The organism is Streptomyces sp. NPDC005898, assembly GCF_040629635.1.
Lineage (GTDB): Bacteria > Actinomycetota > Actinomycetes > Streptomycetales > Streptomycetaceae > Streptomyces.
On sequence record NZ_JBEXWC010000001.1, the window covers coordinates 227,561 to 285,231 of the forward strand.

The 57,671-nt window shown below is 71.9% G+C and carries 45 protein-coding genes (2 of these 45 running past the window's edge); 13 read left to right on the forward strand and 32 right to left on the reverse strand.

The window, feature by feature from the left end:
* The 6 genes from ABZ385_RS00820 to ABZ385_RS00845 form a co-directional block, all read right to left on the reverse strand.
* Positions 1-919: the 5' portion of a radical SAM protein gene (locus tag ABZ385_RS00820; RefSeq protein ID WP_358577671.1), read on the reverse strand. It extends 428 nt beyond the left edge of the window; 919 of the gene's 1,347 nt are visible here — the first part of the coding sequence; its start codon is at positions 917-919; its stop codon lies beyond the left edge, outside the window.
* A 169-nt stretch (positions 920-1,088) separates the two neighbouring features.
* Positions 1,089-2,138 (reverse strand): aldo/keto reductase, encoded by a 1,050-nt coding sequence (locus ABZ385_RS00825; protein WP_358908906.1) that lies wholly within the window; start codon positions 2,136-2,138, stop codon positions 1,089-1,091.
* A 105-nt stretch (positions 2,139-2,243) separates the two neighbouring features.
* Positions 2,244-3,083: a carbohydrate ABC transporter permease gene (locus ABZ385_RS00830; protein WP_358908907.1), complete on the reverse strand. Its 840-nt coding sequence runs from the start codon at positions 3,081-3,083 to the stop codon at positions 2,244-2,246.
* Positions 3,076-4,020, reverse strand: coding sequence for a sugar ABC transporter permease (locus ABZ385_RS00835; protein ID WP_358908909.1), 945 nt, complete (start codon positions 4,018-4,020; stop codon positions 3,076-3,078). The genes ABZ385_RS00830 and ABZ385_RS00835 overlap by 8 nt, the downstream gene beginning before the upstream one ends.
* A complete protein-coding gene (locus ABZ385_RS00840) occupies positions 4,017-5,273 on the reverse strand; it encodes a sugar ABC transporter substrate-binding protein (RefSeq protein WP_358908911.1) in 1,257 nt (418 codons plus the stop codon). The genes ABZ385_RS00835 and ABZ385_RS00840 overlap by 4 nt, the downstream gene beginning before the upstream one ends.
* A gap of 52 nt (positions 5,274-5,325) precedes the next feature.
* Positions 5,326-6,459 carry an amidinotransferase gene (locus ABZ385_RS00845; RefSeq protein WP_358908913.1) on the reverse strand — a complete coding sequence of 378 codons (1,134 nt, stop codon included), beginning with the start codon at positions 6,457-6,459 and terminating at the stop codon, positions 5,326-5,328.
* A 370-nt stretch (positions 6,460-6,829) separates the two neighbouring features.
* Here ABZ385_RS00845 and ABZ385_RS00850 point away from each other — a divergent pair, with 370 nt between their 5' ends.
* Both ABZ385_RS00850 and ABZ385_RS00855 read left to right on the forward strand, forming a co-directional pair.
* On the forward strand, positions 6,830-7,921 hold the full coding sequence (locus ABZ385_RS00850) for a mechanosensitive ion channel family protein (RefSeq protein WP_358577656.1): 1,092 nt from the start codon (positions 6,830-6,832) through the stop codon (positions 7,919-7,921).
* Positions 7,922-7,978: 57 nt separating this feature from the next.
* The gene (locus tag ABZ385_RS00855) at positions 7,979-8,905 is read left to right on the forward strand and encodes a cation diffusion facilitator family transporter (RefSeq protein ID WP_358577654.1); all 927 of its coding nucleotides are present in this window, start codon (positions 7,979-7,981) and stop codon (positions 8,903-8,905) included.
* 139 nt (positions 8,906-9,044) lie between these two features.
* Here the strand turns inward: ABZ385_RS00855 and ABZ385_RS00860 are convergent, their stop codons facing one another.
* Positions 9,045-9,779, reverse strand: coding sequence for a hypothetical protein (locus ABZ385_RS00860; RefSeq protein WP_358577652.1), 735 nt, complete (start codon positions 9,777-9,779; stop codon positions 9,045-9,047).
* A gap of 76 nt (positions 9,780-9,855) precedes the next feature.
* Between ABZ385_RS00860 and ABZ385_RS00865 the strand changes: the two genes are divergently transcribed.
* Both ABZ385_RS00865 and ABZ385_RS00870 read left to right on the forward strand, forming a co-directional pair.
* Positions 9,856-10,428: a helix-turn-helix domain-containing protein gene (locus ABZ385_RS00865; RefSeq protein WP_358577650.1), complete on the forward strand. Its 573-nt coding sequence runs from the start codon at positions 9,856-9,858 to the stop codon at positions 10,426-10,428.
* Between the two features lie 170 nt (positions 10,429-10,598).
* Positions 10,599-11,297 carry a phosphatase PAP2 family protein gene (locus tag ABZ385_RS00870; RefSeq protein ID WP_358909291.1) on the forward strand — a complete coding sequence of 233 codons (699 nt, stop codon included), beginning with the start codon at positions 10,599-10,601 and terminating at the stop codon, positions 11,295-11,297.
* A gap of 154 nt (positions 11,298-11,451) precedes the next feature.
* Here ABZ385_RS00870 and ABZ385_RS00875 read toward each other — a convergent pair whose 3' ends face one another.
* The 21 genes from ABZ385_RS00875 to ABZ385_RS00975 form a co-directional block, all read right to left on the reverse strand.
* Positions 11,452-12,777 (reverse strand): glutamate-1-semialdehyde 2,1-aminomutase, encoded by a 1,326-nt coding sequence (locus ABZ385_RS00875; protein WP_358908914.1) that lies wholly within the window; start codon positions 12,775-12,777, stop codon positions 11,452-11,454.
* A 7-nt stretch (positions 12,778-12,784) separates the two neighbouring features.
* A complete protein-coding gene (rfbC, locus tag ABZ385_RS00880; protein WP_358577646.1) occupies positions 12,785-13,348 on the reverse strand; it encodes a dTDP-4-dehydrorhamnose 3,5-epimerase in 564 nt (187 codons plus the stop codon).
* The gene (locus ABZ385_RS00885) at positions 13,345-14,568 is read right to left on the reverse strand and encodes a polysaccharide pyruvyl transferase family protein (RefSeq protein WP_358908916.1); all 1,224 of its coding nucleotides are present in this window, start codon (positions 14,566-14,568) and stop codon (positions 13,345-13,347) included. The genes rfbC and ABZ385_RS00885 overlap by 4 nt, the downstream gene beginning before the upstream one ends.
* Positions 14,565-15,512: a glycosyltransferase family 2 protein gene (locus ABZ385_RS00890; RefSeq protein ID WP_358577642.1), complete on the reverse strand. Its 948-nt coding sequence runs from the start codon at positions 15,510-15,512 to the stop codon at positions 14,565-14,567. Before ABZ385_RS00890 ends, ABZ385_RS00885 begins: the two co-directional genes overlap by 4 nt.
* Positions 15,509-16,813, reverse strand: a complete 1,305-nt coding sequence (locus tag ABZ385_RS00895) for a hypothetical protein (protein WP_358908918.1) — start codon at positions 16,811-16,813, stop codon at positions 15,509-15,511. The genes ABZ385_RS00890 and ABZ385_RS00895 overlap by 4 nt, the downstream gene beginning before the upstream one ends.
* Positions 16,810-18,102, reverse strand: coding sequence for a DUF4910 domain-containing protein (locus tag ABZ385_RS00900; protein ID WP_358909293.1), 1,293 nt, complete (start codon positions 18,100-18,102; stop codon positions 16,810-16,812). The genes ABZ385_RS00895 and ABZ385_RS00900 overlap by 4 nt, the downstream gene beginning before the upstream one ends.
* Positions 18,103-18,119: 17 nt before the next feature.
* The gene (locus tag ABZ385_RS00905) at positions 18,120-19,145 is read right to left on the reverse strand and encodes an SDR family oxidoreductase (RefSeq protein ID WP_358577637.1); all 1,026 of its coding nucleotides are present in this window, start codon (positions 19,143-19,145) and stop codon (positions 18,120-18,122) included.
* 3 nt (positions 19,146-19,148) lie between these two features.
* Complete coding sequence (locus ABZ385_RS00910; protein ID WP_358577635.1) at positions 19,149-19,799, reverse strand: PIG-L family deacetylase; 651 nt, start codon at positions 19,797-19,799, stop codon at positions 19,149-19,151.
* Positions 19,796-20,590 (reverse strand): glucose-1-phosphate cytidylyltransferase, encoded by a 795-nt coding sequence (locus ABZ385_RS00915; protein WP_358577633.1) that lies wholly within the window; start codon positions 20,588-20,590, stop codon positions 19,796-19,798. The genes ABZ385_RS00910 and ABZ385_RS00915 overlap by 4 nt, the downstream gene beginning before the upstream one ends.
* The gene (locus ABZ385_RS00920; RefSeq protein ID WP_358700201.1) at positions 20,587-21,822 is read right to left on the reverse strand and encodes a class I SAM-dependent methyltransferase; all 1,236 of its coding nucleotides are present in this window, start codon (positions 21,820-21,822) and stop codon (positions 20,587-20,589) included. Before ABZ385_RS00920 ends, ABZ385_RS00915 begins: the two co-directional genes overlap by 4 nt.
* A complete protein-coding gene (locus tag ABZ385_RS00925) occupies positions 21,819-23,063 on the reverse strand; it encodes a glycosyltransferase (protein WP_358908919.1) in 1,245 nt (414 codons plus the stop codon). The genes ABZ385_RS00920 and ABZ385_RS00925 overlap by 4 nt, the downstream gene beginning before the upstream one ends.
* A gap of 8 nt (positions 23,064-23,071) precedes the next feature.
* Positions 23,072-24,364 (reverse strand): O-antigen ligase domain-containing protein, encoded by a 1,293-nt coding sequence (locus ABZ385_RS00930; protein WP_358908923.1) that lies wholly within the window; start codon positions 24,362-24,364, stop codon positions 23,072-23,074.
* Between the two features lies 1 nt (position 24,365).
* Positions 24,366-25,883, reverse strand: a complete 1,518-nt coding sequence (locus ABZ385_RS00935; protein WP_358908925.1) for a right-handed parallel beta-helix repeat-containing protein — start codon at positions 25,881-25,883, stop codon at positions 24,366-24,368.
* Positions 25,880-27,856, reverse strand: coding sequence for an alginate lyase family protein (locus tag ABZ385_RS00940; protein WP_358908927.1), 1,977 nt, complete (start codon positions 27,854-27,856; stop codon positions 25,880-25,882). Before ABZ385_RS00940 ends, ABZ385_RS00935 begins: the two co-directional genes overlap by 4 nt.
* A complete protein-coding gene (locus tag ABZ385_RS00945; protein WP_358908929.1) occupies positions 27,853-30,057 on the reverse strand; it encodes a bi-domain-containing oxidoreductase in 2,205 nt (734 codons plus the stop codon). The genes ABZ385_RS00940 and ABZ385_RS00945 overlap by 4 nt, the downstream gene beginning before the upstream one ends.
* Positions 30,058-30,081: 24 nt before the next feature.
* The gene (gene asnB, locus ABZ385_RS00950; RefSeq protein ID WP_358908931.1) at positions 30,082-32,010 is read right to left on the reverse strand and encodes an asparagine synthase (glutamine-hydrolyzing); all 1,929 of its coding nucleotides are present in this window, start codon (positions 32,008-32,010) and stop codon (positions 30,082-30,084) included.
* 3 nt (positions 32,011-32,013) lie between these two features.
* The gene (locus tag ABZ385_RS00955) at positions 32,014-33,579 is read right to left on the reverse strand and encodes a Wzz/FepE/Etk N-terminal domain-containing protein (RefSeq protein ID WP_358908933.1); all 1,566 of its coding nucleotides are present in this window, start codon (positions 33,577-33,579) and stop codon (positions 32,014-32,016) included.
* Entirely contained in the window at positions 33,576-34,970 is a 1,395-nt protein-coding gene (locus tag ABZ385_RS00960; RefSeq protein ID WP_358908934.1) for a Wzz/FepE/Etk N-terminal domain-containing protein, read from the reverse strand. The genes ABZ385_RS00955 and ABZ385_RS00960 overlap by 4 nt, the downstream gene beginning before the upstream one ends.
* On the reverse strand, positions 34,967-36,247 hold the full coding sequence (locus ABZ385_RS00965) for a glycosyltransferase family 4 protein (protein ID WP_358908936.1): 1,281 nt from the start codon (positions 36,245-36,247) through the stop codon (positions 34,967-34,969). The genes ABZ385_RS00960 and ABZ385_RS00965 overlap by 4 nt, the downstream gene beginning before the upstream one ends.
* On the reverse strand, positions 36,237-37,553 hold the full coding sequence (locus tag ABZ385_RS00970) for a nucleotide sugar dehydrogenase (RefSeq protein WP_358577608.1): 1,317 nt from the start codon (positions 37,551-37,553) through the stop codon (positions 36,237-36,239). The genes ABZ385_RS00965 and ABZ385_RS00970 overlap by 11 nt, the downstream gene beginning before the upstream one ends.
* 73 nt (positions 37,554-37,626) lie before the next feature.
* Positions 37,627-39,105, reverse strand: coding sequence for a sugar transferase (locus ABZ385_RS00975; RefSeq protein WP_358908937.1), 1,479 nt, complete (start codon positions 39,103-39,105; stop codon positions 37,627-37,629).
* Positions 39,106-39,991: 886 nt separating this feature from the next.
* Here ABZ385_RS00975 and ABZ385_RS00980 point away from each other — a divergent pair.
* Positions 39,992-41,674, forward strand: coding sequence for a glycoside hydrolase family 18 protein (locus tag ABZ385_RS00980; RefSeq protein ID WP_358909295.1), 1,683 nt, complete (start codon positions 39,992-39,994; stop codon positions 41,672-41,674).
* A 295-nt stretch (positions 41,675-41,969) separates the two neighbouring features.
* Positions 41,970-43,505: a guanine deaminase gene (gene guaD, locus ABZ385_RS00985; RefSeq protein ID WP_358908939.1), complete on the forward strand. Its 1,536-nt coding sequence runs from the start codon at positions 41,970-41,972 to the stop codon at positions 43,503-43,505.
* 34 nt (positions 43,506-43,539) lie between these two features.
* Here guaD and ABZ385_RS00990 read toward each other — a convergent pair whose 3' ends face one another.
* The 4 genes from ABZ385_RS00990 to ABZ385_RS01005 are packed head-to-tail and all read right to left on the reverse strand — an operon-like array spanning position 43,540 to position 48,010.
* Positions 43,540-44,565, reverse strand: coding sequence for a GNAT family N-acetyltransferase (locus ABZ385_RS00990; RefSeq protein ID WP_358908940.1), 1,026 nt, complete (start codon positions 44,563-44,565; stop codon positions 43,540-43,542).
* A gap of 26 nt (positions 44,566-44,591) precedes the next feature.
* Positions 44,592-45,869: an MFS transporter gene (locus ABZ385_RS00995; RefSeq protein WP_358908942.1), complete on the reverse strand. Its 1,278-nt coding sequence runs from the start codon at positions 45,867-45,869 to the stop codon at positions 44,592-44,594.
* Between the two features lie 46 nt (positions 45,870-45,915).
* Entirely contained in the window at positions 45,916-46,662 is a 747-nt protein-coding gene (locus ABZ385_RS01000) for a 2OG-Fe dioxygenase family protein (protein ID WP_358908944.1), read from the reverse strand.
* Positions 46,663-46,714: 52 nt separating this feature from the next.
* Complete coding sequence (locus ABZ385_RS01005) at positions 46,715-48,010, reverse strand: ATP-grasp domain-containing protein (RefSeq protein ID WP_358908946.1); 1,296 nt, start codon at positions 48,008-48,010, stop codon at positions 46,715-46,717.
* A 640-nt stretch (positions 48,011-48,650) separates the two neighbouring features.
* Here ABZ385_RS01005 and ABZ385_RS01010 point away from each other — a divergent pair.
* The 7 genes from ABZ385_RS01010 to ABZ385_RS01040 all read left to right on the forward strand — a co-directional run.
* Positions 48,651-50,087 (forward strand): radical SAM protein, encoded by a 1,437-nt coding sequence (locus ABZ385_RS01010; protein ID WP_358908947.1) that lies wholly within the window; start codon positions 48,651-48,653, stop codon positions 50,085-50,087.
* A gap of 156 nt (positions 50,088-50,243) precedes the next feature.
* Positions 50,244-51,344 carry a DUF1152 domain-containing protein gene (locus tag ABZ385_RS01015; RefSeq protein WP_358908949.1) on the forward strand — a complete coding sequence of 367 codons (1,101 nt, stop codon included), beginning with the start codon at positions 50,244-50,246 and terminating at the stop codon, positions 51,342-51,344.
* An 18-nt stretch (positions 51,345-51,362) separates the two neighbouring features.
* A complete protein-coding gene (locus ABZ385_RS01020) occupies positions 51,363-52,607 on the forward strand; it encodes an ATP-grasp domain-containing protein (RefSeq protein WP_358908951.1) in 1,245 nt (414 codons plus the stop codon).
* The gene (locus ABZ385_RS01025; RefSeq protein WP_358908952.1) at positions 52,607-53,977 is read left to right on the forward strand and encodes a hypothetical protein; all 1,371 of its coding nucleotides are present in this window, start codon (positions 52,607-52,609) and stop codon (positions 53,975-53,977) included. The genes ABZ385_RS01020 and ABZ385_RS01025 overlap by 1 nt, the downstream gene beginning before the upstream one ends.
* A gap of 347 nt (positions 53,978-54,324) precedes the next feature.
* Positions 54,325-55,416, forward strand: coding sequence for a glucokinase (locus ABZ385_RS01030; RefSeq protein ID WP_358908954.1), 1,092 nt, complete (start codon positions 54,325-54,327; stop codon positions 55,414-55,416).
* A gap of 224 nt (positions 55,417-55,640) precedes the next feature.
* Positions 55,641-56,258: an SIS domain-containing protein gene (locus ABZ385_RS01035; RefSeq protein WP_358577581.1), complete on the forward strand. Its 618-nt coding sequence runs from the start codon at positions 55,641-55,643 to the stop codon at positions 56,256-56,258.
* A protein-coding gene (locus ABZ385_RS01040) for a trehalose-6-phosphate synthase (protein WP_358908956.1) crosses the window boundary here: on the forward strand, positions 56,255-57,671 show its 5' portion. Its footprint extends 92 nt past the window's final position; only the first 1,417 of its 1,509 coding nucleotides appear in the window; the start codon lies at positions 56,255-56,257; its stop codon lies off the right edge, out of view. Before ABZ385_RS01035 ends, ABZ385_RS01040 begins: the two co-directional genes overlap by 4 nt.

Below are 57,671 nucleotides of genomic sequence, written 5' to 3' on the forward strand. Positions count from 1 at the left end.
CGTAGCGCTCCTTGCCGGGGCAGTACCGCTCGAAGAGGTAGGGGTCCCACACCTCGTAGTTGGGGTGGTAGATCCGCACGCCGTAGTCGTGGAAGCGCTGCACGTCCGCCTTGGGCAGGGCCTGCGCGACGACCTTGCCGATCCAGCGGCCGGGGAAGCGCTCCTCGATGGCCTTGGCGTACTGCCCGTAGAAGTCCGCCTCGTCCTTGCCGCCGATCTGCGAGGTGATGGCGCCCCCGGTCAGCGTGTACGCGGTGGAGGACTTGTTGGTGTCGTACTTGTCGATGATGGCGAGGGCCTCCAGGACCTCCTCCACCGGCTTGACGCCCGTGTAGGGGCGGCCCGCCGCCTTGTGCTGGCGCCAGTTGTGGTTGATGTCACAGTACTGGCACTCCTCCTTGGCGCCGAAGTACTGGCAGACCCGGAAGACCGTCAGATAGATGAGGTAGCCCCACTGGATGGTGGGCGCCACCTCCATGACGGACTTGCCGTTCTCCAGCGTGTGCCGGTAGTAGTCCGGCATGGGCGGCAGGCCGACGTCGGAGATGCGCACGCCGTCGAGGTAGAGGCCGAGCACGCCGTGGTCGTCGGCGGCGACCCGGTAGGGCGAGGCCGGGTTCACGCGCACCGACACGACGGTGCGGCGCAGCTCGTAGGGGCCGCCGGTCAGGACGATCTCCTCGGGCGGGCGGCGCAGCGCGGCGGCGCCCAGCTCGGGGAGGGTGCCGTGGTCGAAGGAGAAGATGAAGTACGACTTCGGCTTGACCTCGCCGCCTTCGTTGTCGCTGAGGGCGGACTCGTCGAAGGCGATGCCGCCGCGCAGCAGGTCCTCCTTGATCACGGCCTCCCGCGGCACGTGCGGGAACCGCTCCATGAGTGACTCGATGAGCTGAGTACGGCTCTCGCTGCGGCTTGGCATGGGCCGGGCACCTCGGATCCTTGTCGTCGATCTGTCCCCGTCCACGCTAATACCCGCCCGGCCCTTCGCGGATCCGGCTCCGGTCGCGGGCCGCGTCCGCCCCGGGTCTAGGCTTTGGACGGTATGCCCTCCCGCCCGTACGAGACTGTGCCGCGGGTCGGGCCGCGCGTCAGGCCGCCGGCCGGGAATCCGCCGGGCGCCGGCGGAGCGCCGGGGTGGTCAGGGACCGGGGGGCCCAGACACCGTCCGGCGGGTACACGTCCGTGCCGGGCGGCACGATCTCGTCGATCCGGTCGAGGGCGGCGTCGTCCAGGGCCACGGACGCGCCCTTGAGGGTGGCGCGCAGCTGCTCCATGGTGCGCGGGCCGATGATCACCGAGGTGACGGCCGGGTGGGCGAGCGGGAAGGCGGTCGCCAGCTCCGGCAGGGAGCAGCCCACCTCCTCGGCCACGGCGACGAGCCGCTCGACGGCCTCCAGCTTCGCCGCGGTGAGCGGTGCCGCCGGATCGAAGCGGCCCGGGTGCAGGGTCGGGCGTCCGCTGCTCAGGTCGAGGGCCTGCCCCTTGCGGTAGCGGCCGGTCAGGAATCCCGACGCCAGGGGGCTCCAGGTGAGCACTCCCATGCCCAGCCGCTGCGCCACCGGCAGCACGTGCTTCTCGATGCCCCGGGCCAGCAGTGAGTACGGGGGCTGCTCGGTGCGGAACCTCTGGAGGCCGCGGCGGTCGGCCACGTGGTACGCCTCGACGATCTCCTCCGCGGGGAAGGTGGAGCAGCCGAACGCTCTGATCTTGCCTTGGCGCACCAGGTCGGTCAGGGCGGAGAGCGTCTCCTCGATGTCGGTGGCGGGGTCCGGCCGGTGCACCTGGTAGAGGTCGATCCAGTCCGTCCCGAGCCGTCGCAGGCTGTCCTCCACGGCCCGCACGATCCAGCGCCGTGAGTTGCCGCCCTGGTTGGGGCCCTCCCCCATCGGGAAGTGGAACTTGGTCGAGAGCACGACGTCGTCGCGCCGGCCCTTGAGCGCCTTGCCGACGATCGTCTCCGACTCCCCGGCCGAGTACATGTCGGCGGTGTCGACGAAGTTGATGCCCTCGTCCAGCGCGGCGTGGACGATCCGTACGCAGTCGTCGTGATCGGCGTTGCCGACGGCCCCGAACATCATGGTGCCGAGGCAGTAGGGGCTGACCTCGATGCCTGTCCCGCCCAGAACGCGGTGGCGCATGCGCTTCTCCTTCGTCGTCGCCCTCTTGGCTGCGCTGGACCCTACGACCTGGAGTCCGCTCCAAGGCAAGTCCCCAGGGCGAGTACGGACCTTCGGCGGGGCGGCTCAGCTCTTGGAGCCGGACAGGGCGACGCTCTGGACGAAGTGCCGCTGGAGGAAGACGTAGACGAGCAGCATCGGCAGGCTCGCGATGAGTGAACCGGCCATCATCACCGGGTAGTTGGTCTCGTACTGGCCCTCCAAGGAGGTCAGTCCGGCGCTGATCGGCATTTTCTGCGGATCGGTGTTGACGACCAGGGGCCACAGCAGGTCGTTCCAGGACCACATGGCGGTGATGACGGCGAGCGCGGCGAGGGCGGGCCTGATCAGCGGCAGCATGACGGACCAGAAGATGCGGAAGGGGCCCGCGCCGTCGATGCGGGCGGCCTCCTCCAGTTCCGTGGGCAGCGTGAGGAAGAACTGGCGCAGCATGAAGGTGCCGAAGGCGCTGAACATGCCGGGCAGGAACAGCGCGGGCGCGGAGTTGAGCAGGCCGAGCCGCTGGACGATGTCGTACTGCGGGAGGACGAGCAGCGAGCCGGGGACCATCAGGACGGACAGGAACAGCCCGAACAGGACGTCGCGGCCCCAAAAGCGCATGCGGGCGAAGGCGTAGCCGGCGAGCGAGCAGAACACCAGCTGGCCGAGGGTGCGGCCGAGGGTGTTGAGCACGCTGTTGGTGAGCATCTCGCGGAACGGCAGCGCGGTGAACACCTCTTGGAAGCTCGTCCGGTTCCAGTGGTCGGGCAGAAACGTGGGTGGCACCCGGGAGGTTTCGGCGAGGGTCTTCAGCGCGGTGAGGAGCTGCCAGAGGAAGGGGAAGACCATCACGAGCGCGCCCAGGGACAGGACGGCGTGCGTGGCGACGGATCCGGCGCGGCGCCTTCGTGTCGGGGTGTCAGGCATAGTGCACCCACCGCCTCTGGAGCCGGAACTGCAGACAGGTCAGGCCGGCGATGAGCAGCATCAGCAGGAAGGCGAGCGCGGCCGCGGCTCCTTGCGCGTTCTCGATGAACGCCCACTTGTAGAAGAGGCCCACGATGGATTGGGTGTCGCCGATCGCGGGGTTCTTCTCGGCCATCATGATGTAGATCAGGTCGAAGGTCTGCAGTGAATTGATCATGCAGATGACGGAGGCGAAGAAGATGGTCGGGCTGAGCAGGGGCAGCGTGATGGTGAAGAACCGGCGCAGTGGCCCGGCCCCGTCGAGTTCGGCGGCCTCGTAGTAGTCGCGCGGGATTCCCTTGATGCCCGCCATAAAGATGATCAGGTAGTAGCCGGTGGTCGACCAGACCATCACCGCGCCGATGGCGTAGACGGCCGTGGAGGGGTCGGACACCCAGTAGTGCCGGTCGGCGCCGAAGCGGCCGAGGAGGTCGTTGAGCAGCCCGAAGTCGCCGTTGTAGAGCCAGTTCCAGACGAGTCCGACGGCGACGGGAAGCGTCACGAACGGCACGAAGTACAGGGCGCGGTAGAGGGCGACGCCGCGCAGGCCGCGCCGGTTCAGCAGGGACGCGACCACGATCGCGATCGGCAGGGCGGTGAGGCCGATGACGCTGTAGAGGAGCGTGTTGCCGAGTGCCTGCCAGACGGTGACGTCCTTCACGACGCGGACGTAGTTGTCGGCGCCGATGAAGGTGTGTCCGCCGAACGTCCCGAATTCGGTGAAGCTGAAGTAGAAGGTCTGGAGCAGGGGCCAGAAGTAGAAGACGGTGAAGCCGAGTCCGAGCGGCGCGATGAAGAGATAGGCGGCGCGCTGACCGCGTGGGGTGGGGCGCGCGCCGGACGCGGTGGCGCCGCGGTGGGCCGCCTTCGAGGCCGCCGTGGCGGGAAAGACGCTCATGAGGCGCGTTCCTCCTTCAGGGCCCGGTCCATGTGTTCGCCCAGGGTGCGGGCGGCGCTCTCGATTCCGCCCTTGCCGCTGAACGCGGCGCCGAGGAGCGGGTATTGGAGGTTCTCCCAGACGGCGGTGTTCTCGGAGCTGGGGTAGGGGACGGCGTACTTCTGCATGTCGATGAAGTGCTTGAGGTCGAATTCGGGCATCGATGCGAGCCAGGCGTCCTGTGTCCCCTCGTGGCTGGAGATGGTGACGCCCGCCTTCGCCTGGATCTGTGCCGCCTCGCGCCCCGCCATGAAGTGCACGAGTTTCCAGGCGGCCTCCTTCTTGCGGCTCTTGGCGGAGATGACGTTCGCGAGGCCGTGGATGATGGTGGCCCTGCGGCGCCCCTTGGGCAGGACGGCTATGCCGCCGTGGTCCCGGAGCGCGAGCACGGCGTACATCTGTCCGGCCATCGCGGACAGGTCGTAGTTCATGGCGACCTTCTCCGACCAGAAGCGGACCCGGCCGACGGACTCGACCATCGCGCTCTGCGGCGGCGACCAGCCCCGGTCGATCATGTCGGTGAGGAAGCGGAGGCCCTCGATGGACCGCTCGTCGGCGAAGCCGGAGCGGCCGTCCTTCAGGATGTGACCGCCGGCGCCGCAGACGGCCGGATAGATCTTCGTCTGCCGGTCCATCTCGGCGGCGAAACCGTGTACGCGCCGCCGCGGATCGGTGAGTTCGGCCGCCGCCGCACGCACGTCGTCCCACGTCCAGTCGGCGTCGGGGTACTTGATGCCCGCCTTGTCGAAGAGCGCCTTGTTGTACCAGAGGCCGATGGTGTCGAAGTCCTTGGGAATGCCGTACTGCGTGCCGTGGTGGGCGTAGAGGCGCACCAGGGAGTCCGGGTGGCGGTCCACGGGGGTGGCGTCGGCCGCGATGTGGCCGGAGAGCGGTTCGAGGACGCCGCCCGCCGCGTACAGCTGGAAGTTGACGGCGTTCATCCAAAAGACGTCGGGGGCGGTGCCGCCGCGCATCGACGTCTTGAGGGTCGTCCAGTAGCTCGCCCAGGGCGTGAGGGCGATCCGCACGGATATCCGGGGGTGCCGTCTTTCGAAGGCGGCGATGATCTCCCGCATGCCCGGCGCCTGTGCCGGGTCCCACATGCCGTACGACAGTGTGGTCCCGCCCCCGCCGTCCGCGCCGTCGCCCCCGCCGGAGCAGCCGGCGAGCACCGGGGCGGCCAGCGCCCCGCCGAGCAGTGTCCTTCTGCGCATACGCGCCCTCGCCTCCCGAGAAGTCGCCGGCGCGGGCGTCCGCGGCGGCCGGTCAGTCGAAGTACGACTCCAGCGTGCCCCGGCGCCGTACGTCCAGGGTGGCGCAGTGGAACGAGCCGCCGAACGGCGCGTAGTGGAGCAGGTCGCAGGGGATCGGTTCGAACCCCCACTGTTCGAGGGCGCGCAGCATGCCGGTGTGGTGCCGGTCCGCGATGACCCGCTTCTCGTCGATCATCAGCACGTTCATGCTCAGCCATTTGCCGCACAGCGAGGTCATCGTGAGCAGGCGTCCGTCGATCGGGTCGGGCTCGGGGGCGATCAGGACGTCCCAGGAGCGGAGCACGTCGGGCAGCCGGTCGACGTCGATGTACTCGGGGTTGACCAGCACCTTCCCCGGCGCGAGCAGGACGAAGGTGGTGTCGATGTGCATGGGCGTACGGCAGCGGCTCTCGATCTCGTGGACGCGGTACGCCGGGCCGAGGCGGCGGCGCAGCCATTCGATGCCCAGCTGATTGGTGACGTTGCTCCGCGTCACGAACAGGTCGCGGCCCGCGCGCATGAAATCCGCCGCGTCGAACACCGGCTCGAACTCGGTGAGGAGGTAGCGCATGGGCTCGCCGGCGCGCGGCGGGCGGAAGTCCTTCTCGTACAGCGCGTCGGTGAGCTGGGGTTTCGGCGCCGACGTCCAGCGCGCGCCGCGCCGAAAGTAGTCCTTGAGGAGCGCGCGGTAGGAATGTGTCTCGAAATACCGGCACGGCCACGCCATCGGGGTCTCGATGATCTCGTCGCCGACGACGAGCAGGCCGTCGCGCGGACAGGTGTTGCAGAATCCGCGCGAGGACCAGTCGGGGGTGGCGAAGCGCCGCTTGTGGTCGACCGCGTCCGGACGGGTGACGGTGACACCGAGGGACCGCAGGAGGGCGATGAACTGGTCGAGCTCCCGCTGGGCCGGTTCGATGAGCCGGCGCGGATACGCGAAGCCGGCGGCGAGCCCCTGGAGCCGCGCCGCCCAGGGCGGGATGTTGCATGCCACGACCGGATGGCTGGAGGGGATGGTCGCGCCGTCGAGACGGCCGACGATCACCTCCTCCAGCGGATCCAACTCGTTGTGCGAGGCGACCGGCGAGACGAGCGGCTCGCGGGTCTGCTCCCCGGCCGTGCTTCCGGGCCTGTCCACCACCGTCATCCTCAACCGCTTCCGCTCGCAGGGACCGGGGCCGCGCTCGACTCGGAGGAGTTCCCGCCGCCCGGCGCGGTGCCGGGCGCTCGGAGGTTCCCCGGCGCGTCGAGTACCAGCATCCGCGAAATCCATGCCGCCGCCACACGCGACACCAGGAGGCCACCGACCGGTCGACAGACCTGGCTTGAACGTGAAGCTCCAGGTGGGGGCAGGCGCACCCGCCGGCCACGGATGGGGCAGGATGACGTCCGCGCCGGGCCGGACCTTTCGTTCCGGCGTGACCGAGCCCCCGGAACCTGAGCAGGTAACACAAGGTGACGACACATCACATACGCCGCACACAGGCGCACTCGCCCCGCACGACGGGAGCGACGCGATGACCCGAGCGCTCACACCGCACGACTGGATCATGGCCGGGATCGCGGTGGCCGCCGGCGTCGCGGCCGGGCTGCTGCTGCGCGCCCTGCTGCGCTGGCTCGGCGAACGGGCCAGCCGGACGCGCTGGAGCGGCGACGACGTCATCGTCGACGCCCTGCGCACCCTGGTGCCCTGCGCGGCCATCACCGCCGGGCTCGCCGCCGCGGCGGGCGCCCTGCCGCTCACCCCGCGCACCGGACGCAACGTCACCATGGTGCTGACCGCGCTGCTCATCCTGGCGGCGACGCTGACGGCGGCCCGGATCGTCACCGGCCTCGTCGGGGCCCTCGCCCAGTCCCGCTCCGGGGTGGCGGGCTCCGCCACCATCTTCGTGAACATCACCCGGGTCGTCGTGCTGGCGATGGGCTTCCTCGTCGTCCTGCAGACCCTCGGGATCTCCATCGCGCCCCTGCTCACCGCCCTCGGGGTGGGCGGCCTCGCGGTCGCCCTCGCGCTCCAGGACACCCTCGCCAACCTCTTCGCGGGCGTCCACATCCTCGCGGCGAAGACCGTGCAGCCCGGTGACTACATCCAGCTGAGCAGCGGCGAGGAGGGCTACGTGGTCGACATCAACTGGCGCAACACGACGGTGCGGCAGCTCTCCAACAACCTCGTGATCATCCCGAACGCCAAGCTGGCGAGCACCAACATGACCAACTTCAGCCGCCCCGAGCAGGAACTGTCCATCACGGTGCAGGTCGGGGTCGCCTACGACAGCGACCTCGAGCACGTCGAGCGCGTCACGACCGAGGTCGTGGACGAGGTCATGAAGGACATCACGGGCGCCGTCCCCGACCACGAGGCGGCCGTCCGCTTCCACACGTTCGGGGACTCGCGGATCAGCTTCACGGTGATCCTCGGCGTCGGCGAGTTCAGCGACCAGTACCGGATCAAGCACGAGTTCATCAAGCGCCTGCACCAGCGCTACCGCGCCGAGGGCATCAGGGTCCCCGCTCCCGCCCGCGCCATCACCGTCCAGCAGGGCGAACTGCCGCCACCCCTCGGCATCCCGCAGCAGCGGGACCTCTCCATGCCGCCCCGCGTGCGCTGAGCCGACCGGCGGACCGCTCGGTGGCGGGCCGCGCGACCCCGTGATCCACTCCTCGGCATGGGGCACGACCACGGCCCGTCCGCCGCGGCGACGGGCGGCACGCTCAGCGGGACGTACCGCGGCCGGCTGCTGTGGACCATCGGCATCAGCGCCTCGATCACCGTCATCCAGGTGGTCGGCGCCCTCCTGTCCGGCAGTCTCGCGCTCCTCGCCGACGCCGCGCACAGCCTGACCGACGCGGTCGGCGTCGCTCTCGCCCTCGGCGCCATCACCCTCGCCCAGCGCGCCCCCACACCGCGCCGCACCTTCGGGTTCTACCGGGTGGAGATCTTCTCGGCGGCCCTGAACGCGCTGCTCCTCGTCGTCGTCTTCGGGTGGGTCCTGTGGTCGGCGGTCGGCCGGTTCAGCGAACCGGTGGAGGTCGAGGGCGGCCTGATGTTCGCGGTCGCGGTCGGCGGGCTCCTCGCCAATCTGGTGGGCCTGTGGCTGCTGCGCGACGCCAAGGAGAAGAGCCTGAATCTGCGCGGCGCCTATCTGGAGGTGCTGGGGGACGCGCTCGGCTCGCTCGCGGTGATCGCGGGCGGCCTGGTCATCTGGCTCACGGGGTGGCAGGCCGCCGACCCCATCGCCTCGATCGTCATCGGGCTGCTGATCGTGCCGCGCGCGTACGGCCTGCTGAGGGACTCCGTCCACGTCCTCCTGGAGGCGACCCCGCAGGACGTCGACCTCGGCGAGGTGCGGCGCCATCTGCTGGCGGAGCCTGGTGTCGTCGCCGTGCACGACCTCCACGGCTGGACCGTCACCTCGGGGATGCCCCTCCTCACCGCCCATGTGGTCGTCACGGACACCGCCCTGGCGAACGGGTACGGACCACTCCTCACCCGCCTCCAGCGGTGCGTCGCCGGCCACTTCGACGTGGCGCACTCGACGCTCCAGCTGGAGCCGGAGGGGCACACCGAGGAGGAAGAGGCGCTGCATCTGTGAACCGCCTTCCGGAGACGTACGCCGTCGTCGGGACGGCACGGGGCGAGCACGGGGCGAGCACGGACCGGCGTCGGGCAGTGGCCCCAGTGCGCCCTTGCCGACCGGATGGCGACTCATGTGCAGAACTCATGTGTAGGACTCACGTGTAGGACCGGATGGCCACCGTGACATCCATGGCGAAGGCGTTCCTCCCCGCTGCGGACGGCAGGCCAAGGGCCCGGTCGAGCGCGTGGCTCAGGACGCCGCACCCACTGGTGCCCGGGGCGGCGAACTCCGCGTCCTGGGTGGCGAAGGAGACGACCAGGGGGTCCTTCGATATCACCCGGGTGGGGCGGGTGTCCTTGAGCACCAGGTGGACCGCCTCCTCCGCGCTGCCCACCGAGCAGCGCGACGACGGCCGAGCCTGTGGCCCGTGCGCCGCGCCGATGGCGAACGTGAGGTCGAACTCGCCGCGCCGGGTCTCGTCGGACAGGAAGTCCGAGTAGCCCCCATACCGTGGGGTCAAGGTCAACGGGGTGCCTCCCGCCCGGATGGACGGAGCGGTCATCGCGCCGAAGATCTGACGGAATTCACCGTCCACCCGGCCCTCCGCGAAGGTGATCTTCATGGGCTCGGTGAGCGGCTCGTCGACGGCGCCCATGCGCAGATGTCCCGTGGCGTGCATGACCTCGCAGCGCCAGGTGCCGGGGTCCGCGCCGGCGGGCAGCTCATCGGCGGCCGGGCAGGCGGAGAAGTCGAACCCGGGCAGCGCCGCCGTCCGTTCGGCCGCCTGAGCGGGTGTGGCACCCAGGACAAACCCGGCAAGCAGAGCCCCCGCGGCAGCGCTTGCGATACGGCGGAACACGCGATGCGAGGTCATTCGGTTCGAGGTCATGCACCCAGCATTGCAGAGATTTCTCTGCAGAGGAAGGTCTGCAGAGAAATCTCTGTCCTCGCGTTAGACTGCTCGCATGACGAAAGAGCGGAGAGCGGACGCCGCGACACGGCGCACGGTCGACAGCCCCGCGGCACTGAAGGCCCTCTCGCATCCCCTGCGGCTGCGCATCCTGCGCCACCTCGGTACGGCGGGCCCGGCCACCTCGACCACCCTGGCCGCCGCCCTCGGCGAGAACACCGGGACGCTCAGCTACCACCTGCGCATGCTGGAGCGCAGCGGCCTCATCGAGGACATCCCCGAGCGCTCCACCGGACGGGAGCGCTGGTGGCGCGGGGTCCGCGGGCTCGACATCCGCAGACCGCCGCAGGGCGAGCTGACGGAGGCCGAGCGCGCCATGTCGGCCGAGCTGGACCGGATGCGGATGGAGGAGGACGTCGAGCTCGCCCGGCAGTTCACCTCCGGACAGGCGGAGTCCGAGGGCTGGATGCGGGGGTCACGCAGCCTCAGCCACCTCACGAAGGCTGAGCTGGACGCGTTCCACGACGACTATCTGGCCCTGCTCGCGCGCTATGCCCGAGGTCCCGAGGACGCCCCCGCCGACGCACGGCCCGTGCTCCTGCGCTGGTTCGGCCTGCCTGCCGACTGACCGTCTGAGTGAGGGAGGCAGACGGCGGCCAGCCTGATGGAGGCGCCCCCGGGCGTGCTCCCGGGCAGGTTAGGGTGACATTCCTGAGGGTGCGTGAAGTACACGACAGGGGGCTCGCGTTGGAACGCCTGGTCGGAGCGGGGCCGGAAGCGACCGGGCGCGGTGGGCCGGTGACCGGCCGGCCGGTGGCCCCGGTGCTGCCGCCCTCGTTGCGCGCGTGGCTCGGACTGGTCGCCGCTCTCGCCGCATTGGCGGTCGTCGGGCTCGGGGCGATGTACGCCGGCCACAGCGAGCCCGGCCGGGTGGACCGGTGGCTCGTCGAGCCGACGGCGGACAGTGTGCGTCCGCCGTGGCGGCACGTCGCCGGGGCCACGGACTTCCTGGGGGAACCCGTCGGAGCGGCGGTGCTCGTCCTGGGCGCCGTGCTGTGCTGCCTGCTGCTCCGGTGGCCCCGCGCGGCCGTCCTCGTCGCCGTCGGCCCCGGTCTGACCGTGGGGACGACGACCCTGCTCAAACCCCTGGTCGGCCGCACCGTCCACGACGGAAGCCTGTCCTACCCGAGCGGGCACACCGCCTTCCTCACCGCGCTCGCCCTCGCACTGGCGCTGCTCGCGACCGGCCGGCTCGGCCACGGCGGAAGGCGTGGCGCCTCGCTCGTGCTCCTGCCGGCGCTGGTCGCCGGCGGCGCCATGGGCTGGGCGCAGGTGGCCCTGGGCGCGCACTACCCGACCGACACCCTCGGCGGCTGCTGCACCGCGCTGGCGGTGACCCCGGCCGCCGCGTGGCTGGTCGACCGGGCGAGCGACCGGATGGCGGACCGCAGAAGCGACCCGGCGGACGACCGGATGGCCGACGCCGGGCGGCCGTAGCCTCGCCCGCACTCCCACACTCCCGCACTCCCCCACTCCGGCGCCCCGCACCACGGCGCCCCGGCGCCCCGTCACTCCAGCACCCCGGCACCCCCGGCCACCCCGGCACCCCCGGCGCCCTGACACCCCGCCCCCGGCCCCGGCCCCCGGCACCTCACGCCTCGCGCCGGAACACCGGCTTCACCGGCCGGCCCGCCAGCCACGGAGTGGGGTCCCCGGCGTCCAGCGCCTTCCGGTACACCGCACACGCCTGGGCGACCACCTCGACGGTGTGGTCGATGTCGGCGTCGTCCAGCGCGCTGCTCACCACGAACGACGGCGCGAGCACCCCGCCCGCGAGAAGGTGCCGCAGGAACAGGGTGCGGTACCGCTGCGACGGCCGGCCGCTCTCGTCGAGGGTGGCGAAGACCAGGTTGCTGGCCCGCCCCCGCACGACGAGGTGGTCCCCGACGCCCATGGCGGCCGTCGCGTCGCGCACCCCGGCGGCCAGCCGCTCGCCGAGTGCGTGCAGCCGCGCGGTGACGCCCTCCTCCACATAGGTGGTGAGCACGGCCATCGCGGCCGCCAGGGAGTGCGTCTCCGCGCCGTGCGTGGTGGACAGCAGGAACACCCGGTCCCCCGCTCCCCGCAGCCCGCCCCGCTCCATGAGGTCGCGGCGCCCGGCCAGCGCGGAGACGGCGAACCCGTTGCCCAGCGCCTTGCCGAACGTGGAGAGGTCGGGGACGACGCCGTACAGGCCCTGGGCGCCCGCCTCGGACCAGCGCAGGCCGGTGATCATCTCGTCGAAGACCAGGACGCAGCCGTGGCGGTCGGCCAGCTCGCGCAGCCCGGCGAGGTACCCCGGCGGGGGCTCGGTGTGGGTGGCGGGTTCCAGGATCAGGCAGGCGACCTCGCCCTCGTGCCGGGTGAGCAGTTCGTCGGTGGCGGCCAGATCCCCGTACGGGAAGCCCAGGGTGAGGTCGGTGGTCGCCGCCGGGATCCCGGCGGACATCGGCGTGGTGCCGATGAACCAGTCGTCCACGGAGAAGAACGGATGGTCGGCGCAGACGGCCACCCGGGAGCGCCCGGTGACGGCGCGGGCGAGGCGGACGGCGGCGGTGGTGGCGTCGGAGCCGTTCTTCGCGAACTTCACCATCTCGGCGGTCGGCACGGTGGCCAGGAAGCGTTCCGCGGCCTCGACCTCCACGATGGACGGCCGCACGAAGTTGCTGCCGCGGTCCAGCTCCCGCCGCACCGCCTCCAGCACCCGCGGGTGGGCGTGCCCGAGGCTGACCGACCGCAGGCCGGAGCCGTATTCGACGTAGCGGTTGCCGTCGACGTCCCACACGTGGGCGCCGTGGCCGTGGCTGATGACGGGGGCGAGGTCCTCGGGGTACTGGTCGTCGCCCTTGGCGTAGGTGTGCGCGCCGCCGGGGATCAGGGCGTGCAGCCGCTCGTTCGCCTCTCGCGACCGGGGCAGGTCCAACTGTTCGTTCTCCACGCCGACTTCAGCTCTCTTCCTGGTGCCGCAACTGCTTGAGGACCTCGGCGAGGCTCGGCGCCCGCCGGTCGCGCGGGGACATCGACGTGGCCGGCAGCGGCCAGGGGATGGCCAGCTCGGGGTCGTCGAAGGCGATCGTGACGTCCTCGGCGGGATCGTGCCCGCGGTCGATCCGGTACGAGGTGTCGGCGGTCCCGGTCAGCGCCTGGAAGCCGTGCGCGCACCCCGCCGGGACGTACAGGGTGCGCTGCGTCTCGCCGGACAGCTCGAAGAAGGCCCGGGCGCGGTAGGTCGGCGAGTTCGGCCGCAGGTCCACGACGACGTCGAAGATCTGGCCGTACGAGCACCGCACCAGCTTGGCCTCGCCGGCACCGGAGCGCAGGTGCAGGCCGCGTACCACGCCCCGGACCGAGCGGGAGACGCTGTCCTGGACGAAGGCGGCCGGGTCGAGGCCCACCGAGCGGACCACGTCGGCGTCGAAGGTGCGGCAGAAGAAGCCGCGTTCGTCGGCGTGCGGTGTCGGTTCGAAGAGGAACGCGCCCGCGATCTGAGGGACTTCGGTCGCTTTCATGGCGTCTCCTGCCGGGCGTGGCCCTGTACGTGGTCGGTGGCGGGGAAGAGGGCCTCGGTCAACCCGGCGAACTGGTGCTTGAGTTGGTCCTCGACGGAGGCGTTGCGCTCGGTGAGGGTCTGGCGCAGCTCCGCCGCCCGCCGCTCCAGGTCGCGGAACTGGCCGAGCAGCCGGTCGGCGTCGACCTCGCGGGCCGGGTGGCAGTACGCGCCGAGCCCCATCCGGTGCATGAGCGCGTCGCTCTTGGCCGCGTAGCTGAGCGCCAGCGTCGGGGTGCCGGTCCTCAGGGCGCAGACCAGGTTGTGGTAGCGGGTCGCCACCACGCTCTCGGCGGCCGCCGTCTCCTTCATCAGGTCGGTGAGCGAGGCCGTCTCGGCCGCGGTGACCAGCGGCGAGCCCACCGCGTCGAGGATCGCGGCGACCACCGGCGCGTCGCACGCGTCGCCGGTGAGCAGCCGTACGGGTCTGCCCTCCTCGGCCAGCGCGCGCACGAACCGGGTCGTCCCGTCGAGGTAGCGGCGGTGGATCTCCTGTGCGTGGGCGCGGTCGTCGTCGCCGCCGTGAAAGGCCATCACACCGACGCAGACCACGCCCGGCCCGGCCGGTGGTGCGCCCGCGGGCGGTGCCGGCAGGGCGAAGGCGAGGTCGGGGTGGACCTCGTCGCGCGAGGTGTCCACGCCCATCGCCCGCATCGCGTCGCGGGACAGGGTGTCCCGGTACGAGCGGTACGAGGCCAGCCGCGCCGACCGGCGCACCAGGGCCCGGGTCGCCCGGCTGCCGATGGGGGCGGCGCCGACGCCGACGAGCGCGACCCGGGTGCCGAACAGCCTGCCGGAGGCGCAGAGCAGGAACAGGGAGTACGGGAAACCCCAGGGGCGCAGCGGCAGCGTGGCCTCCAGGACGCCCATGCCCGGCACGATGACCACGTCGTGCCCGCGCACCCAGGCGGCGGTGCGGACGGCGTCCACGACTTTGCCGAGGCCCTTCCCCAGGATCGCGCCCGCGCGTGAGGCGGTGCGGTACTCACCCCGGTACCAGTGCAGTCGCGTCGCCGGGATCGCGTACCGGGCCGCGACGGTCCCGGGCCCGCCGCACAGCGCGTCCACGACCGCCTCGGGGTGTTCGGCGCGCAGGTATCCGAGGACGGCCTCCAGCGATCCGTCGTTGCCGAGGTTGCCGGAGCCGAGCAGGCCGAAGAGGCCGACGCGGACAGTGCTCACGCCTGCCTCCCCTCACGGCCGGCGACGAGGGCGTCCACGGAGACGGCGAGCCGGCCGGGGTCGACCGGGGCGCGGTCCTCGACCCGCTCGCCGGCGCCGGGCCGGGCCCGGCTGGTCAGCCACGCGGCCAGGTGGCCGTAGCACGCGCGCCGGTCGGCCGACGACAGCGGCGCCCGCCGGATCGCCGAGGCGAAGCCCCAGACGTACTCGGCGAGCAGCCGGGGGGTCGGGTGCAGCGGGCCGGCCCGGCGCGGGTCGAGGTTGACGCACCGGGAGCGCTTGGAGGGGTTGGCCCGCTCGGCGCGGGTGGGGTGGTCGCGGCGGAAGTACAGCAGCTCCGGCACCTGCTGGAAGGGCCCGTGCAGGGTGATCTCGGCGACGAATGTGCGGTCCGCGTGGTGGTAGCTGTCGTGCGGCTTCACGCGGCGCAGCACGTCGGCGCGCAGCACTCCGTAGAAGTCGTCGCCGCCGGGCTCGAACAGCAGGCTGCGGAAGCGTTCGGGCGCGTGCGGCGAGTCGGTGGCGAGCCCGTAGTCGTAGGGGACCTTCACCCGGCCGTCCTCGTCGATGACCGCCTGGCCGCTGTGCGCGAGGACCACCTCGGGCCGCTCGTCCAGCACCTCGACGCAGCGCCGCAGCAGGTCCCGGGCGTAGAGGTCGTCGTGCGAGGCCCACTTGAACAGTTCGCCGCGGCACTGGGTGAACACGTAGTTGTGGTTCGGCGCGGCGCCGATGTTCCGGGGCAGCCGGAGGTAGCGGATGCGGGAGTCCCGCGCCGCGTACTTGCGGCAGATGTCCTCGGTCCCGTCGGTCGAGGCGTTGTCGGTGATGACCAGCTCGAAGTCCTCGTAGGTCTGGCCGAGCAGGGCGTCGAGCGACTCGGCGAGATACTCCTCGCCGTTGTACACGGGCAGGCCGATGCTCAGCCGGGGATGGGCGCTCATGGTGTCCTCACTTCACGGATGGGGTTGTGGTGGCGCTCGCGCAGGGCGGACCGCAGGGCGGACCGCAGGTGCAGCCACCACACCGCGCAGGCGCCGACGGTCGCGGCGGCCACGCCCCAGGCGGAGCCGACCGTGCCGGCCACGGCCGCCCCGCCGAGGCCGCCGACGACGTAGCAGGCGGAGGCGAACAGCTGGCCGCGCAGGCTGCGCCGGGCGGCGGCGAGCGCGCGCAGCCCGGCCGCCGCGCCGGTGCCGAGGCCGGCGCCCGCGACGCCGAGCGTGGCCGGCACGATGAGCTGCGAGGCGGAGCTCCAGACGTCGCCGAGCACCAGTTCGCCGGCCCGGTCCGGTACGAGGAGCAGCGCCGCGCCCCAGAGCAGCGCGGCGACGGCCTGCGCGCCGCCCAGCAGGAGGCAGAACCTGCCGAGGCGGTGCGGGGAAGCGCGCAGCACCCGTGCCGCCTCCGCGACGGTGACCAGCGAAAGGCCCATCAGGATGGCGAGGAACGGGCCGAGCAGGAGTTCGGCGCCCCGGATCGTGCCGACGGCGCCGACCCCGACGATCGCGCCGAGGCCGTACGCCCGCAACTGGCTCGCGCCGCTGGTGCTGACGTTCTCGGCCAGGTACCGGTAGCCGAGGTCGTGGTGGACGCGGAGCCATGCGCGGGCCCCGGTCGGGCGGGGCCGGATGCCGGACTGGAAGCAGCCGTAGAGCGCGGCGACGGCGGCGGAGGCGCCCCAGGCGAGCACGAAGGCGCTCACGCTGCCCACGCGGGCGGCCACCACCATGGCGGGGATGAGCGCGACGCCCCACACGAGGTCGTTGACGAACGCCTTCCGTCCGGCGCCGGCGGCGAAGAACGAGTACCGCCAGGCGTCCTGGAGCAGCAGTCCCGGCAGCATGACGCCGAGGCCGGCGAAGGCGGGCCCCACGGAGCCGCCGGCAGCGAGCCCGGCCGCCAGGCAGGCCGCGCCGACGACGACCCCGACTCCGAGCGCGGCGCCCGACGAGCGGGCCACCGCCGCTCGCCAGGACGCGTCCGGCACGCCGCTGAAGCGCACCACGAGCGGGTCGGTGGCGAGTCCGCGGGAGACGCTGAGCACCACGCCGTAGGTCACCCAGGCCAGGCTGAACACGCCGAACGCGGCAAGGCCCAGGGAGCGGGCGACGTAGATGCCCACCGCGAAGTTGGTCATGCTGGAGGCCGCCTGGTCGGCAAGACCCCAGGACAGCCGGCCGAGCATGGCCCGTTTGGCGGTGGGCCGCGCCGTCCTCCGGCGTCCGGTGGCCATCGGCGTCATGCCTTGAGGAGTCCGGCGCCGCGCAGGGCGTCGGCCGCGGCGGCGACGGCGTCGAACGGCAGGGCGGCCCGCTCGGCGATGTCCAGCAGGCTGTGCTCGCCGTCGGAGAGGCTGAGCACCCACAGCATGGCCAGCTGGGCGTGGTGCGCGTCGCTGCGGCCGCCGAGCGAGTCGTACAGGCCGCGCCGGCCGAGCTGCGGTTCGCCGTGGGGGCTGAGGTTGAGGTAGCGGCGGTTGCGGTCGAGGACGGCGAAGGCCTCGCGGCAGACGGCGAGCGTGTCCGCCATCGCCTCCGGGGAGACGAAGTCGGGGTTGTCCGCCGAGGTGTGGTACTCGGGGTAGCCGGCGTACGGCGTGCGGCTGAGGGAGCCCACGCCGAGATCGAAGCCGGGCGAGCAGTACTGCCGCTCGTCGTAGCCGTAGGGGGTGAACTCCCGGATCTCGTGCGGGCGTTCGGAGGTGGCCAGTACGTGGCGCAGCACCCGGTCGATCTCCGCGTCGCCGCGCCTGCTCTGCTTGTACGTCAGGGTGCCCCGGTCGCCCGCGCAGGCCAGCACCAGGCCGTGCCGGACCCTCCCCCGCCCTCCCGGCTCCGTCCCGCCGAGGGACGCCCCCTCGACCCGTTCCTTGTTGCGGGCCAGCCAGGTGATCGCGCCGATGGTGCCGGGCGCGAAGATGAACCGGTAGGTGTAGTACGGCGTCCGCGCCGCCAGCGACCTGGCCAGGAACGTCGCGACGGCGATCCCGGCGAGGTTGTCGTTGGCCAGCGACGGGTGGCAGACGTGGCAGGAGACGATGACCTCGTCGGCGACCTGGCCGGGCACGACGTGTTCGGCGTAGGTGAGGTGGCCGTCGGCGAGGGTGGAGTCGACGCGGACCTCGTACTCGCCGTCCGGCAGCGCGTCCAGGGTCTCCTGGGAGAGGCAGAATCCCCAGTCCGGCTTGTAGTAGCTGGTGCGGTAGGGCACCAGGGTGGGCTGGTCGGGCAGGGTGTGCAGGTGCTCCCGCAGCTCGGCGAGCGGCATGGTCCTCGCCACCGGCACGCTGTAGCCGAGCACGTGCAGGCTGGACGCGGCGAAGTCGACGACGCGATGGCCCGTGGCGTCGGCGACGTAGGCGTCCCGGATGTTCCACTCCTGCGGCACCGTCCAGTCGAGCACCTGCGTCCCGGTCGGCACCTCGTGGACCTGGAGCGGCAGATACTCGTCGACGATCTTCAAGGTGGCGCGCACACCGTCGCCGGTGATGCTCCGGCACAGCGGGTACAGCCGCTCCACCAGGGCGTGCATCTCCTCGCCGGGCCCGCTCACCGGCGCCGCCGCAGGGTGTCGTCGACGGTGCCGGCCCCGGTCGCCGCGCGCAGGACGGCGAGCCGCGTGAAGCGCTGCTCGAAGGCCTCCCGGGTCAGGCCGTGCTCCCGGTAGGCGTCGGCGAGTTCGAGCGCGCCGCGCTCGACCGTCCAGGCGCACGCGAAGCCGGGTATCGCGGCGCGGAACCGGGAGAAGTCCACCCGGTAGGACCGCGGGTCGGCGCCGTTCTCCCCGGTGATCACCACCTTGGCGCCGGACACCGCCTCCGCGACCTGTTCGGCGATCTCGGCGACCGTGACGTTGTTGGTCTCGCTGCCGATGTTGAACGCCCGGTCGTGCACCGCCTCGCGGGGCGCCTCCAGCGCGGCCGTGAAGGCCGTGGCGATGTCGGCGGCGTGCACCAGCGGGCGCCAGGGCGTGCCGTCGGAGAGCACGAGGACCTCGCCGGACAGCAGGGCGTGGCCCACCAGGTTGTTCAGCACGATGTCGGCGCGCAGCCGGGGGGAGTGACCGAAGGCGGTGGCGTTGCGCAGGAACACCGGGCTGAAGTCGTCGTCCGCCAGGGCGTGCAGGTCGTCCTCCACCCGCACCTTGGACTCCGCGTACGGCGTCACGGGGCGCAGCGGGGCGTCCTCGCCCACGAGGTCACCGCCGCCGGCGGCTCCGTAGACCGAGCAGGTCGACGCGTACAGGAAGCGCCGCACCCCGGCCTCGCGGGCCAGCCGGGCCAGCCGTACGGACGCGTGGTGGTTGATGTCGTAGGTGAGGTCGGGTGCCAGCGCGCCGAGGGGGTCGTTGGAGAGTGCGGCCAGGTGGATCACGGCGTCCACGCCGGCGACGTGCTCGGCCGTGACGTCGCGCAGGTCCACCCGGTGGCCCGGCGGGTCCGCGGGCGGCGGGCCGAGGACGCAGTCGGCGAACAGGCCGGAGTCGAGGCCGACGACGTCATGGCCGGCGGCCGTGAGGACCGGGGCCATGACGGTGCCCAGGTAGCCCTGGTGTCCGGTCAGTAGTACGCGCAAGGTTCAATCTCCCAGATCGAGCGTGAGTTTGGTGACGGCGAACGCCTCGGCGTAGCGGGCGTGGCATTCGATGCCGCGGATCCTGGCCAGACCGAGGAAGGCCTCCCGGTCGTACCAGGGCCGGTGGCGCTGTGAGGGGTAGTGCTCCTGGAGCAGCCGCACCTTCTCCTCGGCGATGTGCGCCGGCAGCGGCTGGTACGCCGCCGGGCGGCCGAGGTCGCCGTCCCACTTGGCGATCTCGTAGCCGAGCACGAGGTGGTCGCGGAACGCGGTGGTCATCAGCTTCGCCAGGCCGCGGTGGTCCTGGTGCGCGTCGTCGGTGCGCGGTGCGAGCACGAGGTCGGGTTCGGTCCTCGCGCGCAGGTCCTCGACCGCGGCCTTGGCCTCCTCCCACTGCGCCGGCAGCCGGCCGTCCGCCAACTTCAGGACGGTCAGCCGCAGTTCGGCGCCGGGGCAGAAGGCGGTGAGCGCGGCGTGCTCCTCCTGTTCCCGCTCGCCGCCCCCGCCGGAGAGCACCATCGCGTCGACGCGCAGACCGGGCCGGGCCCGGCACATCGCGAGGAGGGTGCCGCCGGCGCCGATGGCGATGTCGTCGCAGTGCGCGCCCACCGCCACGATCCGCGCCAGGGGTCGCGCGGTGCCGAGCCGGATCACGCGCCCACCCCGGCGCCGTCTCGCTCCCACACGGCCCACGGGCGGTCGCCGCGGGTGTAGGCGGCGTCGAGCGAGGCCCGCTCCTTCACGGTGTCCGTCGGCTTCCAGAAGCCGCGGTGGCGGTGCGCCACCAGCCTTCCCCGTTTGGCGAGTTGGTGGCAGCCGTCGGCGACCAGGTCACCGTTCTCCGGTATGTGGTCGAAGACCTCCTGGCGCAGCACGAAGTAGCCGCCGTTCTCCCACAGCGGCAGTTCGCTCACCGCGGTGATGCCCCCCACCAGCCCGTCCTCGCCCAGCTCCACGCAGTGGAACGAGGACTGCGGCGGCACCACCATCATCGACGCCCCGGCGTCGCGCCCGGCGAACTGCTCGATCATCTGGGGCAGCGGGGCGTCGGTGAGCACGTCGGCGTAGTTGGCGAGGAACATCTCGTCGCCGTCCAGGTGGTGGCGCACCCGGCGCAGCCGTTCCCCGATCGGTGACTCGATGCCCGTCTGCGCGAACGTGATCGTCCAGTCGGCGATGTCGGTGGACAGCAGCTCCGTCCTGCCGCCCCGCAGCACGAAGTCGTTGGACGTCGTCTCCTCGTAGTGCAGGAAGAAGTCCTTGATGTGGTGCGCGCCGTAGCCCAGGCACAGGATGAACTCCTTGTGCCCGAAGTGCGCGTAGTAGCGCATGACGTGCCAGATCAGCGGCCGGGGGCCGACCATCGCCATCGGCTTGGGCACGTCGTCGGCGGCGCCGTTGCGCATCCGCATCCCGTAACCGCCGCAGAACAGTACGACCTTCATGACTTGACCTCGACAATGCTCAGTTCCGGGACGGGGAAGACAAGGCGGCCGCCCCACTCGTGGACGAAGGACAGCTGCTCGACCAGCTCGGCCCGCAGGTTCCAGGGCAGGACGAGGACGTAGTCGGGCCGGTCGGCGGCGATCTGCTCGGGCGGCAGGATCGGGATACGGGTGCCGGGGGTGAACCGGCCGTGCTTGTAGGGGTTGCGGTCGACCGTGTACGGGAGCAGGTCGGGCCGGATGCCGCAGTGGTTGAGCAGGGTGTTGCCCTTGCCCGGGGCGCCGTAGCCGACGACCGTCTCGCCGCGCTCGGCGGCCTCGACGAGGAACCGCAGCAGGTCGCGGCGGACCTTGGCGACCCGGGCGGAGAACTCGGTGTAGCCGGACAGCTCCTGGAGTCCGGCGGCCTTCTCCTCGCTCAACAGGTCGGTCACCCGCCGGGACGGCTCGCCGGCCACCTCGGCCGGCCGGGCCCACAGCCGGATGGAGCCGCCGTGCGTGGGCAGCGACTCGACGTCCACCAGGGTGAGTCCGCCGCTCGCCAGGGCCCGGATCGCGGAGGCGACCGTGTAGTACTGGAAGTGCTCGTGGTAGATCGTGTCGTACTGGTTCTCCCGGATCAGGGTCAGCAGGTGCTGCACCTCGATGGAGACCCACCCGTCGTCGGCGACCAGGGAGCGCAGGCCCTGGGTGAATCCGATGACGTCGGGGATGTGCGCGTACACGTTGTTGGCCACGACGAGGTGCGCCGGGCCGTGCTCGGCGCGGACGGCCGCGGCGGTGTCCGGGCTCAGGAACTCCGTGAGCGTGGGCACGCCCGCCTCGCGTGCCGCCGCGCCGACGTTCACCGACGGCTCGATGCCGAGACAGCGGATCCCCCGGTCCACCAGGTGCCTCAGCAGGTAGCCGTCGTTGCTCGCGACCTCGACCACGAAGGCGTCCGGACCGAGGGCCAGGCGGTGGACGGTGTCGGCGACGAACGTGCGCGCGTGCTCCACCCAGGAGGTCGAGTACGAGGAGAAGTAGGCGTACTCGCTGAACGTCTCCTCCGGCGTGATCAGCGGCGGGATCTGCGCGAGCCAGCAGTCGGTGCACACCCGCAGGTGCAGCGGGTACGTGGGCTCCGGCCGGTCCAGTTGGTCCGCGGCGAGAAAGCTCTCACATGGTGGTGTCGCCCCGAGGTCGACGACGCTCGCCATCGCCTCGGAGCCGCAGAGCCTGCATCGTGTCATGTGCTGTTCCCATCCCCCCTGTTCGCGCGGGTGTCCCCGCCGCGAGCCAGTGCCGACCGTCCCGCGATCGCGGTGCGGTACTCCTCCACCAGGCGCTCCAGGCCGACGGCCGGACTGAAATCCCGCTCGTACCGGCGCCGGGCCGCCTGGCCCATCTGTTGGTTGCGGGCCGGCCGCGCCGTGATCCGGCGCAGGCAGGACGCGAGCGAGCCGGACTCCCCCGGCCGGTGCAGCAGTCCGGCCACACCGTCCTCGACGAGTTCGACGAACGCACCATGTCCCGCGGCGACGGCCGGGACGCCGGCCGCCATCGCCTCCACGACGACGAGGCCGAACGCCTCCAGCCATGTCGAGGGCGCCACCACGGCGACCGCCCGCGCGATGGCCCGACGGCATTGCGCCGGGTCGTACAGGCCGACGCAGCGCACGTCGTCCCGGCCCGCCGCCCAGGCGGTCACCTCCCGCTCCAGCGGCCCGGCCCCGGCGATCACGAGCGGTACGCCCACGCCGCCGCCCGCCGTGATCTCGTCCCACGCGGCCATGAGCAGCCGCACCCCCTTGGCCTCCGCGAGGCGGCCGAGGTAGAGCAGGTGTTCGCCGGCGCCCGAGCGGCGGACCTCCGGGTCGGGCACGAAGTTGTGCTTGACCGCGAGGCGTTCGGCCGGCATGCCGGCCCGCACCAGGACGTCGCGCTGCGCCGCGGAGATGCACAGGAACCGCTCCACGCCGGTCCACCAGCGCCGCCGGTTGACCGCCAGGCTGACCGCGAGCGGCACCGTCGCGAGCCGCGAGTCGCGGTAGCAGCCGTGCCGCACGGCGGGCAGCGGCAGCGCCGCCCCGACGCACTCGGTGCACGGCCGGCCGTCCCGCTGGAGCGTGCCGGGCGGGCAGACCTGGGTGTAGTTGTGCAGCGTGGCGACCACGGGCACACCGGTGTCGGCGCAGGCGGCGAGGACCGAGGGCGAGAGCCGCGGGAAGACGTTGTGGACGTGCACCACGTCCGGGCGTTCGGCGCGCAGCCGGGCGGCGAGTTCCGAGCGGACCGCCGGGTTCCACGGCACGAGGAGCGGCAGCGCGGCCTTGCCCGGCAGGGACATGGCGGCGATGTCGTCGCTGCGCCGCTCGAACAGCTCGACCCGGTGGCCGGCGGCGCGCAGCAGCGCCGTCTCCTGGTCGACGACGTTGTTCTCTCCGCTCGGCTGCGCCGAGGAGTAGCGGTTGTGCACCACGAGAACGTGCATGTCTGCGGTCACCTCCTGGCCCATCGCGGGACGCGTCGTCGGGGAACTTCGGGCGCCGGGGCGGGCGGGCCCTGGACGGGTGCGGCGAGGAGCGAGGCGGCCACGGCCAGGTGCAGCAGGTAGGGCGAGGCGTCGCCCAGACCCGCCTCGGTGTACGAGGCGATCGCGCAGTAGCTGATCAGGAAGAGCGCGCAGGCCCTGGCCAGTGACGGCGGCCGCAACAACGCCACGCCGCCGAGGACGACGATGATGGCGGCCACCAGGGTGACGCCGGTCCAGCCCTGTTCGTGGTAGACCGCCAGCCAGCTGTTGTCGATCGGCAGGCCGCCGAACGACTTGTCGCCGAGGCCCATGCCGAACAGCTCCTGCCCGGTCGTACGGGGCGCCGCCAGCAGGGCGTCCCAGACCTTGGCCCGGCCGGTGAGGCTCGTGAGGTTCTCCTCGCTCTGCCCGCGCAGGAACCACGCCCGCAGCGCGGGGGCGAACCCCACCGCGGCCACCGCGGCGCACAGCACCGCCCAGGCGAAGAACCGGCGGGCGGCGGCGCTGGTCATGACGAGCGAGCCGATCGCCACGGCCAGCCCGATGAGCAGGCCGAGCGTGGCCGTACGGGTGTGGGTGAGCGCGAGCAGCACGAGCGAGGGCACGATGACGACCGCCGCGCCGGCCCGGTCGGCACGGCGGCCGAGGAGGAGCAGCACGGTCAGCCCGATGATCACCGCGGCGTACTGTCCGATCTGCGGCGGGGTGAGCGGCCACAGCGCGCCGACGAGGCGTCCGCCGTACAGCTCGGGCAGGGCCGCGCCGGGCGAGATGGCCGCGCCGGCGGCGACCGAGCCGAGCACCGCGAAGTACATCCGTATGTGGTGCCGTACGAAGGTCGGGCCGCCGTCCCACCAGCGGCTGAGCAGCCACAGCGTGGCGACGAAGAGCGCCAGCCGTCCGCAGCGGAACAGCGCGCCGAACCCGGATTCCAGGTTCACGCTGGAGATCACGCTGGGCACGAGCAGCAGGGTGAGCAGCAGGACGTAGGCGCTGGGCCGTATGCGCAGGCGGAGGTTGACCGCGAGCGCCAGCGCGAACGCCGCTACCAGCGCGCCCATGGTGACCATCTGGATGAGGGAACGGGGCAGCGGGACGATGGTCCTTGCGCCCGCGGAGCCGAGCGTGTTGAGGACCAGCAGACCCCAGACGACGCCGACGATCCTCGGTGTGCCGGCGGCGCGCGGGGCGGCGCCGGGCCGCGTGCCCCCCGTGTCCGGTCCGCCCGGCAGTGTGCCGAGCCGCGGGTCCGCGCCCATCTCAACCACCGGTCCGCTGGTCGAGGGTGCTGCCCGCGTCCTGCCGGTAGGGCGCGGCCTGCCACTGCCCGAAGTCGAGCACCCGGCTCGGGTCGTGGGCGACGAACGTCCACGCGCCGAGGTAGGCGTTGTCGTGCCAGCGGTTGTGCTGCTTGCGGGTGATCGCCTCGGCCACCCGCTCGCCCTGGTACGGCGACCAGCTCGGGTAGGTGCCGTAGTTGGCGAGGACCGCCATGCGGTCGCACTTGTGCGTGCACTTGACGACGGACTTGTCCAGCGTGAAGCGGTTGTGGTGGATGTCCACGCGCTGGGTCTTCCACCGGCAGTCGGCGTAGAGCGGCGCGGTGGCGATGGCGGGCCGCGCGCAGCGGTCGGTCTTCTTCACCAGCAGCGTGCAGTCACCGGAGGATGTGTTGGCGGGGCTGTTGCAGAACCGGTCGGCGTTCTCCCACAGGGTGATCCCGGACCAGTTGTCCGCCAGCAGGTTCCGGTAGATCTCGATCTTGTCGGTGCGGGCCCGGACCCGTGGTTCGCCGCCGGACTCGGACACGTAGAGGGTGCCGAAGGGGAAGGTGTCGCCCCGGTCGGCGTAGGTGCGGCCCTCGACCCAGTTGTTGCGCCGGATCGTGTTCTTCCGGATGACCGCGTTGTAGCTGGTCTCGTAGATCAGCGCGGCCCCGTCGTTGGCCTCGAGCACGTTGTCCTCGATGCGGAAGTCGTTGTTGTTGGTGTCCGCCCACAGCCCCGTGCCGCGGTTGTCGTGCACCCAGTTGCCGCGCACGTCGGCGCCGTCGACGGCCCAGAACTTGACGCCTCCGGTGCAGCCGCAGCCCTTGCGCCGCCGCTCCCAGTCGCCGGTGTTGTTGCCGACGATCTCGTTGCCCTCGACCACCAGATCGCTGATGCGGCCGGTGGCCTTGTAGGCGTTCATGCCGTACTGGCCGTTGCCGCGCAGGCAGTTGGCGCGGACCCGTTGGCGGTCCCCGGCCATGAGTCCGGCACCGGAGTTGTGCTGGATCCTGGCGTGCTCGATCACCCACCCGTCGGCCGAGTCGTGATTGACGACGCCCTCGTCCGGCGGGGCCACGAAGCGCTGCACGGTCAGGTGGCGGATGGTGACGTCACGGGCACTGCCGCCGAACGCGTACTGGTTGGTCCTGCGGCCGTCGAGCACCGCGCCCGGTGCGCCGAGGTAGCGGTTCCCCTTCTTCGGGATGACCTGGGCGTAGCGGTCGGGCTTGAGCCTGTGCTTGCCCGGCCGCAGCCAGAACGTGGTGTGCGGGGGGTTCTTCTTGGTCTTCGCGGCGAGGTCACCGGTCTTGGCGGGGTCGACCGTCACGGCGCCCGCCGGTGCCTTCACGGGCGCGGCGGCGGGCTCGGCGCACACCCGGGCCACGGTGCGGGCTCCGGGCACGGCGGGCGCGGTGGTCGGCTCGGCCGGGGTGTCCGGGGTGCCGACACAGCCGCTCGCCAGCAGGGCGAGGGCCGCCCCGGGCGCTGCCCAGTTGCGCCATCTCATCCCCTCGCGCCCCCCTGGTCGTGGAAGGTGAGCAGGGTGGTGAACTCCCGCCCCACGTCGGTGGGGCCGGTGCCGATCAGCGTGGTGGCGGGCTGCCTGCGTCCGAAGCCGGCGGAGTACCAGCCGAGCGGCGGGTCGCTCTCGCCGCGGTGCGCGCGCCAGTCCAGCCGCTCGGGCAGGTCGAGCACCGCGGAGCGCTCCTCGCCGTCCCGGGTCCAGGTGAGCCGGGCCCGGTTGCCCGCCAGGTCCGCGGTGATCGCCGGTCCGAGGTGGAAGGCGAGGCGGGCGTCCCGGCGCGGGCCGCGCACCTCGTCGGTGATGCGCAGCTCCCGGCTCGCGGCGGTCAGCTCCACGCGGCGGCGGTGCACGGACGGCCGGTAGCCGTCGTGCTCGGCGCACCAGCGGGCCACGTCCCGGCCGGAGGTGTCGGCGGCCAGGACGCGGGTGCGGGTGTGGCGGGTCCACAGGAAGGGGCCGCCGGACTCGGACTGGTCGGCGCCGTCCAGCTGCAGGGTGTTGTGGCCGAGGGTGGAGCGGAAGTACCGCCGCCACGCGGGCTGCCCGTGGTAGCAGTACGTGCCCGGGTCGGCGAGCACGTCGACGCCGTCGTGCCGGACCTCGACGGACAGCGCGTCCGCGTGGGCGTGCGCGGCGATGGACAGGAAGCCGTGCGGGCCGCCGTCGCAGCGGCACCAGATGCCCGCCGGGCCGCGCAGGATGGTCATGCCCGCGTCGGCGAAGTGCCCTGGCCGGCTCGCCGGGCGCGTGAGGGCGGGAGCGGCGCCGGCCTCGGCGTACGGCCGGATGAGCGCGGCGAGCAGCGGGGTGCGCACGTCGGTGCCGGTCACCCGCGGCCACCAGGCGAGGCGGCCGAACACGGCGTCCCCGGTGGCGAGCAGCGAGGCCCAGCGGTCGGTGCCGGCGCCGTCGAGGACCAGGCCGTGTCCGTCGTCCGCGTCGCCCTGGCGCGGCGGCCGCAGCCGACCGTCCACGACGGCCGCGAGCGCGTCGGTCATCCGCAGCAGCACCAGCCGTACGGTGGCGGGGACGGGCACGTCCGCGGCGTCCGCCTCGGCCACGGCGGCCAGGCCGAGTTCGAGCACCAGGCCGTGGTATTCGGAGGCCAGCTCGCGGTTGAGGCCCGAGGGGAAGGTGTTGGCGCGCAGCTGTCGGTCCAGCGACCGCAGCGCGTCGGCCCGCCACCGCGCCGAGGCGTCGAACCAGTCGAACGCGCAGGCCGCGGCGGCCTGCCCGGCGGCCTCCGCGATGACGTGGTTGTTCGCCGAGGAGCCCCGGCTGGGGAAGGCGGCCAGCCAGCGCTGGTGGTGCCAGATCTGGTCGACGGCCACCGGGTTGTCCTCGAACAGCGTGGCCGCGCCCGGCCAGCCGTCGAGCAGCCGGCGGACCCACACCCAGGACAGGAGCCGGATGCCCAGCTCGATGCCGCTGATCCAGTGCACGCCCCGCAGCGGCGCGTTGGCCGCCCACCACGACCGCAGGTGCTCGGCCACCCGCTCGGCGTACCGCTCGTCCCCGGTGAGCGCGTAGGCGCAGGCGAGCACGGTGAGGTACTGGTGCCGGGACAGCTCCCAGATCTGCTTGATGTCCCCGACCGCGTCCTCGTCGCGGTACGGCACGTCGAAGGCGTGGCCCCCGGGAGCGCGGCGCCCGGTCTTCGGGTCGTACGACCAGTCGGGGTCGATCAGGTCGTCGCGGTCCACGCCGAAGTACGCGACGTGCCCGGTCATCAGCCGGTCCGCCTCGGCGATGAGGCGTTTGGCGGCGTCCGGCGGCACGGCGGCGAGCGTCCCGGCGGGCAGCACCGCGGTGAACCGGGCGCCGCGCGTGACGGGGCAGGCCGGCCGGGCCGACCGCCATCGCCGCCGGCGCGCGGCGTCGACCGCCCGGCCGCCGATCTCGCTCGGCCCCATCCGGGAGAGCCGCCGCAGGTACCAGCCCGCGCTCATGGTCATCGCGCGCTCGCCGGCGTCACCGGCGCGCCGGCGGCCAGGGCGGCGGGCACGGCGAGGGTGGCCGCCGTGGTGGCGACGAGGGACGACAGCGGCACCGGCATCGGTCCGCCGGTCCGCACGGCCCTCACGAACGCGGCCAGTTCGGCGGACTGGCCCTTGTCGCGGGCCTTGGGCAGCCGTGAGCTGACCCACCGCTTGCGGCTGCCGTCGTGGACGGAGGCCCGGACGAAGTCGTCGAGCCGCAGCGCGCGGCCGTCGGCGACCATGTCCAGCGTCTCCTTGGGGAAGCCGGCCGGGCCCGTGGTGACGTAGCTGATGGTGGCGGTGGACCCGTCGGGGTAGCGCAGCAGGACCTGGAGGTCGTCATGGCCGGAGGACGCGACCGCGTACACCGAGACGGGGTCGGCCCCGAGCAGCCGGCTCGCCGTGTCGATGAAGTGGCCGCCCTCACCGGCGAACCGGGAGCCCTCGGTGCCTTCCCGCAGGTACCAGCTGCCGTGCGTCAGGCGGCCCGCGTTGACCAGGTAGCGGAGGTGCGCCGACCCGGTGCGGTCGCCGAACCGCTTCGCGGCCTCTTGCAGCAGCGGCGCGAACCGGCGGTTGAAGCCCACCTGGAGCCGGTCGTTGCCGGACTCCTCCACCGCGGCCAGGACGCCGGCCAGTTCCTCCTCGTCCAGGGCCAGGGGCTTCTCCACGAACACCGCCTTGCCGGCGAGGAGTGCCCGGCGGGTCAGCTCGGCGTGCGAGCTGTGCCGGGTGACGACGAACACCGCGTCGATGGACTTGTCGCCGAGCACGGCGTCGAGATCGGTGGTCGCCTCGGCGAAGCCGAACTTCCGCTGCGCGTTGGCCGCGGACAGCGCCGTCGTGGTGACGACGGTCGACAGCTCGACGCCGTCGCGCCCCGCCAGGTGCGGCAGCAGCATCGAGGTGGCGTAGTTCCCGGCGCCGACGAACGCGAGGCGCACCGGTGTGCCGGCGCTCCTGGCCGGTGCGGACCGCGCGCCGTCGCGGCGCGGCTCGGGCACGGTCAGCGCCGGTGGCGCCGCTTCGGCCTCGGGGGCGGGCGCGGCGACCGGGGCGGGGTAGCGGAACAGGACGGCCACGGCCTTGAGGTCGCCGTCCTTCAGCCGCCGGTAGGTCTCCACGGCCTCGTCGAAGTCGGCGACGTGCGAGATCAGGGGCTCCACGTCGACGCGGCCACGGGCGACGAGGTCGAGGAAGCACGCCAGGTTGCGGCGCTCGGTCCAGCGGACGTAGCCGATCGGGTAGTCGCGCCCCTCCAGTTCGTACTCCGGGTCGTAGCGCCCGGGGCCGTAGCTGCGGGAGAAGCGGACGTCCAGTTCCTTCTCGTAGTACGCGTTCCACGGCAGGTCCAGGCGGCACTTGCCGATGTCGACCACCCGGCCGCGGTCCCGGCAGAGCCGGGCGGCCAGCTCCACGGGCTGGTTGCCGGTGCCGCCTGCGGCCAGGTACACCTGGTCCACGCCGTGGCCGCCGGTCAGCTCCGCGACGGCGGCCTCCACGGCGGGGGCGGCGGGGTCGCCGCAGGCCACGGCGCCCAGCCGGGCGGCCAGCTCGCAGCGCTCCGGGTCGGGGTCGACCCCGACGACGCGGACCCCGGAGGTGGTCAGGAGCTGCGCCACGAGCTGCCCGATCAGCCCGAGGCCGATGACCAGCGCCACCTCGCCGAGCTGTGACTCGCCGCGGCGGACGCCCTGCAAGGCGATCGACCCGACGGTGCCGAAGGCCGCGTGGCGCGGCGCGAGGCCGTCCGGCAGCCGGGCGTAGAGGTTCTTCGGCACCCAGTTCACCTCGGCGTGCAGCGCGTGCTCGTTGCCTGCGCAGGCCACCAGGTCGCCGACCGCCACATCGTCGGTGCCGGGGCCGACCTGCTCGACGATCCCGCACAGCGAGTAGCCGAGCGGCGTGTAGGAGTCGAGCTTCCCCATCACCTTGCGGTAGGTGGCGGGCACCCCGTTGGTGGCCACGCTCTGCATCACCTTGGCCACCTGGTCCGGGCGGGAGCGGGCCTTGCCGACCATCGACATGCCGGCCTCGGACACCTTCATCAGCTCGGTGCCGGTGGATATCAGCGAATAGGCGCTGCGGACCAGCACACCGCCCGGCTTGCACGCGGGCACCGGCACGTCGAGCACCGCGAGCTCGCCGCTCTTGTAGTTCTGTACGACCTGTTTCACCGAAGTCCTCTTGTCTCTACGCCGTCAAGCCGCTCGACTCTGGTCGGAGCCAGAGGTCGCGCCGCGATACCAGTACTCGAGCGTCAGCACATGCCACAGGTGCTTGGAGAAGTCCCGCTGCCCCGCGGCGTCCTCGGCGACCATCCGCGCCAGCGCGTCGCGCCGCAGGAAACCGGAACGCACCAGCAGCCCGTCGTTGACCACCTCGCGCACCAGCGGCGCGAGGTCCCGGCTCATCCAGGCCCGCAGCGGGGCGCTGAACAGGCCCTTGGGCCGGTACGCGATCTCCCGGGGCAGGACGGAGGTGGCCGCCTCCTTGAGGGCGGCCTTGCCCTGCCGGCCCACGATCTTGCGGTCACCGGGCACGGCGAACGCCGCCTCGACCACCTCGACGTCCACGTACGGCACCCGCACCTCGGTCGAGGCGGCCATGCTGGAGCGGTCGGTGTAGGCGAGGTTCAGGCCCGGCAGGAACATCCGGGCGTCGCCCAGGCACATGCGGTTCACGAAGTCGTCCAGGTCGTTGTCCGCGTAGACGTCCGCGTGCTCGGTCAGCACGTCGTCGACGGTCCCGGCCAGGTCGGGGTCGATCAGGGCGAGCAGCTCGTCCTGGTCGTACATGGTGTAGCTGCGCCGGAACGCGGTCTCCTCCGGCAGTTCCGCGAAGGACAGGAACCGCTTGGCGAAGCGCACCGAGCGGTATCCCCGGCGGGCCGTGGCGACCGGCAGCCGGTTCACGGCCCCGGACAGGCCGCGCCGCAGGGGCCGCGGCACGCGCTGGTAGCGCAGGGCGAGCACGTTCGCCAGGTGCTTGCGGTACCCCGCGAACAGCTCGTCGGCGCCCATCCCGGAGAGCATCACCTTGACGCCGGCCTCCCGCGCGGCCGAGCAGATCAGGAACGTGTTGATCGCGGCCGGGTCGCCGATCGGCTCGTCCAGGTGGTACGTCATCCGCGGCAGCAGGTCGAGCACGTTCGGGGCGATCTCGATCTCGTGCAGGTCGACGCCGAACCGCTCGGCCACCTGCCGGGCGTAGCGCAGGTCGTCCGGCATGGCCTCGAACTTGGCGTCCTCGGCGCGGAATCCGATCGTGTACGCGGAGATCCCGGGCCGGTGGCGGGCCGCGAGGGCGGTGAGGTAGCTGGAGTCGAGACCGCCGGAGAGGAAGGTCGCCACGGGGACGTCGGAGAGCAGATGCCGGCGGGTCGAGTCCTCGATGACGGCGGCGAGGTCCGGCTGCTCGCCACCGCGGGCCCGCTCGCGGCCCGCGGCGGCGACCTCCTTGAGGTCCCAGTACCGGCCGCGCTCCACCCGGCCGTCGGCCCGGCAGCGCAGCCAGCTGCCCGGTGCCAGCTTCTCCGCCTCGCGGAACGCGCAGCGCGAGTCGGGCACCCAGTAGTACAGCAGCGAGGCCACCAGCGCCGCGTGGTCCAGCTCCAGCGACCCGCCGTTCACGGCGGCCAGCGCCTTCAGCTCGGAGGCGAACATCAGGCCTTTGCCGCGCCGGAGCAGGAACAGCGGCTTGATGCCGAGCTGGTCGCGGGCGAGCACCAGGTCACCGGTGCGCTCGTCGAAGACGGCGAAGGCGAACATGCCCCGCAGCCGGGGCAGGCAGTCGGTGCCCCAGCGCCGCCAGGCCTCCAGGAGCACCTCGGTGTCGGAGGTGCCGCGGAAGCGCGCCCCGGCGGCCGCCAGTTCGGCGCGCAGCTCGGGCGCGTTGTACAGCTCGCCGTTGTACGTCAGGACGAGGCCGCCCGAGACCATGGGCTGGGCGCCGGTCCCGGACAGGTCGATGATGGCCAGCCTGCGGTGCCCGAGGTGCACTTCGCCGTCACCGGCGGCGTGGCTGTAGCGGCCCGCCCCGTCCGGGCCGCGGTGGGCGAGGACATCGGTGAGCCGGTCGGTGACGGCCTTTCCGTCCGGCCAGAGGTAAGTGCCTGCGATGCCACACATGTTCTACCGTGCCTCCTGGTCGCTGTCCGGGACTCGTGCGGCCGGCATCGAAGGCCGCTCCGGCCATGCCTGTCCCGTCCCGTTCTGCCGGGGCGCCCGCTCCGTGCGCGGCCTGCCCGTCTCGCTCTGCCGGGCCGCCTCGTGAGGGCCGCGCGGCGCGGTGTACGCCCCGTCCCACAGCGTGCCGTCGGTGCGGTCGCGCGGGTCGGGGTCTATCAGCACCACGCCGATGACCGGGATGCGCTGGTCGGCGAGTTGCCGGGCCACGGTGTGCAGCCAGGCGGCGCTGCCGTGCCCGGCGCGCACGACGAGCACGGTTCGGCCGCCGAGATAACGCAGGTCGGTCCACGCCGTGCCCGGCGCGACCGAGCCGATGCCGAGCCGGCGCACGTGGCGCGGCAGGGAGGTGGCCTGTTCGCCGGTGACCACGCTCGGGCCCTGCGGATTCTTGCGGGCCCGGTCGAGTTCGGGTCCGGGCAGGCCGTCGACGACGGCCACCGGTCCTTCCGCCGCCAGTGCCCCGGCGAGGTCCAGGGCGAGCGCGCTCGTGCTGCGCGCGCAGCCCAGTTCCAGCAGGGACACCGGTTCCGTGGAGCCGCGCACGGTGCGGGCCAGCGTCGTGGTGAGCCGTTCGTGTGCCGTGCGGGTCCGCCGGCGCCGCCACGGCCAGATCGGCCGGCGGGAGGTCGGGGGCAGCTCCGCGAGGACGGAGGCGCCGAGGTTGGCCGCGATCTCCCGGCGCAGCACGGGGCGGTCCGCGACCACCGCGCCGACGGCGGCCACCACAAGGCCGAGGACGAGCCCGAGGACCAGTCCGATCACGGCGTCGGTGGCGGCGGCCCGGGGCAGGGAGTGCCGCACCGCGCGCGGGGCGTCCACGATCTGGGTGCCGGCGACGAGCTTCGGGGTGCCGGTGCGGGCTTCCGCGGCGCGCTGGTCGAAGTCGGCGATCCGGGAGTTGAGTTCGGCCCGGCGGGCGAAGAGGGTCTCGATGCTCGCGGAGGCCGCAGGGTCGCCCTCCGGCTGGTTCCCGATCGCCTTGTTGACCTGGGCCAGCTCGCCCCGCATGCGGTCTCGCTGGTCGAGCAGGGCCTTGGCCTCCGCCTTCGCGGTCTCCCGCATGCGCCGTACGTGGTCCGCGACGAAGGCGTCGGCCAGCGCCTCGGCGCGGGCCACCGCGTCCGCTTCGCTGGCGCCGGTCACATCGATCTGGAGCAGGTTGTTGGTCAGGCCGGTGCCCCGGTAGTCCTCGAGGAAGTCCTCGGGTCTCTCCGGGGACTTGAGGATCTTCAGGGCCTTTCCGGCGATCCGCGTGGTGCCCAGCAGCTCGACGTCGGTACGGATCAGCGTTCCGGTGTCGTTCGGCTGGTCCTCCTTGTGGGTGACCAGGATCTTGGTGACCGCGCTCGGCGGGGGCGGCAGCAGTACCGCCACGGCGGCGCCGATGAGCAGCCCCAGCAGCGCCATGGCGCTCCAGAGGCGGCGGCGCCTGCGCACGGCCACGACCAGCGCGTGCAGGTCGAGCAGCGGGGCGGTTGCCGGCGGTTCGGGTGTCGCACTCGTCGTCACGCCGCACCTCCCGGTGCCTGGCCACGGGCCGCGAGGGCGGGACCGGCGTCCCGCGGCGAAGGGCCGGACGACGGCATCGGACGGGTCCTGACCGGCCCGGCGACGACGGTGCCGACGACCTCGTGGCCGGCGTCCGCGCACGCCTCGGCGACACCGGCGAGTTCCTGCGCGGTCCAGCTGCCCGCGCTGAGGACGACCACGGCGCCGGACTCGGTGTCGCGGTCCGGCACGATCGGCCGGGACATCGACACCTCCACCATGCGCAGCGTGGGGCCTGGTCCGCTCACGGAGTTCGGGCGTGGTTCGGCGCGGACCTCGGCGACGAGCTGCTCGGCGGCCCGGCGGGCGATGTCGTCGCCTTTGGGGACGACGACGAGCAGCCCTCGGGGTACGGGCAGCCGCAGGCGCAGGCGGGCGCGGACCCGCCGGTAGCGCAGCCGTCTGGCGTCCTCGTCGCCGGACTTCTGCGGGGCGGGCACGTCCCACCGGACGTCGAGGCCGAGCAGGCGGCGTACGCGGGCCCGGAGACCGGGCTCCTTCGGCCGGTGCGGGCGGCGTTCCTCGGGCACGTCGACGGTGCCGAGCAGTGTCGAGCCGAGGGCCGCGGCGATCTCCGGTTCGGTGCGCGGCCGGCGGTGCGTGCGTGCGGCGGTGAGATGGCCGACGATGCCGAGCAGGAAGAACAGCAGTGCCCCGCCGGCGATGAGCTGCGTCCTGGTCGGCGGGGCCTCGCCGGTCGGCCGGGGCGCCGGGCCCATGACGACCATGCCGGCGGTGTTGGACGCCGGGTCCGCCTTGTCCAGCTTCTTCATGGCCTCCTCCAGCGAGGCGCGCAGCTTCTCCAGCGCGGTGCGGGCCTGGACGCTCTCGACGGTCCTGCCGGGGTCGGCCGCCTCGCCCAGTTCGGTGATGCGGCGGTTGGTCTCGGCCACCTTCCGGCGCAGCGCCTCGGGTCCCGTGGCGGCTTCGGGGTCGCCTTCGCCGCCCCCGATCCGCGCGGCGAAGGTGACGAACTGCTGGGCCACCCGGTCGGCGAGCTGCTGCGCGCGCTCCGGGGTGTCGGCCGTGCCCGAGATCTTGATGATGTTCCCGTCGGCGGCCTCGGCGCCGACGCGGTCGCGCAGGTCGCCGCCGCCGTCCGTCCAGCGCAGCGTGGCGGCCGCCCGGTCGACCACCGCCGAACTGGCCGCTATCTCCGCCTGGGTGAGCAGCTCGCGCTCCTCCCACTGGCCGGGCAGCAGGACGGACGCCGACGCCGTGTAGCGCGGCGGGAACAGCACCGAGGCGCCGAGGCCGACGAGTGCGCCCAGCACGACAAGGACGGCCAGGAGCCGTCGGCGCCGGCGGAGGATCCGCCCGATGGTGACCAGGCGTATCGGATCATCGCTCAACGGTGCGGCCTCCTGCGCGCCCGGGCCGGGCGGTTCGGCGACACCGGGGTGTGGTTCCGGCAGGCAGCGGCGTAGGCGGCGAGCAGCGACGCCTGCGAGTTGCGCCAGGAGAGCTGCCCGCCGATCCGTTCCTGGCCGATCTTGCCCATGCGGGTGCGCTGTTCCGGGTCGTCGAGGAGCAGGGCGATGAGCGCCGCGAATTCGCCCTCGTCGTCGCCGGACGCGTACAGGGCGGCGTCGCCGGCCGAGACCCGGGCCTCCCGCAGGTCGAACGAGACGATCGGCCGGCCCATGACCATGTACTCCAGGACCTTGTTCATCGTGGACACGTCGTTGAGCGGGTTGCGGGGGTCGGGAGACAGGCACACGTCCGCGGTGGACAGGTGGCGTGCCAGGTCGGCGTCCGAGACGCGTCCGGTGAACTGCACCTGGTCCGAGAGCCCCAGCCCGCGGGACAGTTCCACCATCGCGTCGAAGGCGTCGCCGGCTCCGATGAACACGGCGTGCCAGTCGGTCCGTCCCAGGTCGTCGCGGAGCTTCGCGAGGGCCCGCAAGGCGTAGTCGACCCCGTCCTGGGGGCCCATGACGCCGAGGTAGCACAGCAGATGGGGCTTGCCGCGCTTCAGTTCGGGCTCGGGCGGCACGGGGTGGAACCGGTCGGTGTCCGGTGCGCTGCGCACCACGAAGACATCCTCCGGCGGCACGCCGCCGCGGCGCACGGCGACGTCCCGGTAGCTCTCGTTCGTGGCGAGCACGACGTCGGCGGCCCGGTAGGTCAGCCGTTCCAGCCCGCACACGGCGCGGTAGAGCAGGTCCTCACCCCGGTCGAACCGGGACAGGTACAGCTCGGGCACCAGGTCGTGCTGGTCGAAGACGAACCGCGCGCCGCGCCGCTTGAGCCACAGTGCGGGCAGGAACAGCAGGTCGGGCGGGTTGCAGGCGTGCACGACGTCGACCGGGCCGACCTTGCGGGCGAGGCGGGCGGTGTGCCACAGCGCCGTGCCGTACTCCCGCAGGTAGCCGGCCGGGCCTCCGGTGGCCGCCCGCAACGGGTAGCGGTGGATCCGCACCCCGTCGATCTCCGCCTCCGCCTCCGTGTCCCGCTTGTGTCCGCGGGGACAGATGACGTGCACCTCCCAGCCCGCGTCGCGCAGCGTCGTGCACTCCTGCCACACGCGCCGGTCGAACGGCACCGACAGGTTCTCCACCAGGATCAGGGCGCGCCGGCCCGGCCGGTCGCCGCCGGCTATGTCCCCGGACGTCGTGTCACCAAGCAAGGCCCATGTACCCCGGTTCGGTCCGGCGCGCCTCGGCGTCCGGAAGGCGGATGAGATCGACGATGGCCGGCTGTTCGCCGTGCGGCAGCGCCGCGACGACGGCCGGGTCCCTGGTGCCGATCAGTACGACGTCGGCGTGCTCCAGCACCTCGTCGACGGAGTCCGCGAGCAGCTGCGCGAGGTGCGGCAGCCGGGTCTCGATGTACTCGCGGTTCGCGCCGAGCAGCCGGGACAGGCTGACGTTGGCGTCGTAGATCTTCAGGTCGTAGCCCTTGCCGAGCAGCCTCTCCGCCAGCTCCACGAGCGGGCTCTCGCGCAGGTCGTCGGTGCCGGGTTTGAAGGACAGTCCGAACAGGCCCGCCTTGCGCTTGCCGGTGCGTTCGACCAGCTCCACGGCGCGTTGCAGGTGGGCGGAGTTGGAGGGCAGCACGTGGGAGAGGATGGGCACCGAGACGTCGGCCCGCTGTGCGGCGTGGACCAGGCTGCGCAGGTCCTTGGGCAGGCAGGAGCCGCCGAAGGCGAAGCCGGGCCGCAGATAGGCGGGGCTGATGTTCAGTTTGCGGTCGGCCAGGAACACGTCCATCACCTGGTGCGAGTCCACGCCGAGCGCCTGGCAGACCGCGCCCAGCTCGTTCGCGAAGCCGATCTTGAGGCCGTGGAAGGCGTTGTCCGCGTACTTGATCGCCTCGGCCGTCGCGACCGGTACCCGGAACACCTCGCCGGGCAGGCCCTCGTACAGCGCGAGCACCGCGTCACCGCTCGCCGGGTCCAGCTCGCCCACGACCGTTTTGGGCGGGTCGAAGAAGTCCCGCACGCTCGTGCCCTCGCGCAGGAACTCGGGGTTGACGGCGACCCCGAAGTCGACCCCGGCGGTGCCGCCGACGTACTTCTCCAGGATCGGCACCAGCAGGTTCAGGCAGGTGCCGGGGAGCATGGTGCTGCGGAACACCACGGTGTGCCGCCCTCCGCGCTCGGCCAGCGCGGCGCCGATCTGCTCGGTGACCCGCTCCAGGTAGGTGGTGCACAGGCTGCCGTTGGGCGCCGACGGTGTGCCCACGCAGACCAGCGACACGTCGCTGCCCATGATCGCTTCGCGGACGTCGGTGGTGGCGCGCAACGCCCCGCTCCGCACGGCTTCGGCGGTGAGTTCGCCGATCCGCTCCTCGACCACGGGGGCCTTGCCCTGGTTGACCAGGTCGACCTTCACCTGGTTGATGTCGACGCCGATGACCTCGTGGCCGTTGCCGGCCAGGCACGCGGCCGACACGCAGCCCACGTAACCGAGCCCCAAGACGCTCACCCTCATGACGCGTTCCTCCCCCCGGGCGGGCCCTCGCGGCCCGCCGTCCGTGCGCCGGTCCCCCGGCGCTCCCCGCGCATCAGTAGGCCCCTTGTCCGTGGAGCACCGCGCGCAGCGTCTTCCACAAGATCACCGCGTCCAGGGCGAGCGACCAGTCCTCCACGTAGCGCAGGTCGAGCCGGACCGCCTCGTCCCACGGCAGGTCGCTGCGTCCGCTGATCTGCCACAGGCCGGTGAGCCCGGGCTTGACGAGCAGCCGCCGCCGGATGTCCGGGCCGTACGCGGCGGACTCCTCCGGCAGCGGTGGCCGGGGGCCGACGAGCGACATCGAGCCCGTGAGCACGTTGAAGAGCTGCGGGAGCTCGTCGAGGGAGTACCGGCGCAGCACCGTGCCGACCCGGGTGACCCTGGGGTCCTGGCGGAGCTTGAACAGCAGGCCGGCGCCTTCGTTGCGGTCGGCGAGTTCGGCGCGGACGCGATCGGCGCCGGCGACCATGGTGCGGAACTTGAAGATGGTGAACTCCTGGCCGTCCTTGCCGACTCTGCGCTGGCGGTAGACCACACCGCCCCGGCTGTCGGCGAGCACGAGCAGCCCGACGAGCACCATCAGTGGTGCGAACAGCAGCAGCAGGAGCGCCGCGCCCAGCCGGTCGACGACCTCTTTGACCACGCGGCGGCCCCCGGTGAAGGCCGGCATGCTGACCCGCAGCAGCGGTATGCCGAGCACCGCGTCGACGTGCAGCCGGGGTCCCGCCACCTCCATCAGGACGGGGGCGACGACCATCTCGGCGTCGCTTCCCTCCAGGTTCCAGGCCAGCCGTTGCAGCCGGTCCGGGGACCAGTGCGGGTCCGGGGTGACCGCGACGACCCGGTAGCCGTCGCGGCGGACGTGGCCCGCGACGTCCGTCAGCCGGCCGACGACGGGCACTCCGTCCAGCTGGTCGCCGTGCGTCCCGAGGCCGTCCGTCGTGCACACCGCGTCCACGCGCCAGCCGAGGTGCGGGAATCTGCGGGCCCGGGCGATCAGGTCGAGCACGGTGGCGACGCTCCCGGCGGCGAGCACCGGTCGCAGGCACCGCCCTTCATTGCGCTGTTTGTGCAGCCAAAGACGCAGCAGATATCGCTGGGTCATGGTGACGAGCGCGATGGCGGGTACGGCGACGAAGATCCAGAGTTTGATGTTGCGCGAGGTGAGGGCGATTCCGCCGAGCGCCAGTACGACGACCGCCGTGAACAGCGAGCGTCCGAGCCGGCGGAATTCCTCGGCGCCCTGACCGAGTACGACCGGGGCCCACGCCCGGCTCAGCGCGAGGGCCGCCAGCACGAGAAGTTCGGTGCCGAATGCGAGTATCCCCCATTTCTCGTGCCAGTTGGCCGCGTCCCTGGCCCCGAAGAAGATGCCGATGGATGCCACGACGAAGGCGGTCCCCACGGTGTCACTGGTGATCACCGCACGGCGGTAGCGCTGTTCCCAGTCGTCGACGGAGCGACTGATCGTTCCGTCCGCCACATGCCCGCGTGCCGACGGAAACGGGTTGACTAATTCCCCCTGTTGCACAGGACCCCCCAAGGTCACCATTGGTTCGACGTGCTCGCCCGACCCCGCTGCTCCCCGGGAGGCCCCCGCCTCCCGCGCCGCGCCGTTCCTCCCCGGAAGGCCCCCGCCTCCCGCACCGCGCTGCTTCTCCCCCCGGGAGGCTCGCCTCCCGCATCTGACGTCCCGGCCGCCTCGACCGTCACAGCCGTCTCAGCCATTTCCGACGTCATCACCGCATCGCCGACGCATTACCGCGTCGCCGAATTAATTGAACAGGGCACAATTGCTGCTTGAACAACATGCTTCAGCGGTGCCGGGTTCGCCCGACTCGCCGAACTCCCGACACACGCGGAAACCCGTGGAAACCTCGGATGCCCCCTGCACCCAAGGCCCTCTCGTGCCCCCGTAATTGATCACCCCCACGCGCGGTGCGGGGACGCGATTAGCGGCTGCCCCCGCGCCGAACCCAAAGATCAATAATGAAAGATCAACCATGGCCGCTTCGGGCCGAACTGCTGAAGCACGGTCAATCTAGACCATCGAGGCCGGTATGGAGAGGGGATGTGTGTAACTTGTGCCCACGCTTTGAAGCTGACCGATTCCGAGCCCCATCGCCCGGTCCTTTGGGGCGGCGGTGAGCGGCCGAATATGAACATGCCGCCACGCCAGGGGCGGTGGGGGCCGCGGCCGCGGACGGCGATGACACGACGGCCTGCGAGGCGCCGACCCGGCGCGAGATCCACCCCGCCGAGCACGTGCACCCTGCCCGGGACCTTGACAACTCTATTGGTCTGGACCAACTTGGCGCACAGCGGCGGTGGTTGCCGCCCGTTCACTCCCCTTCACCTCTCCCTGGAGGCACCCCGTGGACCGTGTACGTCAGGGCGGATCCGGCGTTCGCCGGAGAATCGGCGCGGCGGTCGCCGCGGGTGCGGCCGCCGCGCTCACCGTCACCGCGCTCGCCACCCCCGCGCAGTCGGCGGACGCCGCGGCGGCCGACGTCAACGTCGCCAAGAACGCCGGCTTCGAGTCGGGCCTGAGCAACTGGACCTGCACCGCGAACAGCGGCGCCGCCGTCACCTCCCCCGTGCACGGCGGCACGAAGGCGCTGAAGGCCACCCCCTCGGGCCAGGACACCGCCGAGTGTTCCCAGGTCGTGTCGGTGAAGCCGAACTCAACCTACAAGCTGAGCAGTTGGGTGCAGGGCAGCTACGCCTACCTCGGAGTCCGGGGCACCGGCACCACGGACGTGTCGACGTGGACCCCGGGCAACTCGTCCTGGCAGCAGCTGACCACCACCTTCACCACCGGCGCGAACAGCACGTCGGTCACCGTGTACACGCACGGCTGGTACGGGCAGAGCGCGTACCTCGTGGACGATGTGAGCGTCTTCGGGCCCGACGGGGGCGGCGGCACCGACCCGGTGGAGATACCGGCGGTGCCGAGCGGCCTCGCGGCGGGCACGGCGACGTCCACGTCGGTGGACCTGTCCTGGTCCCCGGTGTCCACGGCCACCGGGTACACCGTCTACCGCGACGGCACGAAGGTCGCCTCCCCCGGCGGCGCCGCCACGACCGTCACCGGCCTCGCGCCGGACACCACGTACAGCTTCCAGGTCAGCGCCACGAACGCGGCGGGCGAGTCCGCGAAGTCCACGGCGGTCTCCGTCAGGACCGCCAAGGGCGGCGGCGACGGTGACGGCGGTGTCGTGCCCAAGCACGCGCTGACCGGCTACTGGCAGAACTTCGACAACGGCGCGACCGTGCAGAAGCTGCGGGACGTGTCGCCGCAGTACGACATCATCGCCGTCTCCTTCGCCGACGCCACCAGCACACCGGGCCGGCTCGCCTTCACCCTGGACCCGGCCGTCGGCTACGCCTCCACCGCCGACTTCAAGGCGGACATCGCCGCGAAGCACGCCGCGGGCAAGTCCGTGGTCCTCTCCGTCGGCGGCGAGAAGGGCAGCGTCGCGGTCAACAGCGACGCCTCCGCGGCGGCGTTCGCCGACAGCGCCTACGCGTTGATGCGGGAGTACGGCTTCGACGGCGTCGACATCGACCTGGAGAACGGACTCAACCCCACCTACATGACCAAGGCGCTGCGCCTGCTCTCGGCGAAGGCGGGCGGCAAGCTGGTCCTCACGATGGCGCCGCAGACCATCGACATGCAGTCCACGTCCGGCGCGTACTTCCAGACGGCGCTCAACGTGAAGGACATCCTCACGGTCGTCAACATGCAGTACTACAACAGCGGTTCGATGCTGGGCTGTGACGGCAAGGTCTACAGCCAGGGCAGCGTGGACTTCCTGACCGCGCTCGCCTGCATCCAGTTGGAGGGCGGCCTCGACCCGTCGCAGGTCGGCCTCGGCGTCCCGGCGTCGACGCGGGGCGCGGGCAGCGGTTACGTGGCCCCTTCGGTCGTGAACAACGCCCTCGACTGCCTGACCCGCGGCACCGGTTGCGGCTCCTTCAAGCCGTCGAAGACGTACCCGGGGCTGCGCGGCGCCATGACGTGGTCCACGAACTGGGACGCCACGGCGGGCCACGCCTGGTCGAACGCCGTCGGCCCGAAGGTGCACGGCCTGCCGTAGACCGGCCCCGACCCGCCGCCGGAACCGATCGGGACGGAGGGTGGAGGCTAGCCGCGCAGAGGTCGGGAGGCTCTCGGCGAGAGTGATCATCTCGCACTGCGGACAGTTTTGGAGGAGCGAACAACACCCGCCCGACCTCGCGGCGCAATCACTGTCGGTTCTGTCCCTGACGCCTGGATCGCCGACCTCTGTTTACTTGCACGGCCACCCTCCCCACCTAGCCGGAAAGCAAGTGATCAAGATGGCGAACACCCGATCGGAACCCCCGCGGCTTGGCGCGGACGCGGGCAAGTCCATGGCTTACCGTGCCGCGATCCTTGATTTCACCGGTGACCCCGGGGACTGTCTCGAACCGGAGACGACCGGGCCCGACGCGACCATGCGGTTCTTCCCGGACGGCATCCTGGTGGTCTCCGCGGACGGCAAGGTGGAGTTCACCGACAACTGGTCGGAGGCCGAGCACGGGCACTGGCGGGAGTCCGGCCGGCTCAAGGAGTACCGGAACAGCCTTATCACACCCGGTTTCATCGACACCCACATCCACTACGTGCAGATGGACGCTATCGCCGGGTACGGCGACCAGGTCCTGCAGTGGCTGGAGAAGTACATCTGGCCGGCCGAGGCCAAGTTCGAGGACGTGGACCACGCCAAGGAGATCGCCAACTTCTTCCTCGACACGCTGCTCAGCGCGGGCACCACGACCAGCCTCGCGCTGGCGAGCACGCCCTGGCAGTCGGCCGAGGGCTTCTTCCAGGAAGCCCTGAAGCGCAACATGCGCATGATCAGCGGCAAGGTCGTGCAGGACCAGCCGCCCCAGAACGCGATCCTGCCGGACAACCAGTTCGACACGAGCGTGGAAGAGGCTCGCCGGCAGAACGTCGACCTGATCGAGAAGTGGCACGGCAAGGGCCGCCTCCTGTACGCCGTCACCCCGCGCTTCGCGATCACCTGCAGCGACTCGATGCTGCGCATGTGCGCCGATCTGATGGACGAGTACGACCAGCAGGGCAGGCCGCTGTGGCTGCAGACGCACCTCTCGGAGAACCTGGAAGAGGAAGTCATCATCCGCGGCAAGTTCGGGGTGGAGACCTACACCAGGGCGTACGAGAAGTTCGGGCTGCTCCGCGAGCGCGCCCTGTACGCCCACTGCGTCTCCATCGACGACGAGGACCGGACCCTGCTGGCCCAGGGGGGCGCCACGATCGCGCACTGCCCGACGTCCAACTTCTTCCTCGGCAGCGGCGTCCACAACCTGGTCGACGCGATCGACAAGGGTGTCCGCGTCGGTATGGGCACCGACTGCGGCGGCGGGACCGACTACTCGATCCTGCGCACCCTCGGGGCGGCGTACAAGGCCCAGGCGATCGAGGCGCTGAACCACGTCCCCGCGGAGTTCAACCCGCCGGAGTGCAAGCCCCGGCCGGAGGGCTGGAAGAACCCGTACCCGAAGCTGACCGCCTGGCGCGCCTTCTACCTGGCCACCCTCGGCGGGGCCCGGGCGCTCTACCTGGACCAGCCGTACGAGAGCAACAAGGGTCTCGGCGGCCCCGGTATCGGCTCGTTCCGGCCCGGCAACGAGGCGGACTTCGTGGTCCTCGACCTGGCGGCCACCCCGGTCATCAAGCGCCGTCTGGAGAACGTCGAGCCGAACGACGTCAGGGGCAACGCGCGCAGCCTGCTCGACCAGTGGCACGAGAAGCTCTTCGCGGTGATGACCCTGGGCGACGACCGGGTCGTGAAGGAGACCTACATCATGGGTCAACTCGCTTACGAGCAGCAGGCGTACGCGCAGGAGCGCTGGCTCCCGGTGGAGAAGCCGGTGAGCGGCTGAGTCGTCCCCTCGGTCAGGGACTTCATCCCCTCGGTCAGGAACTGAGGAGCGCCTTCGGGGCCGCCGCTTCCACCGCCCACAGCGGGGAGGTGACGGCCCCGCGGAGCGTCTTGGCCCGCAGGGAGTCCATGCCGAGGTGGAGGGCGCCCGCGCCGTGGGCACAGGCGTCCTCGATGGGGACGTAGAACACGAGGTTGAAGTATTCGTGCGCGCCCCGCAGTCGTGCGTAGTCGCACCCGGAGGCGCGCATCCAGAGGGTGTCCGCGTGGCGGTAGCCGAGGCTGAAGGCGGCCATGCGGCCGTCGGCGTACGCGGCGTGGACGGTGCCGCTGTCCGCCATGCCCTCGGCCTGCTCACGGAACAGCCGCGCCATGAAGGCGGGGTCGGCCGGGTGCCCGTGCCGGGCCTGCGACTGGGCGGCCAGCGCGCCGACCTCCTCGGCGCACTCGGAGAGCCGCAGCCTGCGCAGTTCGTAACCGGCTTCGGCGAAGGCCCGGCGCTCGCGCCGGATGGCCGTGCGCCGGCTGCTCGGCAGCCCGGATAGGTAGTCCTCGAAGGTGTCACCGGGCAGCGGGATGCGGGCGTCCTCGTTGAGTCGCACGGGCTCGGTCCCGCAGGCGTCGGCGAGTTCGGCGGCCGCCGCGTCGGTGACGTAGAGCCACCACGGCTGTGCTCCCTCCCGCGCGGCGAGGGAGTCGGCGGCCCGCAGGAGGTGGTTCAGCGCCTCGCGGCGGCGGTCGGGCGTGAGGCCGGGGTGGAGCAGGGGCGCGTTGAGGTAGCCGCGGCGCGCGCCCACGAGCAGCGTCCTGGACGGCGCGCGGCCGGGGACGAGTTCGGGCACGCGATAGAGGTCGTTCGGCTCCGTGTCCACCGAGTACAGCGGTGCGGCGGCCACCAGCGCCCCGCCCTCGTGGACCAGGGCGTAGCGGACCCGGGCGGTGCGGTCCTGCTGCTGGGCGGCGAGCCACCGGTGGGACAGGTAGAACCCCGCCGGCGCGGCTATGGCCTCCCAGGCGGCAGGAGGGACCTCGGTGATGTCCGGTATGAGGGTGACGTTCATGGCATCCGTTTCGTGGTCGCGGCCGGTCACGGGCTCGTCCCGCCCTGTGGTGCGGTGGTGCCCGCCGGTTCCTCCTGGGCCCGGTCGTGCGGGGCGGTCTCGCGCAGGCCGAGCAGCAGCGGCACCGCGATGAGGTTCAGGGCGCCCAGGACCACCCAGGGCCAGGCGGGCCCGTACCCGAGGAGCGTGGTGAGCAGCGCGGGGGCGAGGGCGTTGCCGAGGGACCAGGACAGTTGGAAGGCTCCGAGGTAGCGGCCGCGGATGTGCTCGGGGGCCAGGGTGGCGCTGAGTTCGCTGCTCGACGGCATGCTGAGCATCTCGGCGAGGGTGAAGACCGCCATCGCCACCAGCAGGCCCGCGGTCGCCGCCCCGCCGGGGAGCGCGAGCAGCACACCGAAGACGGCGAACGCCGCGGCGTTGACCACGCCCGCGAGGGCCAGGACGCGGGTCGGGCGGTGGCGCTCGATCATGCGGGCGACCAGGGTCTGGACCGTGGCGATGAGGGCCATGTTGCCGAGGATGCAGGCCCCCGCGAGCCAGGCCCCGGCGTGCAGCGCCTCGGTCACGTAAAGGGTGAGAAGGACCGGCAGCACGCTCGCGGCCAGCACGAAGGACACGTTCGCCAGGATCAGCCGCATGTAGTGCGCGTCGCGCAGCACCGCCGCGTAGCCGTTGCTCCCGGCCGTGCGGGCGGAGGGCTTGGGGCGCTCGGCGGCGGCCGGGTGCCAGGTGGCGATCAGGATCGCGGCCACCACGAACGTCAGTGCGTCGAGGAGGACCAGCGCCCGGACCCAGCCGTCGTCCACGGCGACCGCGGCGGAGGCGACGGCGACGCCGAAGCCGCCGCCGATGTTCCGCAGGGCGCCGATGAAGCCGAACCAGCGGGCCTGGTCCCGGCGGTCGGCGGCGAGGAGTACGAGGCCCCGGCTCGCCGTCCAGTAGGTGCTCGACCCGGCCTGCACGACGAACTGGACGGCGACGATCCTCCAGACGCTGTCCGCGGCGAGGAAGGCGCAGAATCCGGCCGCGGAGACCAGGTTGGCCGCGATCACCACCGTGCGGGAGCCGAAGCGGTCGATCAGGGAGCCGGCCACGACGGGGGTGAGCAGGGCGAGCAGGTGGCCGAGCGAGAGCGCGCCGCCGATGGAGCCGAGCGACAACGAGGTCGTGGTGGTGAAGTAGACGACGGTGAACGCAAGAAGCAGTCCGTTGCCGAGGCTGTCCATGACGTTCGCGGTGACGAAGCGGCCGTTCCCCGTCAGGTCGGGAAGGCCCCACTTCTCCAGGAGACGGCTGGTGCTCATCGGGGCTCCGGGCGCTCGGGGGACGGGCCCGGACGCGGCGCTCGGCTCATGCGGTCGCCTCGGCGTCGGGAGTGGCGGGGTCGGCGGCGGTCCCGGCAGGCTCGGCGGCGGGGTCGGCGGCGCGGGGGAAGAAGTCGACCAGCATCATGTCCCGGACGCCCGTCGGAAAGCCGTCGGCCACCTCGACGGCCGACACCCCGTGGAACACGCGGCGGTCGTCGATGATGATCGTCTCGAACGGCTCGGTGAGCAGCGTGCGGTACAGGGGCGCCCTGTCGCGGTCGTACAGCCGCGAGAGGCCGCCTTCGATGTTCTCCCGCCGCATGAGCACCTGGGCGACGAAGTGGTGTCCGTCTTCGTGGACGCCCTCCGGTGCCGGCAGGCCCTCGGCGTCGCGGGTGGCGAGGACGCGGATCTGGTGGATGCCGATGCAGCCGGTGGCGGGGTCGAAGTCGCCGGGGAGGCGGTCGGCGAGCGTCCGGACGAGGGTGGCGAGGAGCGGCGAGCCGGCCACGTCCTGCTCGATGGGCTCGAACTCCCGGGCCACGCCGCCGTGCAGGGGGTTGACCGCGAGCGACTGGCGGAAGGCGCCATGGGCGGCGCGCACCAGGCCGTCGTCGGTCAGGTGGAACGCGCTGTACCGGCGCCGGCGATAGGAGCCGCCGTCCTTCAGGTAGCGGTCGACCCGCAGCCCCTCCCACGACGCGCGTAACTGCTTGATCTCGGTCTCGCCGTGGCCGGCGAGACAGTCGAGGATCGTGGCGGCCGGCAGATGGACGTACGGCTGGGACATGGAGGAGAGGCCTTTCCTGCGCGAGGTGGTGCGGGCGGTGCGGGTCAGCGGGTCAGCGGGTGCTCTGGGCGGCCGGGCCGGTGAGCAGCTCCTTGAGCCGCGTGAGCATGTCCGGTGACAGGACGCGGTGGGTGGCGTCCAGGGCGGTGATCCGGTCGAGGAAGTCGGTCTCGGCGCCGTACTCGCAGGTGGCGATCAGCAGGCCGCCGTACTCGCGGCCGTCGACCACGAGCGCGGGGGTGATCTGGACGATGTCCAGGGCCTGTTCCGCCTCCTCGACGAAGGTGTCGGTCACGCCGTTGACCGGGAACTCCAGGGACCAGCGCTGCCGGGGCAGGACCGGTTCGGCCGGGGCCCGCCACTGCCCGAGCAGGATGTCCGTCATGCTCAGGTAGGTGTTGTGGCCCGATGCGGCCACGCCGAGGGCGGTCGCGCCGGAGACACGGGGGTTGATCTCCAGCACGTAGTAGGTGCCGTGGCTGTAGATGATGTCCAGGTTGATGACACCGGTGATTCCCACGGTGGCGCAGAGCTTCTTCAGCTTCTCCGCGACCGGTGCGAAGGCGGCGTCGTCCCGGGCGCGGGGGGCGGACGAGCGCAGCTCCCAGAAGGCGAAGGTGGGCTCGCCGCCGGTCGACCCGGTGAAGCACAGTGGCTGGACGGCGAACCGGCCGTCCGCGCCGACGAGTTCGACGGTGCACAGCTCGCCGGTGACGCATTTCTCCAGGACGACGTTGCCCTCGTCCGGGGCCGCGAGCCAGCTCTCCAGGTCCGCCCGGTCGCGCAGGAAGCGCATGCCGTTCCCGGAGCTGCCCCAGACCGCCTTGGACAGGAGGGGGTAGCCGATCTCCTCCGCCTTGACGCGGATGATGTCCGCGTAGGCCGGGACGGCCGCGGCGCCGTGCTTGAGGAGCGTGCCGTCGACGAAGATGCCCGGCGGGGTCTCCAGGCCGTGGTCGGTGAGTATCTTCTTGGTCTCCCACTTGTCGGCGAGCAGCCGGGAGGGCTCGATCCCGTTGGACACCATGGGGATGCCGTGCCGGGCCAGCCTCTCCTTCACCACGGCGTCGCGCAGGCCCGCTTCGTCGGGGAAGGACAGGGAGACGACGCCGTCGGCGCCCCAGGCCCGGATCCGGTCGGCGATGAGGTCGGGGGTGGCGTCCTCGGGCAGTTTCTCCCAGGTGCCGCCGGGGAAGTCGGCGGCGTCGCAGTCACCGTCGGTGTAGAAGATGCGGGCCTCGCGGCCGGTGGCGGCCACGGCCCGGGCCAGGTCGGGTATGTAGGGGCCGGCCCGGGATATCGGGATCGACCGGATGTAGGCGATGCGTTTGATGTCCGCTGCGGTCATGGGCTGCTCCAGTTCACTCGCCGGTTGCGCAACAGGCTTTGTTCGTCGTGTGGTTGACGGCCACTCAGATGAGGACGTGCCGAGGAAATGACGACTCAACGCGCTGAGAGACAGCCAGAAACGGCCCGTGTCGCGCGACGGCACTCGTCAACTCGCCTCGCTCACAAGGCGTTTGGGTTTCACAAAGTTATGCACGTTCGCCACCTCGGGGGCAGCCGTCGGCGCCAGACGTCTCATGGTGCGGACAGGTTTGGAGGAGTGGACGAAACCCACCGGGCCCCGCAGTGCGTTTGTCGTCGGTTCCACCACTGGCGCCGACCTCACTGCCGCATGTTGACTCGCACCACGCACCAACTCAGCCACAGAGATTTACGCACCGGCCGACAGAACTGTTGTGAGCCCAAGCGCTGAGTGCATCGCAACGTCACGGGAATCGTCTGCGGGAACGAGCGCCACGCACCCCGTCACGGCGCACGTCGAGAGTTGGGACCGGCTGCGCCGCCGGGGCATCGGCGTGCGCCCATCTTGTCGACCCGCATTCTCCGGTGAGCCCCACGCCTGTGATCTGCCGCATGGAACAGCGGTACTCACTCCGTCGACAGGCAGTTCAAGGCCGTACCTACGTTCGTAAGGATCAGGCATGTCGAGCGCCATTCGCGACGAACTCGCCAGGCACATCAAGCAGGGTGTGATTCCGCCTTTCAACTACGCGTATCCGTCCCGCTCCACCTACCGCCCGCTGAACGGATCGTGGAACATCCGGGACATCTGGGCGGAGGACCTCAAGCGGCACTCCGTGCCCGAGCTCAACCTGTATCTGCACGTGCCGTTCTGTCGGTACAAGTGCGGGTTCTGCAACCTGTACACCGTGATCTCCGAGGACCTGGACGTGTACGACGCGTACACGGCGGCCCTGTGCACCCAGATCCGCGATCACACGGAGATCATCCAGAGCCGCCGGCTGCGCACCATCTACATCGGTGGCGGCACCCCGAGCCTGTTGGCTCCGCGTCACTTCGAGCAGATCTTCGCGACGCTGGACGAGGTCTACCCCAACTGGCGGAGCACGGTGGAGGAAGTGGCCATCGAGGCCACCCCGGACTCCATCGTCAAGGAACCCGGCACCTTGCGGGACCTGATGTCCATGGGCCTCACCCGGGCCAACATCGGCATCCAGTCGCTGGTGCCCTCGGAGATCCGCGAAGCGGGCCGGGGCCAGGCCAATGAGCAAGTCATCCGCCAGGCCATCGAGATCACCCGCGAGGAGGGCCTGCCGAACCTGAGCACCGACCTGATCATGGGTTTCGCCGGGCAGTCCCCCGAGAGCTGGAAGCACTCCGTCGACGAACTCGCGGCGCTGGCCCCCGAGACCATCAGCACGTACTTCCTCACGGTCAGGCCGGACGCGTGGTTCTCGAAAACCGGGGCCTATCAGTACATGATGAGCCCCGACCTGTACGAGCGGTACGACTACGCGAACGCCGTTTTCAAGGAAGCCGGTTACATCCAGGAGTCGAACGTCCGGTACAAGAAGCTCGGGCGCGGCGGCTACCAGCAGAAGGTGCTGACCTTCCACGGCGTTCCGCTGCTCGGACTGGGCGCCGGCGCCCGCAGCTATTCCAGTGCGGTGGACTACATGGTCGGCAGCGTGAAGCCGAGTCTCACGGAGGTCGGCGACTACATCTCCAAGGCACGCGATCACGAACTCACGCCCGTCACCGGCTTCGTCCTCGACGACGAGGAGATCATACGCAAAAGGCTCGTCCTCGACACCTTCGACCTGGACCTGAAGGAACTGGACCGCTTCGGTTATCAGGAGAAGGCCCATCTCTTCGAGCCGGTCCTCGAAGCGGCGCAGGACGTGGGTCTGCTGCGCCGGCTTCCCACCGACCGCATTCAGCTCACGCCGGCCGGTTTCAAGTACCGCGACGTCCTGTCGTGGATGTTCTTCTCCGACCACGTCATCGCTCTCGACCGCGAATACTACGCGGGCCTGCACAAGAGCAATAAGCGGGCACAGAAGCACATGGGCAGCGAACCGCTCAGCATCTCGGGTCTGAAGACGGACGCCGTCTGACCGGTTTTCCCGGCACACGGCTCTTCGGTGCGGCCACCGAAGGGAAAGAGGGTGGCCGCGCCGGGTTCCGTGATGCTCCGTGCCCCTCCGGCACCCCGCCGCCGATGCTCCCGTCGGCCGGTTCGACCCGCGCAGGACCCTGCCTCAGGAGAGCGTATGACTCGGCTTCTCGTCGCCGCCGGCGGTGGGGGCGACGTGATCGGCACGACCCTGGTCCACCACGCGCTCCACGGTGACGAACCGGCGGTGGTGCTCAGTTACTCGTGGGAGCGGCTGGTCGTCGACCCGGTCCCCGGCCCGCGTGCCGAGCGGGACTTCGCGCATCTGCGGCCGCTCACCCCCCACCTCTCCCAGATCACCGCCGACTCGTCCGCCATCGCGCCGGCGGGCTCCACGCTTCCCCGCCTCGCCGCCGAACTGCCCATCATCCTGGGGCTGTTGAGCCCGTACGGTGGCGTGCCGCTCCTGGCCCGCCAGATCACCGAGGCGGCGGAGAAGTACGCCGTGGACGAGGTCACGGTGGTCGACGTCGGAGGGGATGTGTTCGCCCGCGGCGACGAGCCGACCCTGCTCAGCCCGCTGCCGGACGCGCTGGTGATCGCCGCGTGCGCCACCGCGGGCGTGCCGGCGGTCCTCCGTCTCGCGGGCCCGGGCCTGGACGGCGAGATTCCCGAGGCCGACCTGCTGCCCGACATGGGCAGCGACCACCTGACCCTCACCGGGGCCGACGCCCGCGGCGTCGAGCACGTCTTCGACTGGCACCCCTCGGAGGCCAGCGCGCTCCTGGCCGCGGCCGCGCACGGCCTGCGCGGCGGTTGCGTGGTGCGCGACACCGGCAGGCCGGTCTTCCTGACCGACGCGAGTGCCCGCGTCCACCGCATCGCCGTCGACCGGGCCCTGCACCGCAACCGGCTGGCCCACGCGCTGTATTCCGGCGCCGTCGACAGCCTCCACGGCGCGGAGAAGGTCAGCCGGGACGTCTGCGGCTTCTCCGAGCTGCAGCGCGAACGCGACCGTTCGCTGGGCCTGGCGCACGAGAGCTGGTCCAGCCGTTCGGTGAACGAGGCCCTGGACGACGTCGACGCCCGCCTGCGGCACCTGCGGTCCAGCAACCCCGGGGCGCGCTACGTCACCTTCCGCTGCCTGGCCGAAGGACTCGGCCTCACGGGCGCCGCGGCGCAGACCCTGCGCGCCCGCCTCATCGAACAGCGGCCGGCCCAGTGTGCCGGGCCCCTGTTCTGCCTCACATCGCCCTGAAGGAGGGTCCACCCCACCATGCCCAAACTGCTCCTGCTCGAAGCGATGGGGAACACCGGCGAGTACATCCTCGACGCCGCCCGTCACCTGAACGCCGAGATCATCGTCGTCACCCACGAGGACGTCCACGAGGACTGGTACTCCCCCACGCTCAAGGCGAAGATCGCGGAGTACGGGAAGCTCGTCTTCACCGACTTCTCCGACAGTGAGGGCGCACTGCGGCAGCTCAAGGAGCTGGCCCGGGCCGAGGGCGTCGACGGCGTGGTCGCCGGCTGGGAGTTCCTGACCCCGCTGGTCGCGCGGCTCGCCGCCGACCTCGGCCTGCCCGGGAACGACCCGACGCGCTCACTGAGCTGCCGCAACAAGCGCATCATGGCCCGCGCCTTCACCGAGCACGGCATCCCGGCCCCCAGGACCGTCGCCGCGCGCGACCTCGGCGAGGCGTACACCCTGGTGCGGTCGGCGGGGCTGACCTACCCCGTCGTCGTGAAGCCCTCCGAGCAGTCCGGCTCCTGGGGCGTGTCGGTCGTCAGCGACGACGAGGAGCTGGCGGACGCCTTCGTGGTCGCCCAGTCCCACATCTTCCAGATGCCGCACGGCATCCCGCTCGACCCGCACGTGATCATCCAGGAGTACGTCGGCGGCACCGAGTTCAGCATCGAGACGGTGGCGGTCCGCGGCGCCGTGACACCGCTGTTCCCCTACGACAAGTTCACCACCGGGGGCGCGAAGCGGGCCGAGTACGGGCACACCGTCCCGGCGGAACTGGACGCGGCCCAGGTGGCCGTCCTGCAAGAGGCGGCCGTCGCGGCCGCCCGGGCCGTCGGCATCACCAACGGCGTCGCCCACACCGAACTGAAGCTGCTGCCGGACGGCACCACCCGGATCATCGAACTCGGCGCCCGCCTGCCCGGTGACCATGTGGTCGCCCTGATGCGGCAGGCCCGCGGGATCGACGAGGCCAGGATCTACGTGCAGATCGCGCTCGGCCAGGAACCCGTGCTGACACCCACCGCCGACACCGCCGCGGGCATCCGCTTCCTGACCCCGCCCCGCGGGGGCACCCTGCGCTCGGTCACGGGCCTGGGCGACTGCGACGCGGTGGCGCTGAGCAAGATGACGGTCCCGCCGGGCGGCCGGGTACGCGCTCCCGGCGACAACGACTCACGGGTGGGCTACGTGATCCTGCACGCCGACACCGCCGCCGAGGTCAACGCGGCCGCCGCACAGGTGCTGGCGAACGTCAGCATCGAGGTCGTCTGATGCCGGGTGCGGGCCTGCTCCCGAGCCGGCGGGGCCCGGCCCGGCTGACGCGCGCGTACCTGGCGGGGGTGCCCGGCGAGTGCGCGCCGGAACGCGCGGGGGCGGCCTGCGCCCTCTCCGGGGACATCTACGGGAGCGCCTTCCTGTCGCGCCCGGTCTTCTTCGGCCGCGCCGAGAGCCGGCAGCTGGGAGCGCGGCTCAGCGGACTGTACGACCTCCTCCTGTCGCTGCCCGACCGGCTGTACGACGGTGATCTGCGCGCCTTCACCGCCGCCCTCGGCTGGGCGCCGGAACAGCTCGCCGCCGCCCTCAGAGCCGACGGCAGGGCCCGCGGACTTCCCCGGAGCGCTCGCGCCGACCTGTACCGCGAGGAGGAGGGCTTCCGGCTGCTCGAACTCAACGGCGGTAGTCCGCTGGGCGGTTGGGACATAGGGGTGCTCAATCGGGCCCTGCTCGAAGAGCCGTACATCGCGTCCTTCGCGGACGAGCACCGCCTGGACTTCACCGACGGGATCGAGGTCCTCGTGGACCTGTGGCGGGAGTCCTTTCCCGGCCTCGGCGAGGCCGCCCCCGTCGTCGCCCTGATGGAGTGGCCCGACGCCTACGCCGCACTCGAACCGCACCTGCGCCGGATGGCCTCGCTGCTCGCCGCCCACGGCATCGACGCCGTGCCCTGCCATCTGGGGCAGGTGGACTACCGCGCGGACGGGATCCGTGTCGCCGGGCGCCGGATCGACCTCGTGCACCGCTGGTTCGTCATCAACGAAGTGAGCACCGCCGAGGACGTGGCCCTGCTCGCTCCGCTCACCCGGGCCGCCGATCGGGGGCTGGTCCACCTCTTCACGCCGCTGGAGAACGAGGTGTACGGCAGCAAGGCCGCGCTGGCCCTCCTCAGCGACGAGCGCAACCGCCCCCTCTTCGACCGCGCGGAACTGGAGGTGATCGACGCCCTGCTCCCGTGGACCCGCGCGGTCCGCGACGAGAAGGTGGAGGTCGCCGGGGAGCCCGTGCGCCTCCTCCCCTACGCGCAGGCGCACCGGGAGGACCTGGTGCTCAAGGCGAGCAGTTCGCACAGCGGCCTGGACGTGCGCGCGGGCTGGGAGACGTCCGCCGAGGAGTGGGCCGACGCCGTCCGCGCCGCGGTGGACGGCCCGTACATCCTCCAACGCCGTGTCCGCCCCGTGCCGGAGGACTTCCCCACCCCGGGCGCCACCGGCACCACCGAACCGACGGTACTCACCTGGGGCGTCTTCCTGGCCGGCCACGGCTACGGCGGGGCGTACCTGCGAGGCACACCCGAGATCGACAGCGGCGTCATCAGCTCCGGAAGGGGCGGCCGCCTGGGCACGGTGTTCCTCTGCGACGACTGACTCGGTCCTCGGGGAAATGAACTCCGTAGTGGCGCTCGGCCTGGACGAAGACCGGAAACAAGGTTACGTAAATCCGGCGTGCGTAAGGAAATTCGCCTTTATGAGTGATTCTGCGGGAGACACCCGGCCCCTACCATTGAGGGAGAGAAGGCACCCGCGGCCGCGGTCCTCAACTGCGTCCCTGGTGTGGGCACCTGCCGGTGACCGGCGTTCTTCTGTGCGGGCGGGAGCGTCGCCGCGACCGACGGCGGTTCCGCACCGGGCGGCCACCGCGTCGGGATAGTTTTCCGGCACCCGCCTCACCCATATCACCGGACACTTCCGGCTACTGACAGATGAGGGCCGTCATGCCGCACATTCCCCGAGAACGGATCATCAGCCTTCCCCGCACCGACATCGCCGGGATCGACGCCGGCGGCACCAAGACGCACATGCGTTTTCTCGATCCGGCCACCGGCGAGGTCAAGCACGTCCAGGCCCGCTCCGCCGACTACGACTCGCTGGAGCACCTCTTCTACGGCTGCTTCGACATGGCCGGCTGTCTGCCGCGGTCCCTGGTCGCCGGTGTCGCCGGCCGGCCCGGGCGCGACGGTGACGTCAGGATCACGAACCACCCCCAGTGGCCGACCTTCCGGCGCCGGGCCTTCGCCACGGACCTGGAGATGTCGCTCGTCACCATCAACGACATGGTCGCCACGACGGCCGGGGTGGCGGACCTCGACGAGTCCGACTGGGTCCCGCTGACCCCGGAGGTCACGCCCCACCCCGGGCCCGCCCTGCTGGCGGTGTCGGTCGGCACCGGCGTCGGCAGCGCCTCCGTGGACCGCACGGGGCGCGCCCACCCGGCGGAGTCCGGCCATGTGGCCTGGCAGCCGGTGACCGTCCTGGAGGAGGACTACCTCCGCTCCCTGCAGCGGCTTCGGCCGGGCATCCCCATCTCGGTGGAGCTGTCCATCGGCGGACTGCGCGGCATCGACCACATGTACGACTTCATGACCACGCGCAAGAAGCCGGGCCCCTACATCCAGGAACACGTCGACCGCTTCCGGCGGGAGCACCGCGGCATCGGACCGGTCATCACCGCGGCCGCCGTGGGCGGTGACGCCTGCTGCCGCGAGATCATGCGGCTGTTCGGCGCCATCCTGGGCCAGTTCCTGCGCAGCACCGTTCTGACCTGCATGAGCGAGGGCGGCTCGGTGTGGCTGACGAGCGGAGTGCTGCAGGCGCCCGGGATCTGCGACCTCCTCGTCTCGGACACGGCCTTCCTGGAGCGCTTCGTCGCGACGGGCGCGGAGCACGCGGAACTCATGCAGGAGATCCCCCTCTACGCCGTGACGGACCGTCAAGTGGCGGTCAGGGGCGCCTTCGTGCTCACGCGCCAGTCCGCCGCGCAGGCACCCGTTCCGGCCCACGTGAGGCGCGAACACGCCTGCGGATAAGGGGCCTCTGAGCTACCATCCTTAGCACGCAAGGCAAGTTCGCACGTCAATGTCGTCGCGTGCTAGGAGCTCACTGCCTATGTCCTGGGTCCTCCGACACCAGAGCGCACCCCATGGCCGCCGTTTCCGAACAGGGTCCGGCGAACGTGTCGGATGACCCGACAGTTCTCGGAAGCAGCCGACCTCGAAACAACCCACCTCGGTCGACCCCGCAGACGCAATCGGTGGCGCAGGTCTACGAACTGTTCATGCGGGACACCGCCGGCGGCTTCGGCGCGATCGACCCGGGCGCGCTCCACCAGGCCGTGACCCTCCTCAAAACGGCACGGCGCCGCCGCGCCCGGGTCTACATCATGGGCAACGGCGGAAGCGCCTCGACCGCCAGCCACATGGCCTGTGACCTGGCCAAGGGAATCGGCCGCACCAGACATGAGCGGTTGCGCGCCGTCGCCCTCTCCGACAGTTCCGCGCTGCTGACCGCCTGGGTCAACGACAGCGGCAGCACCCTGGGGTTCTCCGGCCAGCTCGACACCCTGCTCGACCCGCAGGACGTCGTGATCGCCGTCAGCGTCAGCGGCAACTCGGAGAACGTACTGGCGGGCCTGGACACGGCACGCGAACTCGGCGCCGCCACCATCGGGCTGCTCGGCGCCGACGGCGGTCGCGCCCTGCGCCAGGTGGACGTGGCGCTGCACGTGCCGAGTTGGGACTACGGCGTGGTGGAGACCGTCCACATCGGACTGCTGCACGCCCTGGCCAACGCCTTGCGCGGGCACCCGCTGACCGCCCAGCGGCCCCTCGCCACGGAGGCGGTCGATCTCGCCGTCGGACGTTCCCAGTGACGCGTGCGCTCGCGATCGCCTCCGATCGCGGGCCGGTCGCCTACTCCGGCGCAGGGCCACGACTGCGGGCGGAACGCCGGATCGGGAGCGTCACCGCCATCCTCGACGCCGCCGCCCGAGGGCTCCCCCGGTCCACCCTGTGGGTCGCCCCTTCGGACGCGGAAGGCGACCGGCGCGCCCTCGGTTCCGCCGAACACGCGCAGCTGGCCCGCCGCCTGGGCTATATGTACACCCCTCACCCCGTCGACGAGCGCCGGTACCGCGAGTACTACGACGACGTGGGTGTACGCATGCTCTGGCTGGCTCTGCACGGGCTGTGGCCGGACGTCGCCGGCACGGCCGCCCGGCCACCGCAGACCCAGGCCTTCACCCGCTCCTACCAGCAGGTGAACCGAGGCGTCGCGGAGCAGATCGTGCGGGACACGCGGCCCGACACCCCCGTGCTCGTCCAGGACTACCAGCTGGCCACGACCCCGGGATTCATCCGCGCCCTGCGGCCCCGGCAGCCCGTCGGACTCTTCCTCCACACGCCGTTCTGCACTCCGGACGAACTCGCCCGGTTGCCGGACTCCGTCGCCGGGGCGGTCCTGGACGGCATGCTCGCCGCCGACCTGCTCGGCTTCCAGTCACCGCGCTGGGCCGCCAACTTCCTTGCCTGCTGCGAGGCCTGGGGTCGGCGCGTACAGCGCGGCGGCACGGCGCCGGACACCGTCGGCGTGGTGACCGGCCCCCGTCCGACACGGGACGGCGAGGTCGCGGCCCCGGCCCGCACCAGCACGGTCGGCTGCTACCCCGTGCCCGCCGACTCGGCGCTCCTCGCGGCGAACGCGCGGAGCGCACAGGTCGCCTCCTGGCAGAGCGAGTTGGCGCAGGACCCCGCCATCCGACGCATCGTCAAAGTTGACCGCATCGACCCCGCCAAGAACGTCCTGCGCGGACTGGAGGCGTTCCAGGACCTCCTGGAACACACGCCCGCGCTCCGGGGCCGGGTCGTCATGACGTGCTGTCTGACCCCGTCCAGGGAACGCATCCCCGAGTACCGCGTCCACGCCGACCGGGTCCGCCACCTGGTCGAGCGCCTGAACCACCGGTTCCCCGGCTGCCTCGACGTCCATGTCGGCCATGACCTGGCCCGGTGCCTCGCGGCACTCACGTCGTACGACGTGCTGCTGGTCAACCCCGTACGCGACGGCATGAACCTCGTCTCGCAGGAGGGCCCCCAGCTGAACACGCGGCACGGGGCGCTGGTCCTGTCCCGCTCGGCGGGTAGCAGCGATCTGCTGGGGAGGCACGCCCTGCTCCTGGAGGATCCGCGCGACATCGACGCGACCGCGAGGGCGCTGCGGGACGCCCTCGCCCTGTCGCCCGACGAGCGCCGCCGACGCGCCGCGGGGTTGCGGGACGCGGTGACCG

Bases quoted from the DNA above. Each gene is read 5' to 3' on its own strand.
- ABZ385_RS00915 (WP_358577633.1), bottom strand. From the start codon at position 20,590: ATGAAGGTCGTACTGTTCTGCGGCGGTTACGGGATGCGGATGCGCAAC.
- ABZ385_RS00940 (WP_358908927.1), bottom strand. From the start codon at position 27,856: ATGACCATGAGCGCGGGCTGGTACCTGCGGCGGCTCTCCCGGATGGGG.
- guaD (WP_358908939.1), top strand. From the start codon at position 41,970: ATGGCTTACCGTGCCGCGATCCTTGATTTCACCGGTGACCCCGGGGAC.
- ABZ385_RS00825 (WP_358908906.1), bottom strand. From the start codon at position 2,138: ATGCGCCACCGCGTTCTGGGCGGGACAGGCATCGAGGTCAGCCCCTAC.
- ABZ385_RS00840 (WP_358908911.1), bottom strand. From the start codon at position 5,273: ATGCGCAGAAGGACACTGCTCGGCGGGGCGCTGGCCGCCCCGGTGCTC.
- ABZ385_RS00855 (WP_358577654.1), top strand. From the start codon at position 7,979: ATGGGGCACGACCACGGCCCGTCCGCCGCGGCGACGGGCGGCACGCTC.
- asnB (WP_358908931.1), bottom strand. From the start codon at position 32,010: ATGTGTGGCATCGCAGGCACTTACCTCTGGCCGGACGGAAAGGCCGTC.
- ABZ385_RS00990 (WP_358908940.1), bottom strand. From the start codon at position 44,565: ATGAACGTCACCCTCATACCGGACATCACCGAGGTCCCTCCTGCCGCC.
- ABZ385_RS01010 (WP_358908947.1), top strand. From the start codon at position 48,651: ATGTCGAGCGCCATTCGCGACGAACTCGCCAGGCACATCAAGCAGGGT.
- ABZ385_RS00895 (WP_358908918.1), bottom strand. From the start codon at position 16,813: ATGACGCCGATGGCCACCGGACGCCGGAGGACGGCGCGGCCCACCGCC.
- ABZ385_RS01000 (WP_358908944.1), bottom strand. From the start codon at position 46,662: ATGTCCCAGCCGTACGTCCATCTGCCGGCCGCCACGATCCTCGACTGT.
- ABZ385_RS00925 (WP_358908919.1), bottom strand. From the start codon at position 23,063: ATGCACGTTCTCGTGGTGCACAACCGCTACTCCTCGGCGCAGCCGAGC.
- ABZ385_RS00845 (WP_358908913.1), bottom strand. From the start codon at position 6,459: ATGACGGTGGTGGACAGGCCCGGAAGCACGGCCGGGGAGCAGACCCGC.
- ABZ385_RS01005 (WP_358908946.1), bottom strand. From the start codon at position 48,010: ATGACCGCAGCGGACATCAAACGCATCGCCTACATCCGGTCGATCCCG.
- ABZ385_RS00860 (WP_358577652.1), bottom strand. From the start codon at position 9,779: ATGACCTCGAACCGAATGACCTCGCATCGCGTGTTCCGCCGTATCGCA.
- ABZ385_RS00835 (WP_358908909.1), bottom strand. From the start codon at position 4,020: ATGAGCGTCTTTCCCGCCACGGCGGCCTCGAAGGCGGCCCACCGCGGC.
- ABZ385_RS00830 (WP_358908907.1), bottom strand. From the start codon at position 3,083: ATGCCTGACACCCCGACACGAAGGCGCCGCGCCGGATCCGTCGCCACG.
- ABZ385_RS00935 (WP_358908925.1), bottom strand. From the start codon at position 25,883: ATGAGATGGCGCAACTGGGCAGCGCCCGGGGCGGCCCTCGCCCTGCTG.
- ABZ385_RS01015 (WP_358908949.1), top strand. From the start codon at position 50,244: ATGACTCGGCTTCTCGTCGCCGCCGGCGGTGGGGGCGACGTGATCGGC.
- rfbC (WP_358577646.1), bottom strand. From the start codon at position 13,348: ATGAAAGCGACCGAAGTCCCTCAGATCGCGGGCGCGTTCCTCTTCGAA.
- ABZ385_RS01025 (WP_358908952.1), top strand. From the start codon at position 52,607: ATGCCGGGTGCGGGCCTGCTCCCGAGCCGGCGGGGCCCGGCCCGGCTG.
- ABZ385_RS00970 (WP_358577608.1), bottom strand. From the start codon at position 37,553: ATGAGGGTGAGCGTCTTGGGGCTCGGTTACGTGGGCTGCGTGTCGGCC.
- ABZ385_RS00930 (WP_358908923.1), bottom strand. From the start codon at position 24,364: ATGGGCGCGGACCCGCGGCTCGGCACACTGCCGGGCGGACCGGACACG.
- ABZ385_RS00920 (WP_358700201.1), bottom strand. From the start codon at position 21,822: ATGACACGATGCAGGCTCTGCGGCTCCGAGGCGATGGCGAGCGTCGTC.
- ABZ385_RS00900 (WP_358909293.1), bottom strand. From the start codon at position 18,102: ATGCACGCCCTGGTGGAGCGGCTGTACCCGCTGTGCCGGAGCATCACC.
- ABZ385_RS00850 (WP_358577656.1), top strand. From the start codon at position 6,830: ATGACCCGAGCGCTCACACCGCACGACTGGATCATGGCCGGGATCGCG.
- ABZ385_RS00995 (WP_358908942.1), bottom strand. From the start codon at position 45,869: ATGAGCACCAGCCGTCTCCTGGAGAAGTGGGGCCTTCCCGACCTGACG.
- ABZ385_RS01030 (WP_358908954.1), top strand. From the start codon at position 54,325: ATGCCGCACATTCCCCGAGAACGGATCATCAGCCTTCCCCGCACCGAC.
- ABZ385_RS01020 (WP_358908951.1), top strand. From the start codon at position 51,363: ATGCCCAAACTGCTCCTGCTCGAAGCGATGGGGAACACCGGCGAGTAC.
- ABZ385_RS00890 (WP_358577642.1), bottom strand. From the start codon at position 15,512: ATGAGCGCCCATCCCCGGCTGAGCATCGGCCTGCCCGTGTACAACGGC.
- ABZ385_RS00865 (WP_358577650.1), top strand. From the start codon at position 9,856: ATGACGAAAGAGCGGAGAGCGGACGCCGCGACACGGCGCACGGTCGAC.